We start from the raw sequence: 57,671 nt of genomic DNA, 5'->3' as shown, positions 1-57,671 counted from the left end.
TTAATTATGGATATTAAGGAAATTCAAAACTTAATCAAATTTGTGGCCAAATCAGGTGCAAGTGAGGTTAAATTAGAAATGGATGATGTTAAAATCACCATAAAAACTGGATCAGATGACAAAGTAGATTCTACAACTTACGTTCAGCAAATACCAGTAAATCAGCCAGTCGCACAAGCAATACCAGCCGCTGCACCAGCTCCTGCTGCTGCACCAGCTGCTGAAACTCAAGCTGCGTCTGATGATTCAAAATATATAACTATTAAATCACCAATCATAGGAACATTCTACCGTAAGCCATCTCCAGATAAACCTGTATTTGTTGAGGTAGGTTCTTCAATTGGTGAAGGCGATGTCTTGTGCGTCATTGAAGCGATGAAATTATTTAACGAAATCGAATCTGAGGTATCAGGTAAAATCGTTAAAATTTTAGTAGACGATTCATCTCCAGTAGAATTTGATCAACCACTGTTTTTAGTTGATCCATCATAACCAAATTTAAAGTTCCAAAATACAAATCCTTAACTATTGGAATTTGGAATTTGAGATTTTAAATAGTAATAAGTTATGTTTAAAAAAATATTAGTAGCCAATAGAGGTGAAATAGCACTACGTGTTATTAGAACCTGTAAAGAAATGGGTATCAAAACAGTAGCTGTTTATTCTACTGCTGATGCCGAAAGCTTGCATGTAAAGTTTGCCGATGAAGCAGTTTGTATAGGACCACCTTCTAGTAGTGAATCTTACCTGAAAATCTCTAATATCATTGCTGCAGCTGAGATTACAAATGCTGATGCTATCCATCCAGGATACGGGTTTTTATCTGAAAATGCTAAATTTTCAAAAATTTGTGAAGAGCACGATATCAAATTTATAGGTGCTTCACCAGAAATGATTGACCGCATGGGAGATAAGGCAAACGCTAAAGCAACAATGCTTGCGGCTGGAGTGCCATGTGTTCCAGGAAGTGAAGGTATTATTGAAGATTTTGAAGAGTGTAAAAAACTAGCTGAAGAAACAGGATATCCTGTTATGCTTAAAGCATCTGCAGGAGGTGGAGGTAAAGGAATGCGTGCTGTTTGGAAACCTGAAGATCTACAAAATGCATGGGAGTCTGCACGAACAGAATCTAAAGCAGCTTTTGGTAATGACGATATGTATATGGAAAAGCTTATTGAAGAACCACGCCATATCGAAATTCAAGTTGTTGGAGATTCTACTGGTAGAGCATGTCATTTATCTGAACGTGATTGCTCAGTACAACGTCGCCACCAAAAATTAACTGAAGAGGTTCCTTCGCCATTTATGACCAAAGCTTTGCGTGAAAAAATGGGTAAAGCCGCAGTTAAGGCTGCAGAATATATTAAATATGAAGGTGCCGGAACCGTTGAGTTTTTAGTTGATAAGCATCGTAATTTCTATTTCATGGAAATGAATACGCGTATTCAAGTTGAACACCCTATTACTGAACAAGTAATCGATTTCGATTTGATTCGTGAACAAATATTAGTAGCAGCAGGTGTACCAATTTCAGGAAAAAACTATACTCCAAACTTACACTCTATTGAGTGTCGTATAAATGCTGAAGATCCATTTAATGATTTCAGACCATCACCTGGGCGAATTACAACCTTACATGCTCCAGGAGGACATGGAGTACGTTTAGACACACATGTTTATGCAGGCTATGTGATTCCACCTAATTACGATTCAATGATTGCAAAGTTAATTACCACAGCACAAACGCGTGAGGAGGCAATTAACAAAATGAAACGTGCTTTAGAAGAATTCGTCATCGAAGGGATTAAAACAACAATTCCATTCCACAGACAATTAATGGAGCATCCAGATTATTTGGCAGGCAATTATACCACTAAATTTATGGAAGATTTCAAAATTCAACCTGAAGAAAACTAATACTAAACTCCGAAATTTATGTTTCGGAGTTTTTTTTGCTGTTTCGCTTTATTGCTAATGCAATACACTGTCAGGCTTTCATTACTCACTCTCTAAGAGGAACTCAAACACATTGTTCAATCCTTAACAGAAAAAGAAGTAAATTAGAACGATGAATTTAAGTTATTGGGAAATAAAAACATGGCTCACCAATGTGGATTATACCATTATTGGTAGTGGTATCGTTGGTCTAAATTGTGCTTTACAATTAAAAAAACGTTTCCCTAAGGCTAAAGTTTTAATTTTAGAAAAAGGAATGTTACCTCAAGGCGCTAGTACTAAAAATGCAGGTTTTGCTTGTTTTGGAAGTTTAAGCGAAATTATAGATGACCTTAAATCACACACTAAAGAAGATGTTTTCCAGTTAGTGGAAAGCCGCATCAACGGGTTGAAACTATTAAGAACAACTTTAGGAGATAATACAATTGATTACAAGCAACTTGGCGGCTACGAGCTATTTACAAAAAAAGGTCATTTATTAGAGCTTTGCAAAGCGCAAAAACAATCTGTAAACAATTTTTTAAAACCACTTTTTAATGAAGATGTATTTAGTTTTAAGCGCGATATGTACGGTTTTAAAAATTGTAAAGACACATTGAGTTTTAATCAATTTGAAGGCCAGATCGATACTGGAAAAATGATGGAGGCCTTATTGAAAAACGCGTTAGAACATGATGTCAAAATTCTCAATAATGTTTTCGTGAAAGGATTTTCAGAAGATTCAAATTCAGTAAAGATAAATACGAATGTATTTGAGCTGTCAACTTCTAAGTTGTTAATTGCAACTAATGGATTTGCTTCAACACTAAACATTGAGCGCGTGAAACCCGCCAGAGCTCAAGTTTTAATTACAAAGCCAATAAAACAGCTTCATATTAAAGGGACTTTTCATTTAGATCAAGGGTATTATTATTTCAGAAATATTGATAATAGAATCTTATTTGGTGGTGGGCGCAATCTTGATTTTAAAACCGAACAAACCACAGAACTAGCACAAACAGAGCTAATTCAAAATAAACTAGAAGAACTTTTAAGAACTACTATTTTACCCACAACACCTTTTGAAATAGATTGCAAATGGAGTGGTATTATGGGTGTTGGGCAACAGAAAAAACCCATCGTAAAACAATTAAGTAATCATGTGTTTTGTGGCGTAAGGTTAGGTGGTATGGGAGTCGCTATTGGTAGTTTAGTAGGCAAAGACCTTGCTAACCTAATTTAGATATTGGCCATGAAATTAATTAAACGATTTTTTAAGTTCATATTCAAAATACTGTTCTGGCTTTTTATATTTTCTGTTGTTTTGGTTGTTGTTTTCAAATGGGTACCAGTACCTATCACGCCTTTAATGATCATTAGAAATGTAGAGCAATCAAATACTACTAAAAACACAAAACAACATGATTGGGTCCCTATTCAGAAAATATCATATAATTTACAACTGGCAGTGATTTGTAGTGAAGATCAAAATTTTTTAAAACACCATGGCTTTGATATTGAAGCCATTGAGAAGGCCTATAAAAACAATAAAAAAGGGAAAACACTTAAAGGCGCAAGTACCATTAGTCAGCAGACAGCAAAAAATGTTTTCTTATGGCCAGAGCGTAGTTGGTTTCGAAAAGGTTTGGAAACCTATTTTACATTTTTAATCGAATTGATTTGGAGTAAAGAGCGTATCATGGAAGTGTATCTAAATAGCATTGAAATGGGGCCTGGAGTTTATGGTGCTGAAGCTGCTGCTCAATATTGGTTTAAGAAGTCTGCCACACAACTAACAAAACATGAAGCTGCAGCTATTGCTTCTATATTGCCTAATCCATTACGTTACAAAGCCAATCCAACAACCTCATACATAGAAACTAGAAAACGATGGATCATTACTCAAATGGGCTATTATGGGCAATTAAATTACCTTGATCAAGATGGCAAAAGAAAGTAATATCAAAAAAGAATTGTTTTCACAATGTCAAATATTTATTGACAATCGTTTACAGACCATCAAAAAGACAATTCATGAGATACAAGAATCGTTGACTTCCGAAACAAAAAGTTCAGCAGGAGATAAACATGAAACAGGTCGCGCGATGTTGCAGTTAGAACGTGAAAAAGTAGGCCAGCAGTTGGCTGAAATTCAAAAAACAAATCAACTCTTATCTAAAATAGAAATTTCGAAGACTTCAGAGGTTATAGGAATAGGATCTCTAATATATACGACTAAAGCCAATTATTTTATTGCCATTAGTGCTGGAGAATTAAAAGTTGATGATGTATCATTTTATGTCATTTCAGCAAATACACCGATTGGTAAATTGCTTTTAGGTAAGACTATTGGCGACCAGATTCAATTTAGAAATCAAAACTTTAAAATTATTAAGACTATCTAGTTTTATCTAAATCATTTTCAGCGTATCTTTAATACATGAAAAAGATAAAAATCATACTTATACTATGTATGAGCATACTATTCTCATTTGTAGGAGGAGCTCAAGATCTTATCACTCAAATTTCAGTAGATTTTAAAATTAGAAATTTAGGAATTAATGTTGACGGAACTTTCAATAATGCCACAATTACGACAAATTTTAAAACTAAGGATATTTCAAAATGGACATTATCTGGTAGTGTAGAAACTGCATCTATCTATACAGAAAATGATAAAAGAGATACACATCTTAGAGCTGAAGATTATTTTGATGTTAGTACATATCCAAAGATAACCTTAGAAGCTAAGAATTTTAAAAAAATTTCAGAGAACAACTACGAGGTCACTGTAAATCTTACGATAAAGAAAACAACAAAGACGATAATCATTCCAATGGAAATTACAAATAACGATAGTGGCTCAACCTTAAAAGCTTATTTTGAGATCAATCGTCGCCATTATGGTGTAGGCGGAAGCAGTTTTATATTATCAAATACGGTAAAAATTAATGTAAATCACACCTTAAAAAAAGGTTGATTTGAGTAATGAAATTTCAAAATATGATGTGGTTATTATTGGAGGCGGCTTAGCTGGTTTATCCTGTGCTATTCATTTGTCAAAACACAACTTAAATGTTTTGGTTGTAGAAAAAAACCAATACCCAAGACATAAGGTTTGTGGTGAATATATCTCAAATGAGGTCTTGCCATATCTTACATTTCTTGATATTGACGTGTTTAAGTTAGGCGCAAAAAAAATCAATAAGTTTCTACTTTCAACTACAAAAAGTAAATTTATTTCTGCGACATTACCATTGGGTGGCTTTGGTATTAGCAGGTTTTGTTTAGATCAGGCTCTAGCAAAAAAAGCGGTCGAACAGAAAGTAGTTTTACTTCAAGATTCTGTCGTGGACGTTGATTTCTTTAAAGATACCTTCAAGGTAAAAACAAAACGCAACCACTACTTTGAATCAAAAATTGTAATTGGTGCCTATGGGAAACGTTCAAATCTCGATGTAAAATTGAATCGGCAGTTTATTAAAAGTAAATCGCCTTACTTAGCAGTAAAGAAGCACGTTCAAGTAGATTTTCCAGAAGATCTAGTAGCACTTCATAACTTTGAAGGCGGATACTGTGGCGTTTCTAAAATAGAAAGTAATCATACCAACTTATGCTATATCACAAATTATAACGTATTTAAAAAATACAAGAGTATTGATGAATTTCAACAGAAAGTAATTTTCAAGAATCAGTTTTTGAAAACCATTTTTCAAGAATCAGTTTCTGTTTTTGATCAACCTTTAACGATAAGTCAAATCTCTTTTGATAAAAAAGATCCAGTAGATAATCATATACTCATGTGTGGTGATACTGCAGCCTTAATTCATCCACTTTGTGGTAACGGAATGAGTATGGCTATTAGAAGCGCTCAAATAGCATCAAGATTAATTGTTAAATATTTTAATTCTGAAATTTCTAATAGAGAAGCTTTAGAAAAGCAGTATTTTAGAGAATGGAATAAGGCTTTTAAATCGAGATTGAAAATGGGGCATCTTGTCGCAAAAGTATTTGACAAGCCTAAATTTTCTGAAATTTTAATGCAAGGCTTGAAGAGATTTCCTAATCTTTTACCTCATATTATAAAGCGAACACATGGTAAAATAATGCAAACAGAATGAGTATTCTAGTCAATACAAAATATAGAAGCAATCAAGAAGAAATTATGGACGACATGGATTACAATGGTCCAATGCTACATGATGCGCTCAATAAATTGGCTAAAATAAATCAATGGTTAGGGGGAAATAAGGTAACTATTGATGGACTCAAAAAAATTCTCAAAGGTCATTCAAAAAACAAACCAATAACCATCATAGATTTAGGTTGTGGTGGCGGAGATATCCTTAGAGTCATATCCAATTTTGGAAGGCAAAATAAGTATAGCTTTAATCTTATAGGTATTGACGCTAATAAACACACGATCAACTATGCTGAATCATTATCTCAGACCTATGATAATATACAATTCTTAGCCATAGATATTTTTTCAAATGACTTCAATAAATTAGAGTTTGATATTGTATTAAGTACATTGTTCATGCATCATTTTAAAGAAAATGAACTAATTTCATTTTTAAAGCCAGTATTGAGAAAAGCAAAACTTGGAGTCGTAGTGAATGATTTACACCGACATAAATTGGCTTATTATTTATTTAGGCTATTATGTATAAGTATTAAAAACAAAACCATTATTGAAGATGGATTAACCTCTGTTCTTAGAGGGTTTAAGCGACAAGAGTTAGTAAAATTGTCAAAACAATTAAACGCAAACTATAACATACAATGGAAATGGGCATTTCGTTACCAATGGATTTTGAAGTATAAGTAATATGAGCGTAAAAATAACTTCAGTAGCCAAGCAGCTGCCAAAATATACTAGAAACACCAAAGATATTATTCCGTATTTGAATATCTGGTTATCTGGACAAGACGAGCGTTTTCGACGAAAAGTAATCAAGCTTTTTGAGAATGCAGGCGTAGACAGACGTTATTCTATAATGGATGCAGAAGATGTGTTTACAAAAACATCATTTGAAGAAAAAAACACTATTTATTCAAAAGAAGCCATAAAACTAGCTGAATACTCTTTGATTAAGGCTTTAGAAAAAGCAGATTTAAAACCAAATGACATTGACTATATCATCACAGTAAGCTGCACAGGAATAATGATTCCTTCTATAGATGCTTATTTGATCAATAATTTAAAAATGAAACAAGATATTGTACGACTTCCTGTAACCGAAATGGGTTGTGCTGCTGGTGTTTCTGGGATTATCTATGCCAAAAATTTTTTAAGATCAAATCCAAATAAACGAGCTGCTGTTATTGCCGTTGAATCACCTACAGCTACATTTCAGTTAGATGATTTTTCAATGGTCAATATCGTAAGTGCAGCTATTTTTGGTGATGGTGCTTCGAGTGTTATTTTATCATCTTATGAAAATGAACAAGGACCAAAAATCATTGACGAAGCCATGTATCATTTTTACGATGCCGAAACCATGATGGGTTTTAAATTAGTGAATACTGGATTACAAATGATTTTAGACAAAGCTGTACCCGAAACTATTTCAGAACATTTTCCTAAAATCGTACACCCATTTTTAAAGCAAAACCAAATAACAATTAAAGATATTGATCATTTGATTTTTCATCCTGGAGGAAAAAAAATTGTACAAACAGTTGAAGATTTATTTGGCTCATTAGGTAAAAATATAGACGATACCAAAGCGGTACTCAAATTATATGGTAACATGAGTAGTGCTACTGTATTATATGTTTTAGAGCGATTTATGGACAAACAATTACCAAAAGGAGATCGAGGATTAATGCTGAGTTTTGGACCAGGCTTCTCAGCACAACGCATATTATTAGAATGGTAAGAGAATTTCAAAACAAAAACTATTGGGCACTCATTTTGGGTGGTTCAAGCGGATTGGGTCTCGCAACAGCAAAAAAATTAGCGAGACACGGAATGAATATTTGTATTATTTATCGAAATTCTAGAATACAAGAAGATAGAATCTCAGCAGAGTTTAACATAATCAAGGCAGAAGGCGTTCAATTTAAGTCTTATAATCTAGATGCTTTTAAACTAGAAAAAAGAGAGCAAATTATTTCAGAATTAAGGGTACTATTTCAACATATTGGAAAAATTAGAACGTTAGTTCATAGTGTTGCTAAAGGGAATTTAAAACCAATGCTAGATAATGAAAAACCAACATTAAAAAATGATGATTTCAATTTAACCATTAATGCTATGGCTATTAGTTTATACGATTGGACTAAGGCCATCTTTGAGGCAAAGTTGTTTGCTGAAGATTCAAGGGTGCTGAGTTTTACTAGTGAAGGAAACATCAAAGCTTGGAAGAATTATGCTGCTGTATCTGCAGCAAAAGTAACATTGGAAGCGATAACGCGAAACATTGCTTTAGAATTTGCGCCTTTTGGAATTAGAGCAAATTGTATTCAAGCAGGAGTAACAGATACGGCATCATTTCGATTAATTCCTGGTAACGATCAAATTAAAGCCCATAGCTTAAAGCGTAATCCATTTAAACGCCTGACACGACCTGAAGATGTAGCTAATGCTGTCTATTTATTAAGTAAGGATGAAGCGAGTTGGATTAATGGTTCAATCATACCAGTTGATGGTGGTGAACATGTGAGTTAAATATATGACAGTAGATCAAATCATAGCCTTATTACCTTATCAAGATCCTTTTCTGTTTGTTGATGAATTAACAGAGGTGTCTTCTGAAGGTATTACAGGAAATTACACTTTTCAAAAAGATGCATATTTCTATCAAGGTCATTTTAAAGATAAACCAATCACTCCTGGAGTCATTTTAACTGAGTGTATGGCACAAATAGGGCTGGTATGCTTAGGAATTTATCTCTTAAAGGAAACACTTTTTGAAAGCAATCAACCACAAATCGCTTTAACATCATGTAAAATGGATTTCTTTTTGCCTGTATATCCTGATGAGAAAGTCATTGTAGTTTCTGAAAAAGAAGTATTTAGATTCAATAAACTAAAATGCCAAGTAAAACTTTTTAATAAAAAAAAAGAACTCGTATGCCGAGGTGAAATTTCTGGAATGATAAGCGTATGAAAAATAGAGTTGTCATCACAGGCTTAGGTGTCGTTGCACCAAATGGTGTTGGATTAGAAGCCTTTTCCAAAGCTATAAAACAAGGAGATTCTGGGATCACCTTTCATCAACCATTAGCCGATTTAAATTTTTCTTGTAGTATAGGAGGTGTGCCAGAAGTTAGTGAAGAAAAAAAATTAGAATACCTATCACCTCTTCAATTAAGAGGTTTCAATAGTTCTGGAATTTTATATGGTTGTATGGCTGGTATCGATGCATGGAAGGATGCTGGATTAACTGTTGACGCAAAAAGCAAATTGGACTTTGATAGCGGAATTGTTTTTGGCACAGGCACGTCAGGTGTTGAAAAGTTTAGAGAAGCGATCTACAAGTTAGATGATAAACAAGTGAAGCGTTTAGGAAGTACTGTTGTTGTGCAAACAATGGCTAGTGGTATTAGTGCTTTTTTAGGTGGAATACTTGGAGTAGGAAATCAAGTAACGACTAACTCTTCAGCTTGTACAACAGGAACTGAAGCCATTTTAATGGGATACGAACGTATCAAGAATGGTCAAGCAAAACGAATGTTGGTTGGTAGTTGTAGTGATGGTGGCCCTTATATTTGGGGCGGTTTTGATGCCATGCGTGTTATGACTTACAAACATAACAAATCGCCTAAAAAAGGCTCTAGACCAATGAGTGCAAGTGCATCAGGTTTTGTTCCAGGCGCAGGCGCAGGCGCTTTAGTTTTAGAATCTTTAGAAAGTGCTCATGAAAGGAATGCAACGATTTATGCTGAAATTTTAGGTGGACACCTCAATTCTGGCGGACAACGACAAGGCGGAACCATGACAGCTCCAAATGCAGAAGCTGTAATTCGCTGCATTACAAATGCTGTTGAAAATTCGGAAATTCGTTCAAATGATATAGATGCCATTAATGGTCATTTAACTGCAACTTCAAAAGATGTTTTAGAGATAGAGAATTGGGTTAAAGCTTTGGGTCGAAAAGGTAAGGTTTTTCCTTATATTAATTCTTTAAAATCTATGGTAGGTCATTGTTTAGCTGCAGCTGGAAGTATTGAAAGTGTAGCTACTGTACTTCAATTGAAAGATCAGTTTTTGTTTCCCAATCTCAACTGCGAAGATATTCATCAAGAGATCTCTAATTTGATTTCAGAAGAACGTATAGTAAAACAATTATTAAAAACGGAGATTAATATCGTAGCAAAAGCTAGTTTTGGTTTTGGCGATGTGAATGGTTGTATTATCTTTAAGAGATATTATTAAGCCATGACCAAAGACGAACTTATCTCAAAATTAAAAACAATTGTTCAGCCTTATATTCAAGATGAAGAGGCCTTCAATAACCTTTCAGAAAAAACAGATTTTATTAACGATCTAAAGATTAATTCAGCAAATCTTGTTGATGTTATTTTAGATGTTGAAGATGAATTCGACATTAGAATTGAAAATGAAGATATGGAGAAAATGATTTCTGTTGAAGCAGTAATGGCTATTGTTAACGAAAAACTTTCAAAAAAATGATTGGCAACGATATTGTCGATTTAAAGCATATAACTCAAACGTCTAATTGGCTACGCCCGCGTTTTTTAGAGAAAATATTTACTCGAAAAGAACAAGAAATCATTTTAAATTCTGAAAACCAAAATCAAAAGGTCTGGTTGTTTTGGAGTATGAAAGAAGCTGCCTATAAGAGTCATATTCGATACAATAATAAGCGTTTTTTTAATCCAAAAAAGTTTGAATGTAAGCTAAATTCAAAATCAAAAGGTGAAGTTCTCTTTGAAAATACTATTCATCACACATTTTCTGTTATATCTAAAGATTACATTTATACTATCGCACGACAAGACGTTGAACATAAAATAGAATCATCAATAATTATGGTAGATGCATCTTCATATTTTAAACAAAGTATGCTGCTAAGGGATTTTTTTCTGAAATCAATTTCTAAAACTAAAGAGTTAGATTTAAATACATTGAGTATTAGAAAATCTCAATTAGGTGTTCCTGAACTTTTCAAACTTACTAAAAAGCTTCCTTACGTCTTTTCTTTCACGCATTGTGGCCACTACGCAGCATTTGTTATTTGCTGATTTTCAAAAAGATCTCACTATTAGGCTCCAGCGCAACATGGTGTTCAAAAAACAAAAATGTATGTTCATGTATTACTTCGATTAAGTAATAGTTTCCTTTGAAATATGACCCAAGAACTAAAACTTTTAAATTTGAATGCTCAACTATTTTTAGCTGATGTGCATAAACGATTTCGTCATTAATGCTATTAAACTCACTAAAAAAAGCTGCTACCAATGACGTTTTTGGATTGCTATACAAATTTTCTGGAGTATCATAAGCTTCAATTCGATTGTTATTAAGAAAAAGTATTTTATCACTATATCCAAGAACATCATCTTTATCATGAGTTGCTACAATACAAGTTATTTTTTTGTCTTTTAGATACTTGAAAATGTTTCTACGTAATGATTGTTTTTTAAAGCTATCAATATGACTAAAAGGCTCATCAAGTAATATTACCTCAGGTTGTTTAGCCAAAGCTCTTGCCAGAGCTACTCGTTGTTTCTGTCCACCACTCAGTGCCTTAACTTTTGTTTTTGCATATTGGGTAAGTTCGACAATATCTAAAAGTTCAGCAGTACGTTTTCGTTTTTCTTCTCGATAAAAGTTTGATAAGAATTTACCTATATTCTCTTCCACTGAAGTATAAGGCATTAAGTCAAATTCTTGGCTAACATATTTCATAAAATCATAACCAATGACTAGATTAAATTTTGGTCCTAAGATTTGTTGATCTTTCCAAAATATAGTTCCTTCGTTTAAATCATATTCACCATAGAGTAGTTTGAGTAAAGTTGTTTTTCCAGAACCACTTTCTCCAATAATAGAGAGGTGCTCTCCCAGGGTTACATTAAAACTGATCTCATTTAAGATATTCTGTTTTTTGTAACTAAAAGTGAGTTTATTAACTTGAAGCATGTTGCAAAAATACTACAAAAAAAAGCCGCTATTTATATAAATAGCGGCTTTTAAAGTTTATTTAATAAATTTATTGTTTAATAAATTTTTGATTTTTAATCATATTGTCTGATATAATACTTAGGATATAATTTCCTGCACTTAGCTGAGAGACATCAATTGAATTAGAGTTATTCAAAGAGTTTGCCATTACACGTCTTCCGCTAATGTCATAAATATTATAGATTACATTTTGTAATTGTAAACTAGTAGTAATGTTTATCACATCTTTGGTTGGATTTGGCGATAAAATGATATCTGAAGCTAAGGTTTCATCATCAACGCCTAGTATGTCACAAGATACACCAGAACCTTCTACAGCAGTAAAAGGTTGGTTTATAGATGGATTCATGTACATTTCACAACCAGAATTTGGCCAATATATAATGATATGTGAAATATTGGTGTCACTACCAATTCCAAAATGTGTATTCAAACTACTCATGTATTCAAAACCTTCACCACTTCGTACATCTCTTATTTGTGTACCGCTGTCTGTATAAATTTCAACACGGGCACCAATACCATCAACATTACTAGTAGTTCCTACGGTATTAATTTTAATCCAATTATTACTAGTTGTTAGATTCCAGTATATATTACCATTGTAGTAAGCATCAATAAAGCCATCATTGTTTAAGTCTCCAAAAGATCCATTTTTGTAGTTAAGTTGACTGTTATCAGCATCTTCGAATGTTAAATCTCCTTTTCCGTACAAAATGGTTCCATTACATAATATGTCTAAGTAACCATCATTATCGATATCATGACTCACATTCTCGTGACCATTAGGCGCACCACTTACACCAGCACCAGATGTGACATCTGTAAAAGTTCCGTCGCCATTATTTCTCATAAGCTTATGTGTGCCAGAACTAGCACCTACAAAAAGGTCCATATCACCATCGTTATCATAATCTCCCCATGAAGACGACCATGTTTGCATAGGGTCATCTAAGCCTAAAGCTGCTGCGTTTTCGGTATAAGTTCCGTCACCATTGTTAGTGAGCATATTATTTCTTCTTCTTGCTGTCTCTCCACCACATTTAGCAATAAACATATCTAAATCTCTATCGTTATCATAGTCAATCCAGATAGACCCATAATTACCTCCAGAAGAATAATCTCCTAAATTGACAGGAGCTCCGGCAGTAACGGCTGATTGATAAAAGGTTAAATTACCTGAGCCATCATTAATATAGTAGACATTTGGCGCTACGTCATGACAAACAAAAGCATCTAAATGGCCATCATTATTGATGTCTGCAAAATTAGAACGTTGCGAGAACACATATTCAGAGCCAGATATTTCTGTAAAACCAGTACCAGAATTATTTGCTTTCATGAATGTTACACCACTACCACTTCCATATAAAAGATCTGTATGTCCATTTCCGTCAAAATCTGCAGCAGCCATACTCCAACCAGGAAGATAATCTGCATTTGATGTGCCTATATTTACTTCACTGAAACCACCTCCAGATAATTGATAATGAATATTAACATTTGTTGCAGTAGCAGAGACAATATCATCAAGATGATCGCCATTCATATCAACAATTGTAAGGTCATAACCACCTATACTCATATTCTCTTGAGTAAAATTGACACGTGCTGACGTTAAAGTAGTAAAACCTACAGGGCCTATCCAATTGCTATAATCTGTTCCACCACAAAACCCTCTTACGTATACTTCATAAGGCGTACTTTCAGTTAATCCACTTATTGGGTAAGGGTTATTAACACTGGTTGAAGTTCCAGAACTTGAAGGTATTCCTGAGCCAGCAGATTGAACTACTATTTCCCAATTGGTTTCTGTACTACCAGCTTGCCAATATACGTTAGCAGATGTAACACCTACGCTTGTAACATTTAAATTTGTAATGTTTGGACATGCTGGAGGTGCTTGTGAATTTATTGTTGGTGAATCAAAACAAAATCCCCAACCATAAGATGTGTTATCATCGTATGAAATTCGATATTTAAAATTTGAAAGTTGATTTGCAGTAAATGAAACAATATTCAAAATAAAATTATCTAAATTTTGTGGATTACCGTTACAAAAATTAACATTAGGAGCTGCAGGCGTTTCAGTTAGACCAGAACCAATGTTTTGCCAGCTATTAGCATCAGCATCCCAATATTGAACAAATAAAGTTTCGTTTTGATAAATGTTAAACACATAAGAGCCGCCTACTGTTATCCATGTTTCACCAGCGTTAAAAGCATTTGTTAAGTCAATAGTTGGTGATTCGGCAGCAATATTGTTTATAGATCCACCACCACCTTCATCGTCATCAAAAGAAAAATGAGAGGAGTTGGTTGGGTTGTCGGTAAAAATGTTAGGATTTGCATCATACGAACCAGTTATAGTCCAATTTGGGTTTGGCCAATTCGCTGGTTGGTTAAGTACCTGCGCAAAGCAAGTAAACGATACAAATAAGAATGCAAAAAATGTAATTTTTTTCATAATTTTTTGTGTGATTAAAAAAATAGTTTTTAAAAATAGTAAAAAAAAGCCTCTAAAAGGGACTTTAGAGGCTTTTTTATCAAAATTTACTTACTTATTGTTTAATAAATTTCTGGCTTTTTATAGATTCTCCTGATATTATTCTAAGGATGTAATTTCCAGTACTTAATCCAGAGACATCAATAGTAGATTGATTTAATTTAGCATTCATTACTCGCTTACCATTAATATCAAATATTGTGTAAATTGTATTGTCTTGGAAAGGAGTTGATGTACTTATATTTAATACATCTTTTGCTGGGTTTGGATAAATAACCAGATCGTCAGTCAAAGTACCTTCTAAGCTAAGTGTATCTCCTTCAATGATCTCTATTGGAGTATTTATTGGTGGATTAGTTACTGTGTCAACATTACCTGAAGGCCAGTAGACAACAATACTATTAATTGAAGTGTCAGAACCAATTCCAAAATGTGTATTTAACGAATTCATGTATCTAAACCCGTCACCACTTCTTACATCTCTAATTTGAGTGCCTGAAGCGGTAGTAATTTCTACACGTGCACCTATACCATTAATATTACTATCTGTTCCTGTGGTGTATATTTTGATCCAGTTGTGTCCGGTTTCTTTATTGTTTGTATAGACACTACCTGAATTAAAAGCATCAATAAAACCATCATTATTTAGATCGCCATAAGCACCTGCACCTGGAAATATATTAGTATGGACTGTGAATGTCATATCTCCATTTCCAAATAATAGATTTCCTCCAGATGCTAAATCAAGATTACCATCATTATCAAAATCAAAAGTTACAGTTTCAGTAGAGGTTAGCGCTAATGCACTTACTCCAGAACTGACAGTAATATCTGTGAATGTTCCATTAGTATTTTCCATTAATTTATGTGATCCAGAGCTTGCACCAACAAAGACATCCATATCTCCATCATTATCAAAATCTCCCCAAGCAGCAGACCAAGTTTGCATAGGATCTGCTAGACCAATAGCGGCTGCATTTTCTGAATATACTCCGCTACCATTATTGGTGTGCATTTGATTAGTACGTCTAGCGGTTTCACCACCGCACTTAGCAATAAACATATCTAAATCTCTATCGTTGTCATAGTCGATCCATATAGACCCATAATTACCACCTGATGGATAATCTCCTAAGTTAACAGGAGCTCCAGGAGTAACAGTAGATTGGTAAAACGTCAAATTTCCAGAGCCATCATTGATATAATATACATTTGGTGCTACATCATGACAAACAAAAGCATCTAAATGCCCATCGTTATTTATATCTATAAAATTGGAGCGTTGAGAGAATACATCTTCAGGACCTGAAACTTCTGTAAATGCTGTTCCTGTACTATTACTTCTCATAAACGTCACTCCACTACCATTTCCATATAGAAGATCTGTATAACCATCTCTATTATAATCTGCTGCAGCCATACTCCAATTAGGTAAATAGTTTGCATCACTTGTTGGAATATTCACGGTAGTAAAACCTCCAGACGTTTGTTGTCTAATATTAACATTGTCTACAGAAATCGTTACTAGATCATCAAGGTGATCACCGTTCATATCAACTGCACCAAGCCTGTAATCTCCTGTAGTTCCAGAAGAGGTTGCTGTAAAAGTTATTGCAGGTGGTACGGGAGCTGTACTTGATTCTTCAAGACAAAAAGAAACGTCTGAAGCCGCTCCAGCAAAGTCATAGATTTGAAGTACTAAATCATCACCTACATTCCAACCTCCGATAATTTCAGTTGAAAATGTATCTGTACAAGTAATTTCAACAGTACCAGTAGAATTCCAAACGACGAGGCCAGGATTACCAGGTGCTCGAGATGTAAAAAACAATCCTGGAGAAGTCGCGGTCCAAGTAAAGAACTGATCATTACCAGAAGCTCTACAAGAGCCTTGAATTCCACTATCTGTAGTGCCATCTGAATCAAATGGCAAGTAGAAATCTGTAGCGTTTGAGCAGCCAGTTCCTTCAGCATTTGGAGTAATAGGAATTGCTCCAGCAAAATCATCATTTACGGGTTGTGCAAATGCTTGAAAACTAAAAGCTAAAAAAGCTGTAGTAATAAGTAGTAATTTTGTTTTCATAATGTTTTTATTTATGTCATTTATTTTGATTATTCGCAAATACCTTCAAGAGAATTAATCCATTCTTCAATAAGCCTAACACCTTCAGAATGTTGAAGTGTTCTGCCCAATAAAGGCATTCTATATTGTTCTTCAGTTGAACTGATTCTAAAATGTAATAATGATTTGTCTATTTCTCCACTAGCAATTATATGCGTGTAAGGAGCAATTTGTGTATCAGGTGTAACACAAACACCTTTGTTCACGTCGTCTTCATTTTCATTAAAAGCTAAGCGCAGTGGTCTATATTCACAATAACTTTCTTCAGAATGGCAATGCGCGCAATTAATGTCTAAGTATGATCTAACCCTCAATTCTAGAGGTAGTGATTCGTCGCTCCACTTTACCGTTGATACGATTGAAGTAGGTAGATTATTTTCAAGATATCCTACCTCTATCCATTTACTCAATTGATTAGAAATACCATCGGGATAGTTATATGTTTTATTTAAGTTCTGAGGTTTAGGACCAATAGGAAGCGGAGTTCCAAACTTGTTATGACAAGTAAAGCATTCGTTACGAGATGGAATTCTATAGTTTACAGAATTGGTGATACCCTCTTCTACCCAATCAATATTAATAAAACTTCCATTATTAGTAAAGGTTGCTTCAGTTTGTGATTCATTCCAAACGTATTTAGCAAAGTCCCAACCTTCTTCAGTCATATACATCAATCTTGTTTCAATAATTCTGGTAGTATTCGTTGGTTGAACATTATCATAATAAAAATTCTTAATCAAAACAGAACCGATAGGAAAATTTAATGGAGTACCGTCAGTATTATAACTAGCTTTAGAGTTATTTGGCATCCAAACAAAACGTTTTTTAAGTGCGTAGTCGGTAAATAAGGTTGAATTTAAGTCGTACGGGACAACTCCAAAAGCAGGCTCTAAGTTTTTTAATTCTCCTTCGAAAAAGTGGTATTCAGAAAGTGTATTGTAAGGAATTTCATCAAGATTAAAAACTACTGGAGTAACTGGGTTTACAGTTATAGTAACTGTCTCTGTAGAGCAACTTATTGGTTCTAAATTATTACAAATGGTATATGAGAATGAGTCAGTACCTACAAAATCTGTACTAGGTGTATATAGTACTGTATCATCTGAAGGATTATTGGGTGTATTATTAAGGTCTAATACTTCTACGGTTCCATTTGTTGCATTGTTCACTGTCAAATTACCTAATGTAGGTACATTAGTATCATTACTTAATACATCTATTTCTATGGAGCTATTTTGAGAAACTTCTACTAAGTCTGAAGAGGTTTCAATAATTATAGCCACATAACTGTCATTATTATCATCATTAGCACAAGACTGAATAACTATAAATAATACAATAAAGTAGAGTAATTTCAAGTAATTTTTAAACATTTACAGTAAAATTTGGAAGGTAAATATAACGACTATACTTATCACCTCAATAATTAATTAGATGTAATACCCTTTTTATCAGACAACAAGAGTATAAAAATATCGCATATTTCACTAAAATCATAAATTTAGTCTTAAAAAAAGACTTAGCATCTATTTATATGTAACAACTGAAGTCAATAAAACCCTAAGTAGAAGAAAAAAATATTACAGTAAATTTTCGCGCAATAAGTGTTCAGCGATTTGGACGGTATTAGTTGCGGCTCCTTTACGGAGATTATCACTAACAATCCATAAGTTTAGTGATTTAGGCAGAGAACCATCACGTCTAATTCTACCTACAAAGACATCATCTTTTCCTTCAGCGTATATTGGCATTGGGTATGTGTTAACATCAATATTGTCTTGTAGAGTCACACCAGGTGTTTGCTTTAAAATATTGCGTATTTCGTTAAGATCAAAATCGTTTTCAAACTCTACATTTACCGCTTCGCTATGCCCTCCAGATGTAGGGATTCTTACAGCTGTAGCTGTTACTGCAATACTACGATCATCTAATATTTTTTGAGTTTCTCTAACTAATTTCATTTCTTCTTTTGTATAGCCATTCTCCTCAAAAACATCACAATGCGGAATGGCGTTTCTGTGTATAGGATAGTGGTACGCCATTTCACCTTTAATTCCTGCTAATTCATTTTCCAATTGTTTCACAGCTTTTACACCTGTCCCAGAAATAGATTGGTAGGTTGAAACTACGATACGTTTGATCTTATATTTTTTATGAAGTGGCGCCAAAACCATTACCATCTGTATGGTTGAACAGTTAGGATTAGCAATAATCTTATCAGTTTTTGTTAGTTTTTTAGCATTTATTTCAGGAACAACAAGTTGTTTGTCTTGGTCCATTCGCCATGCCGAAGAGTTATCTACAACAGTAATTCCAGCTTCAGCAAATTTTGGAGCCCATTCTAGTGAAGTCGCTCCACCAGCAGAAAACAATGCAATTTTAGGTTTGGCATCAATAGCGTCTTGCAGACCAACAATAGTATAATCCATGTTTTTATAAGTGATTTTTTTCCCTATTGAATGCTCAGAGGCAACAGGAATTAATTCACTTACTGGAAAATTTCGTTCGGCTAATACTTTAAGCATTACTTGGCCAACTAAACCTGTAGCACCAACAACAGCTATTTTCATTTGAAAAGATTTATAATGAACAAAAATAGGGATTTATTCATTTTTAAATCTTAAAAAAAACTATAAAAAAACCACCTCTATTCATGAGGTGGTTTAAGGTTAAAACATGTAATGTAGCGGTAGCTATACGAAATCTATTTTTTAAGTGCGTCTCTAATTTCAATTAATAGATCAACCTCTGACGGTCCAGCTGGAGCTTCTGGCGAAGGCTCTTCTTTCTTTTTCATTCTATTGATACCTTTTATAAGCATAAACATTACAAAGGCAACAATGATAAAGTCTAATAAATTAGTAATAAAATCACCATACAATACAGCAACTTCTCCTACTATTTCTCCTACATCGTTAGCAGACCCTTCTTTGACAATCCATTTCAGGTCTTTGAAATTAGTGTCGAAAATTAGACCAATTAAAGGTGAAACTATACCACCTGTAAATGCAGTGACCACTTTATTAAAAGCAGCACCCATTACAAAAGCAACAGCAATATCAACTAAATTGCCTTTCATTGCAAATTCTTTGAATTCTTTAAGCATAATTTATTTGTTTTAAGTTAGTTATTGAAAGTCTAAGATACTTAAAAAATAGATAGTTAAAAAAACAAATAATTTATTTTATAATAACTCGTTTTATACGTTGGGAGATCGAAGTAATGATCTCATATGAAATGGTTTGTACACTTTTAGAGAAATCGCTTGCAGAATTTGGGTGATTACCAAAAACTACAACTTCATCTCCTTCTTTACAATCAATATTTGTAATATTAACCATAATCATATCCATACAAACATTACCTATAATAGGCGCTTTTTGGTTATTGATAACAACAAACCCTTTTTCATTCCCATATTGTCTGCTAATACCATCGGCATGACCAATTGGTATAGTGGCTGTTTTTTCTAAACCTCGACTTATATAAGCTCTGTTGTATCCTACAGTTTCTCCTTTCTTAATCTTATGAATTTGAGAAATTATAGACTTAAGTGTTGCTACAGGCTTTAATTTTTTGTTTTCTTCATGAGAATTTGCATAACCATACAAACCAATTCCAGCTCTAACCATATCAAAATGAGCCTCTGGAAAATTAATAATTCCAGATGTGTTGGTCATATGGAGCATAGGTTTATAGGCTATAGATTTTGTAAAAGTTGCTGCTGTTTTTTTAAAATTATCAATTTGATTTTTGGTGAATTCAGCTTCATTCAAATCTTCACTTGCAGCTAAATGTGAAAAAAGCGACTTTACTTTTATAGCAGATGTATCTCTGAGCTTAGAGGTGATAAAATCAATGTCATTTTCCCTAAACCCAAGTCGGTTTAACCCAGTATTGAATTTGATATGGACAGGATAATTCGTCTGACCTTCTTCAGTGGCAATTGCAATAAAGTCATTAAAAATTTTAGAACTATATAGACTTGGTTCCAAGCAACGTTCAATTAAAGTTTTAAAGTTTACAGCTTGAGGATGCAATACTAAAATCGGCGTTTTTATGCCTGCTTCTCGAAGCGCCACACCTTCGTTAACATAAGCTACAGCAAAATAATCGACATTTAAATTTTGAAGAAAATCTGCAACTATATTGGCATCACTTCCATAGGCAAATGCTTTGACTACAGCTAATATTTTAGTGTCTTTTTGAAGTTTAGATTTAAGATACTCAAAGTTGTGTTTGAGTGCTTTTAGATCAATCTCTAAAACAGTCTCTTTAGCTTTTAGCATTGGGCTTACTGTCTTTGTTAGAAATTTCTTCGGCGTCGTTAACTTTCATATTTCTCACTTTATCGCGAAGCATAGCTTTATAAAAAGCAGCTCGGCTTAAGGGTTCATATTCATCTACTTCACCTAATAAAACAAGAGCATCACTGGTTGCTTTACGATAACTATATTGTGCTAGGTTCCCAGTTCGAGTACAAATAGCGTGTACTTTGGTAACGTATTCTGCTGTAGCCATTAAGTGAGGCATTGGACCAAATGGATTTCCTTTGAAATCCATATCTAAGCCAGCAACAATAACACGAATTCCTTTATTGGCAAGATCGTTGCAAACTCTTACAATTTCGTCATCAAAAAATTGAGCTTCATCAATACCAACAACATCACAACCATCTGCCAAAATAGGAATGTTTGCAGCAGCAGGTACTGGAGTAGAACGAATTTCATTAGCATCATGAGATACGACCATATCTTCATCATAACGAACGTCAACAGTAGGTTTGAAGATTTCAACCTTTTGTCTTGCAAACTGGGCTCGCTTTAACCTACGAATCAACTCTTCGGTTTTACCTGAGAACATTGAACCACAGATGACTTCTATCCATCCAAATTGTTCTTTATGATTTACTGTATTTTCAAGAAACATTTTGTAATTTTAACACTAAAACAAACCAAAAGTTCGTTTTGTATAAAGGTGGCGTAAATTTATTAAAAATCAAAAGCATAAATTCGTTTTAAATTTAAAAAGTTATGAAGAAGAAGCTAGAATCAGAATTAGTAAGCATTGCTCACAGGATTTTAAAATTAAAAGGTAAAGAAGATGTTTTAAAAATGCATGAAGAAGTTTCTATGTTGCATGAAAAACTTAGTGTTTTGAAATTTGCTCATGAGAATTTTGAAGGAGATATTCCAACAATTGGAAGTGATTCTTCTTTCTTCGGAATGTTAGATGTTGCTTTTAATAATAAGATAAGTGATAATATCGAGATAGAAGATAAGATCTATGTAAATCTTGATGAAGCTGAAGATGATGATATATATGAGCCAGTGATGGAGAAGATAAAAGATATGGTTGCTCAGATGCCAATGGAGTCTCAACAAGTAGATGAAATGGTAGAGATTGCTGTGACTAAGAAACAAAAAAAGGAAACACATCTTGAAGATATTACTGCAGGTTTTGAAGAAATTCCAGTTTTTGAACCCGTATCCAGCACAAATGTTTCTAGCAAAACTTCGTTGAACGATAAACTAAAAAAGGGAGCATTGAATATTGGGCTAAATGATAAGATAGCCTTTACAAAGCATTTATTCGATGGTAAAAATGAAGATTATGAGCGTGTAATATCTCAATTGAATACTACAAATTCTTTTGAGGACGCTACGCGATTTATAACAGATATTGTTAAACCAGACTATAATGATTGGTCTGGAAAAGAAGATTACGAAAATCGTTTTATGGAAATTGTTGAAAGTAAGTTTAAATAATAAACTACGACTTTCAATTTATGAAACCCCAAAAATTAGTATACTGGCTTAGTACGATATTACTCTGCTTAGTTTTTATATACTCTGCTCAGATGTATTTCTTCAATACCGAACTTATAAAAGGTTTTTTTGAGCAATTAAATTATCCCACATATATTGTTATTCCCTTAGCTATGTTGAAAGTCTTAGGCGTAATAATGATTTTATGGCGAAAAAATAGCTGGTTGACCGAATGGGCTTATGCCGGCTTTTTCTTTGATTTGATTTTGGCTACAGTAGCCCACCAATACGCTGGTCATAGATTAGGGCTGTCTGTTATAGCAATTCCAATATTATTTGTGTCTTATTTTTTAGGAAAAAAGGTACGTCCTAATAATTAACATAAAACCATCCTACGATAGGCTTTTCTCCGTTATTTAGATCAAGAATGTAAAAATAAGTGCCAGTTGGTAACGTGTTTGTTAGTGTTGGTATTCCCATATTGGGTTTGCCATTCCAGCCACCTTTATAATTTTCACTTTCATAAACCTGAACACCTAATCGGTTGTAAACTTTAATCAAATTATTAGGGTATTCTTCTATACATTGAATATCAAAAACATCATTCAATCCATCGCCATTTGGTGAAAAGCCCTTTGGAATACGCAAGCAAAAGTTAACGATAACTTCTGCACTATCTGAGTTATTGGATAAATCACGATCTGGCTGATCAAGATCGTTAAGTGAAGCTACATTTAGTAGGTTATCACTTGCGTTTATTTGAGCCGTAATAGTTAGTGTTTCAGATTGTCCACTAGCTAAAGAACCAATAGACCAAATATACATCGAAACATCAAATGTACCTTGAGATGTAGTTGCAGAAATGAAAGTCATCCCAGAAGGAAAGTTGTCATAAATTTCAATTTCAGTGCCTTCGGTTGTTCCTACATTAGTAGCTGTAATTTCAAAGATGACTTGATCTCCAATAATAGCTTCTTGAGGCGAAACATTTTTTAATATTTCAATATCCACATCAGAGGTGTCTTCCAATACTGTTAATGTTGCATTGGTTTGTGATGTGTCTATATTATTTTGATTTTCAAAATTAGTGGTATCATTAAGATAGACACCAACTACATCAGATGTAACAACGACGCTAAAAGAACAAAAGCTTACGCCTTCAGGAAAGACCAAATTAGTCACTCCGGCAAAATTATTACCTGCATTACCTACAAAATTTGCAGTACAACCATTACTTGTTACCCATTGAGGGCTTGAAACAAGAGTAATTTCAGGATGGAAAACGTCTGTAAACGAAATATTAGTTTGCGATGGGTTTGAAGCTAAATTTGAAACTGTAAAAGTTAGCGTGCTCTCTTCTCCAACAATAATCGTATCAGGATTATAACTCTTTATTAAACTAGGAGCTAATACTTGAACATTACTTATTGACGTATTGGTTTCTGGAGAAATTTCACGTCTGTCGGTTTCATTTGGAGTAGCTACAGCGATATTATTATAGGCACCTCCAAAACTAGGTGCTACAACAGGGATTCTAATTCGTATTGTAGAACCAGCATCCATATTATCTATTGTAGCTGTTACTAGATTACCATTTATTGTAGGATTATTAATACAAGTGGCATTTCCGTTTGTTATTGTGCATATTGGAGTTCCTGTTAATGTAAAAACTGTATTGATTGTATCTTCAAATAGAATATTGATAGCGTTGGTGCTATTTTCGCTATTTGTAATATCTATGATCCAATCAAAAGGTTGATTTACATTTACCTGTGTAAACTCTGGGAAGGTTTGAACTATTAAATCTACACAGGGCACAAAATAGGTAGTAACATCAGCAATATTGTTACCAGGATTATTATCAAAAGCATTATTGGTATGGCCAATTTCAACAACATTTGCAACGGGAATGGCATTAATAGAGCATTCGGTCTCCCAAGCTATGACAACATGAAATGTAACCGAACTCATTGCTGGTAGCAGCCAATTATCATCTGCAGTTATTTCCCAAAAAACATCTGGATTACCATTCTCTTGAATGCCATCAAGAGGAATGCCAATATTTGCATTAGTAATATCAAAGCATGTTGCTGATCCAGTGGTAGATACACACTCAACAGAGATAAGAGTTCCAAAATAAGGTACCATGCTAATTGTTTCTGGAAAGTCAATTAACTCTACAGGAGTATCAACATTGCTTGGGTTTGTAACTGTTATTTCATAAGTTACATTTCCTGGTTGTAAAGGGTTGTTTGCTGTTTCGCCATTTGGAGGTACAGGATCTATTTGAGTCTTTGTAACACTCAGATCAATAATGTCACATTGTTCAGATGGTGGTAACGTAACAAAATCTGTCTGTGCATTATTTGTAATATTAGAATCTAAAATATTAGGATTTAGAATATTGACGCCACTTCTTACACTAGCTAAATTATTGTTTATGTTTGCTGAACATGCAGGTTCAATAAATATAACTATAGTTTGTATTGTTATTGTTGCATTAGCTGGCATGATAAAGGTGCTACTTACCCAGAATTGATCTTGTATGTTTATAGTAACATCGTCACAGGAGATGCTACCTGTAGCTTGTATACATTCAACAGCTATAATATCCCAGTCTACAGTAGCGCTTATATTTTGAAGGAAAAAGGCTATTGAAGTATCCAATGGACCATTATTACAGACGGTAGTTTCAAAAACTACTTCTTCATTCCAATCTACAGCTGTACCAGCAGCTGGGTCGATTTGTACAGTATCAATACAAATGTCAGTAAGTTGACAGGGTTCTGATTCTAATAAATCAGTAATAACACTATTAGAGGTATTTGGAGAAAGATTAGCATGATTTAAAGTGATACCAATTTCACTGGAAACAGCAATAGGTTGTATCTCTAAAGCACACGACGGATCTAAATATTCATAGACTACTTCAAAAGTTGCAGATCCGCCTGCTGTATACAAATGTGATGTGTTAAATGTAAATATCGTAGATGTTGCACTAACAAAAGTAATATTCCCATTAACTCCAGAAACGTCAGGACAGTTTGTGCCTCCAGTACTACCAATACAATTAATAGACTGCAATTGCACAAAAGGTCTCCCAAAATCTATATCAGTAAGTAACGATAAATTACCAGAAAAGCTTTCAATAGGAAAATCTATAGCACTATTATTTGTAATTGTAAATTGATAGGTAACTGTAGTATTCCAAGAAGGTATTGGAGTTCCTTCAGTTGGAGAGACTTGAGTAAGTGTAACCGTAAAATCGATATCAATATCTATAACATCAATAGAAATCAACGACTCATTATTTGAACTGTTAGTATCGGTTGTTCCGTTAGGAGGAAAGATGTTAGCATTAATAGCAATACCTCCAATTATAGATGGTGCAGTAACATTGATTTTTATTTCTAAACTTGAGTCTGTAGGTAAATTTGCAATGGTACCCGTTAAAGTATTATTTATTAGATCAAGACCTGAAGCGTTTGAAGCTCCACCTGTATTATTTTGAGAAGTAATATTGGAGGTGTCTAAGTTTTGTAGATCTGTATCCATAACCACTTCGAAGGTAGCATTGGTTACAGGATTTCCAGAGTTAATAATTGTTATGATGTATTGAAAATCTTGGAAAATTTCAATTTGAGAAATGTCACTTCCACTTGTGTTTTGAGCTTGCGCAACAATTGATAAATCTGTAGTTTGACTGTGCGTAAAATTACATATTATCAAAAAAAAGATAAAACGGAAAACGATTTTAATCATACGCATAGTTTCGTTAAAGATACCAATAAAGTAGAAGGGTTGCGTCAATATAAATGAAAACATTGTAAATTTGAGAACAATTCAATCTAAATGAGCAAACTTTATATTGTACCAACACCTATAGGAAATCTAAAGGATATGACCTTTAGAGCTATTGAAGTTTTAAAAGACGTTGATTTGGTTTTAGCTGAAGATACACGTACGTCAGGAAAGTTACTCAAACACTTCCAAATAAGCACACCTATGCAAAGTCATCATATGCATAATGAGCATAAGATGGTTAATGCTATAGTAGATAAACTTAAAAGCGGAATGACAATTGCATTAATTAGTGATGCAGGAACTCCAGCTATTTCTGATCCTGGTTTTTTGCTTACTAGAGCTTGTATTGAAAATGATATTGATGTAGATTGTTTACCTGGCGCGACTGCTTTTGTTCCAGCACTTGTTAATTCTGGTTTACCCAACGATAAATTTGTATTTGAAGGATTCCTTCCTGTAAAAAAAGGACGCCAAACACGACTAACACGATTAGCTGAAGAGCCTCGAACAATGATTTTTTACGAGAGTCCGCATAAATTGACAAAAACACTGTCTCATTTTTGTGAGTACTTCGGGGAAGACCGACTTGTTTCTGTGTGTAGAGAATTGACAAAACTTTACGAAGAGACCATTCGAGGTGCAGCAAAAGAAGTATTAACGTATTACACCAATAAACCTCCAAAAGGAGAGATTGTAATCGTAGTCGCTGGTAAAAAATAATGAAAGCTTTACTACATGATATAAGACAATGTAGGATTTGTGAACCAAACTTACCGCTTGGTCCAAGGCCAATAGCTACAGCGCATACCAAATCTAAAATAGTAATCATTGGTCAGGCTCCAGGAACTAAGGTTCATGCTTCTGGAATTCCTTGGGATGATGCTAGTGGAAAACAATTACGAAAATGGTTGAATGTATCTGATGAAGACTTTTATGATGAGCGTAAATTTGCCATTATACCTATAGGTTTTTGCTATCCAGGAAAAGGGAAAACGGGAGATCTACCACCTAGGAAAGAGTGTGCACCACAATGGCATCAATCCTTATTTGATAAAATGAAGCAAGTAGAGTTGGTTATTTTAATTGGGATGTATGCGCAGAAATATTACCTAAAAGAGCAAGCCAAACGAACGCTAACTGAAACTGTTGCTAACTATAAAGAGTATTTGCCTTACTATTTTGTATTGCCTCATCCTAGTCCTAGAAATCGATTTTGGTTGACAAAGAACCCTTGGTTTGAGGGTGAAGTTGTGTTCGACTTAAAGCAACAAGTCTCTAAAATTTTAAAATAATCTTCTTTCATATGATTAGCTTTAGATATTGCCATTTTATTTTTGTCTTATGTTTTATAAGCATAAATGTAAATGCTCAAGAAGATACAACATTAGACGTTGAATTTGCAGAGCCTATTTTTGTAGATACTGCTACAGATATTGGAGGAGAAAAGGGTGTTTTAGAAGTTAATGCTATTCCTACCATAAAAAAGCAAGGCGACGAATTTGTATATGAACTAGGGTTCGAGTTAGAATATGTTCTGTTTAATAATTTTGGAGTTGAATTAGAACCAATATTTTCACATTCAGATCTTAGTAATGCAAAAAGTTCAACAACATTTAATAGTTTAGAACTAGAAACGCAATATACACTTTTCACAAATACAAACTCTGGTTTTGCTGGAGGTATAGGAATAGCGGTTCCTATCGAAGACAATGATTTTGAGCTAGAACCTTTTCTGTTATATATATACAAGGTCAATTACAACTTGAGTCTTCATCCTAGAGCTGGTTTTGGAATAGGTTTTGGACAACAGGAAGTTGAATTTAACTATAATTTTGCGGTTTTATATACTTTTGAAACAGCTATAATGGCTGGATTAGAAATAAACGGGAGTTACCAAGAAAATGAAAACAACTTATTTATTGCACCTCAAATCGGTATAGAATTAAATGAACTGTTTTTAGGAACTGGAGTTCAAATCTCAACAAATTCCAATCAATATAACATTACATTGAGGGCAGTATATGAGTTTCTACTATAGCATTTTCATTACTAGAGACTACTATTGTCAACGGTCTTACAAGTTTTTTAATATTGAGACCCATTGTGTTTCCCAACTTCAAAACCGTGCTTTGCTAGATATTGATTTCCACTTTCTATAGCGCCTTCTTCCATGGTAGTTCCCATTGAATCATTCCACCTATTGAGATATCCAAATAGAGAAATAACACCAAGCATTTCTACAATTTCACCTTCATCCCAATATTGGTACAAGCGCTCTTTTATCCCGGCGTTTACTGCATTAGGAACTTGAGATGCGGCTAAACTAAAATCTAATGCAGCACGTTCAGCATCAGAGAACGCTGGATGTGTTCTGTATTCCCAAATATTATCCAATTGTTCTTGTTCAGCGCCATAGCGTTCTGCAGCTCTAATTGCATGCGCTTGGCAATAACGACAACCTGTAGCATTGCTGCTTACCCAAGCAATCATACGTTTTAATGCCGAAGTAACACGACCTTCGTTAGCCATAACGGCTTTATTTAAATTAATGAATGCTTTACTAATTGCTGGACGACGCTGCATGGTCAATACAGAATTTGGACAAAAGCCTAAGGTTTCATTGAAAAACTCAGCGAGTTGTCTAGTCTCTGGATCATGCGCCGCAGATAATGGTGTAACTAATGCCATGTGTTTGTTTTTTTAGTGGTATTTTTGAGTTAACAAGAAACGAAAAATTCTTTAGATATGTCTCATAAAGTAGTCACACATTGGAAAGGAAACTTACAATTCGATTCTGATAATCCGAGTGGAAAAACATTGCTCATGGATACATCGCCAGAAAATGGTGGTTATAATTCTGGATTAGCACCAAAAGCTATGATGCTATCGTCTCTAGCGGGTTGCTCTGGATTAGATGTCGTGTCTATTCTTAAAAAAATGAAAGTTTCTTTTTCTGATTTTAGAATAGATACTTATGGAGAATTGACTGTAGAACATCCAAAGTATTACCATACAGTAGCGGTTGAATATCATTTTTATGGAGATCATTTAGATGAAGAAAAAATAAAGAAAGCAGTCGACCTTTCTATTGAAAAATATTGTGGTGTTATGGAAATGTTTAGACGATTTGCTGATGTAAAAACCTCCATTTACTATCATAACATATAGCGAAAATTTTCTATATTAGTACATGCGTTGGACTTTAAAACCAAAACCTGATTACAAGATTGTTGAAAATCTACAAAAAGCAATTCAAGTAGATGCTACAGTTGCAACTCTATTGGTGCAAAGAGGCATCGAAACCTATGAGACTGCTAAGAAATTCTTTAGACCAAGTTTAGACGATTTGCACGATCCGTTTTCAATGAAAGATATGCATAAAGCTGTTGAGCGTATCGAAATGGCACTTCTTCAGAATGAAAATATTTTAGTGTATGGAGATTACGATGTTGATGGAACTGCCTCTGTAGCACTATTATCGTCATACTTAAGAACAAAATCTGACAGAATAGCCACTTACATTCCAGATCGTTATGAAGAAGGTTATGGGATTTCGTATAAAGGAATAGATTTTGCCAGTGACAATGAGTTTTCTTTAATTATTGCTTTAGATTGTGGTATAAAAGCAATTGAAAAAGTCGACTATGCATCTAAAAAAGGAATTGATTTTATTATCTGTGATCACCATAGACCAGGAAACCAACTACCAAAAGCTATTGCTATATTAGATCCTAAGCGAGAAGATTGTAGTTATCCATATAAAGAACTTTGTGGATGTGGAGTTGGGTTTAAGTTAATTCAAGCTTTGGCATCAAAAGAAGGAAAAACAGCTGAAGACCTAGTAGAATATTTAGATCTTGTAGCAACAGCTATTGGAGCAGATATTGTTCCGATAACAAATGAAAATCGAGTATTAGCCTATTTTGGATTACAAGTAATCAATTCAAACCCGAGACCAGGAATCAAAGCTATTATAGCAGAAGTAAAAAAAGAAGAACTAACAATTACAGATGTAGTCTTTATAATTGCACCTCGCATCAACGCTGCAGGTCGAATGAAACATGGTAATCACGCTGTGACGTTATTAACTGAAACCGATTTTAACCTTGCCACGAGATATGCTATAGACATTAATACGTATAATCTAGAACGAAAAGAAGCAGATCAAAAAATCACTAAAGAAGCTTTAGCTCAAATTATAGATAACAAAGAAGAAGAATGCCTAACTACAGTAGTATATCAAGACTCATGGCATAAAGGTGTTATAGGTATTGTTGCTTCAAGATTAATAGAAACTTATTATAGACCAACGCTAGTGTTCACTAAAAGTGGAGATGGCGAATTAGCTGCTTCAGCAAGATCTGTCAAAGGTTTTGATGTGTATAACGCTTTAGAAGCATGTAGTGATTATATTGAGCAGTTTGGTGGTCATAAATATGCAGCAGGTTTAACACTTAAAGAAGAAAACTATGTTGCCTTTAAACAAGCTTTCGAAGATGAGGTTTCGAAAACTATTGACCGTAGCTTATTAACACCTGAAATAAAAGTAGACACTAAAATAGAATTGAGTACCATTACACCAAGATTTTACAGAGTTCTTCGTCAGTTTGCGCCATTTGGACCTGGAAATATGACACCTGTTTTTATGACCGAACATTTGAAAGATACCGGTTATGGGAAATGTGTTGGTGAAGACGACAAGCATTTACGTATAACAGTTACTCAAAACAATCAAAAAATAACAGGTATTGGATTTAATTTAGGAGATAAATTACACTTTATTAAAGACTATAAACAATTTAATGCTGTATACTCTATTGATGAAAATCATTGGCAAGGAGTTGTAAGTTTACAATTGAAAATTAGAGATATAAAAGACTAAGAAATGTCAAAAAAGGATCCATACGAGGCACTTCGCTATAGAGAATTTAACATTTTCATATTAGTCCGTTTTGCTTTAGTTTTTGCTTGGTCTATGCAGTTCATAATCATTGAATGGCAAGTTTATGCCTTAACTAATGACCCGTTATACATTGGTTTAATAGGTTTAATGGAAATTATTCCTGCTTTAGGAATGGCACTTTTCGCTGGCCATATTGTTGATCAAAAAGAAAAGCGGAATTTACTAGCCTTATGTATTGCAGCATTTTCATTGATAAGCTTTGGGTTATTTTGGATTACTTCTCAAGAAGTTGCAGATACATGGCCTATGAAAAAAATCTTGTATTCTATATATGCTTTTGTGTTTTTTGGCGGACTTTTACGCTCATTTTTCGGTCCTTCAATCTTTTCGTTAGTTGCATTAATTGTCCCTAAAAAAGCTTATCCTAATGCTGCAACATGGAACAGTTCAACTTGGCAGATGGCTCGAGTTTTAGGTGTCGCTTTTGCAGGTTTTTCCATCAGCTGGTTAGGCGAAAATGATCAAATGGGAGTACATTGGTCACTTTGTATTGTATTTGGACTCGTTATATTTTCATTGATTATGTTATTTCAAATAAAGAAAAAACCAATTCTAAACCCTAATATAGGAGAACCCATAAAACAAAGCCTAAAGGAAGGTGTGAATTTTGTCTTTAAAACTAAAGCAATTTTGGGTGCTTTGACCTTGGATATGGTTTCCGTATTATTTGGAGGTGCTATAGCCTTGGCGGCCGTTTTTGCTGAAGATATTTTACAAGTAGGGTCAAAAGGTTTTGGGATTTTAGTTGCAGCTCCAAATGTTGGCTCATTTCTAACCATGTTAGTGACGGCTTATATTCCTATTGTTAAAAAAGCAGGAGCAAAGTTGCTCTTTGCTGTTTTTGGATTTGGTTTAAGTATTATAGCCTTTGGACTATCTTCTGTGTTTTGGATCTCGGTTACGGCGTTATTCTTTAGTGGTGTTTTTGATGGTGTTTCTATGGTAATAAGGCAAACCATTCTTCAGTTAAAAACACCAGATCATATGAGAGGACGTGTGTCTTCAGTTAACTCTATGTTTGTAGGGTCTTCTAACGAACTAGGTGCTTTTGAAAGCGGGCTAACTGCTAAACTCATGGGAACTGTTAATGCTGTAGTGTTTGGAGGTTCAATGACGCTATATACTGTGCTCATGACTGGTGTTGTTCTACCATCATTTCCTAAATTAGACCTAACAAAAGATATGGAGGATCACAAAAATGAATCTTGATTATTTTTGAATATTATGGCTTTAAGAGCTACGTCTAAATTAATTGAAGGTTTTAAGAGCTAATGATTTTCCATCAAAAACACCATACGTGTAATACTGAATCCAGTCGCCTAGGTTAACATACTTAGAGTGATTTTCAAGTTCAATTTCCATTGGTAAATGACGATGCCCAAACACGAAATAATCCCTATGCTTATCTAATAATTTCTTCTTTGAGTATTGAACCAGCCATTCATTGTCTTCACCTAAGAACTTAGCATCTTCTTCACCTGAGATGAGCTTATTTTTTACAGACATGTATTGTGCAATGCGCATCCCAAGATCAGGGTGTAGCCATTTAAACAACCATTTGAAAAGCGGATTGGTAAATATCTTTTTCATGCGTTTGTATCCCTTGTCATGAGGGCCTAAACCATCGCCATGGCCTATGAAAAAAGAAGTGTTATTGAAAACAAATTCCTTGGGCTTATGATATACTGGAATATTGAGTTCTTCTTCAAAATAGCCATTCATCCATAGATCATGATTACCAACAAAGTAATAAATAGGAATACCAGAATCGCTAATTTCGGCAAGCTTTCCGAGGGTTCTGGTAAAACCTTTGGGAACAACCGTTTTATACTCAAACCAAAAATCAAATAAATCGCCTAACAAGAATATTGCAGCAGCATCTTTTTTGACCTCATCTAACCAAGCTACAAATTTCTTTTCTCTAGGAAAAGACATGTTTTTAGTTGGCGCACCCAAATGATTGTCTGATGCAAAATAAATTTGCTTTCCATCAGGAATTTTTATGTGTTTTGGATTAGTCATTATCTGAAGCATACCACTGAGCGTAGGAGGTTGCTGTTTCTTGAAGTTTTAAAGAATGTAATTTGATCGTATTTGGCAGGCGTTTTTTTATTTTTTCTGCAAAATCAATTACCATCATCTCACTGGTAGGTTGGTAATTAACTAATAACACATTATGCCCTCTATCTTTTAACTCTTTAGCCAGCTCGACATGAGGTGTGTTTTTATTAAAAACAGTAGCATGATCAAACACATTTACAATTTCTTCTTTAACTATTTTTTTAAGGTCGCCAAAATCGATAACCATTCCAAATTTCACGTTGGCGTTATCTGATATAGGTTGCCCAATAACAGTGACATCTAGGCGATAGCTGTGACCATGTACGTTTTTACATTTTCCATCATAACCATATAAGGCGTGACCTGTTTCAAAAGAAAACTGTTTAGTAATACGAATATTGCTCATTAGCGTCTTTTATTACGATTAACGAAATATACAACAACTAATACAATTCCTAGGATAAGAAATAACCCGCTTCCGCTTAAAAATGACATAACGTCCATAATGATAATTTTTTAATGTCAATTATTGGTCAAAGTTACGTCTTTTGCGAAAGTGATAAAAATAGTTGTCTGAATTTTATGATAAGCGGAAAACCTCTTGCAACAATCCATAGGGTCAGGGCGGCAAATATGGCATATAATTTCAGGTTATAATGATCTAATAAAAAGAGAATAGGAAGAAAAACTAAACCTGTTGATAAGAGTAATAAATTCCTTAAAAATTTCATTTTACCCATGCCTTTAAACATGCCATCAAAAATAAAGGCCAAGGCGCATAAAGGCTGCATGGCAAGAACCATCCAAAAGATGTTTTGAAATTGATCCAGAACATTGAGTTCTCGCGTGAAAATCTTCCCAATCGGATAGTAGAATAAGGCGCCTAAAAAGGCTAAAATAATTCCGCAAATAATTCCATATTTAATGAGTTTATTACTTAATTCTATAAGTCCTTTATAGTCTCTTGCACCTAATAATTTCCCAGACAAAATATTTCCAGCGCTAGCATAGCCATCTATTATAAAAGCGCCTAAAAACCAAAGATTAATAGCTATAGTATATGCAGCGATGTAATCTGTGCCATAAGATGTAGCAAAACGTGTTGCGAAATATAATGTGATGTTTAGAGCTAACGTTCTAACAAATAAGTTAAGCACCATTAGAATAAAATTCTTGATCTCTTTGTTAAAAGGAAACGTAATACGTAATGAAATATCAGTTTTCTTTAATAGAAAGTAAGCCGAGCATAAAGCCATTACAATTTGAGCTACGACGCTTGCATAAGCAGCACCTTTGATATGCATAGGGTCAATAATATCGTCAATTCCATAGACCAAAATAACATCTAAAACAATATTGACTATAGTACCAATTATAGCAATGATCATTGGGTAAAATGTGTTTTGTAAACCTCTAAACGTTCCAAATATAGCAATAGTAAAAAGGGTAAATGGAAAACCAAAAACTCGAATTTTGTAATAATCTACACTATAATCTAATATAAGATTTGAAGCATTATAAAGTTTGAAAATCTGTGAAGCGAAAGGAAGAGTTATAATGATAATTAAAACACTTATTAAAGTAATAATAAAAATGGCTTGAGCAGGAAGATTTTTAACGTGGTTTAGTTTATTGGCGCCTAGATGTTGAGAAACAATAGATGAAATACCACTTCTGGTCTGTCCAAATACCCAAATAAGCATTGAAATGAATGTACCAACTATACCAACAGCAGCTAAAGACTCTGCTGCATGATAATCTATATTACCTATAACCGCAGTATCTGTTAATGATAAAATAGGTTCTGCAACACCTGCAATTAAAGCAGGAATAGCTAGCTTATTAATTTGTTTTAAAGAGATATCTGTACTCAAAGCATTAGTTCATAACAATAGAAAGGATGTTCACTTTGCTTTGGAAAATAGATATTTTCTAGTACTTGATATCCTCTTAGTTCATAAAATTTTTGATTTCGTTTGTTTTGTGAAAATGTATCTAACCTAATAGATATAAAAGTATTGGTTTTTGCAAATTCTTCAGCATAGTCCATGAGTTGTTTTGCATGACCTTGCCCTTGGTATTTAGGATGTACTGCTAAACGGTGAATGTATATATTATTTTGATTTGTTGTTAACCATTTTACTGGCTTATATACATCGTCCATAAACGTTGAAATAACAATGCAACCTCTCACACAATCCTCAATATCTAATACATATAATTCGCTTCGTTGTACATCAGTTTCAAAAGCGGTCTTATTTGGGTAGGAGTCATTCCATTGGAAAATACCGTTAGCGATCATGTGTTTTCCACAGGCTTTAGTGATTTCCATAATTTTATTGATATCATCCAGAGTTGCTTTACGTATCATTTTAATAGTTACCTTTGCCAAATATTTATACAAAGTTACTTTTAAATATTTGATTATGAAGTCTATTTTAGTTCCAGTTGGTTCCTCGAAAAATGCTGTTAGCCATTTGCAATACGCCGTTGATTTTGCCAAAGCTTTTGGTGCAAAACTTTACGTGGTTCAAGTTTATAATGTTTACACTAAAGCAGGAACGATGTTAAAAGTAGATCATATTTTAAAGCGTGAGAGTTTAGAGTTTTTAAAAGGTCATGTAGAAAAAGTAGATAAAAGAGGCGTTGAAGTTATTGTAAAGACATTTAAAGGAAAACTAGTTGATACCATAGAACTTGCATGTGAAGCATTAGATGTTGATTTGATTATTTTAGAGCCAAGAACAACTTCAATTAAAGATGAAGTTTATTTAGGGAAAACATCAGGAAAAATTGTTAAGCAAACTAATATTCCTGCATTGATCATTCCCGAGGGTTATGCATACAAACCTATTGTAAAAATATTATTAGCAGTGAAATCTGCAATCATAAAAAAGGAAGACGCTTTAACACCATTGAAGTCTATTAAAAATCAATTCAAGTCTGTTGTAAATATACTTTTAGTAAAAACACCATTTCATAATGAAGGTGATTTTGAGCTTAACGATGACTTATCCAGTTTGATCACCAACAAAACCTATAGCGAAAACGCTACTACCTATCAAGGTGTTTTAGAACACTATAAAGAAAACAATCCAGATTTGTTATGTGTTGTAAGACGTAAACGTGGATTTTTTGTAAAGAAATGGGAAAACAACACCATTCTTAAAAAAGACTTTAATAGTAATTTACCTGTTTTAGTATTGAGCGGATTAAAATAAAAGGGGATGTAGCTCAGCTGGCTAGAGTGCTTGACTGGCAGTCAAGAGGTCGTGGGTTCGAGTCCCATCTTCTCCACTTAATAGTAAGGTTTCACAGCAATGTGAAGCTTTTTTTATTTTCATGACGGTGTAGTATGGTGTTGAGCTTTATGTAAAAACACTTTTTCAATTAAAAGTATATGCGGAATACAGCATTGGTCGTTAAACCTAAAGATGATCTTGAAAAGGTATTTACAGTATCATTTTCACTAATTCTGTAATAGTTGTTAATAGCATTTTCTCTATTTGATATGTTCCAGATAGACGCTCCAATCTCTGATCTAAGAGTGTTACTTATTTTAAATTTATAAATTGCAGAAGCATCAATTCTTAAATAGTCTAATAATCGTTCATTGTTGGCATCATCAAAATTAACATTCTCATCAAGAATTTCATTGCCATTTAAAGGAACTGAAGTAGGTTTTCCTTTTCTGTAGTTTAATCCTGCGGAAATATTCCACAATTTATTACTGAATGTTGTTCCTAGGGTAACAGAATGGGTAATATCAAAATTGCTTGGAAACTCAATATCTTCCAGTGCTTCAAAAGTATAAGTATTATTTATATAAGAATAACTCAACCAACTGTTGAAATTACTAAATTTCTTTCTGCATAAAAACTCAAAACCATAGGCATCGTAACTGCCTTTTCCCTTAGAAAACTCGTATTTAGTTGTGAAGCTTTGACTTTGGGTTGTTATCCCTTCTACTGTTTTATAATAACCTTTAGCATCTAATAACCAACCACTATTTTTATAGGTAACGCCAAAAGACCCTTGCTTACTTCGTATGAGTGGGATACTATCATTATCTGTTAATTGCCAACGTCTTTTTTCAATACCCAAGAAGTCATTTTGAAAATTGACGATCTGTGATGTACTTTGATGCTTAAACTCACCTTGGGCTTCAATTTCAATATACTCTCCAATAGACTTTCTAACACTCAATCTAGGTTCAATAATCAACTTTTCAAACCGAGTTAGGTAATTTGCTCTAACTCCGCCTCTAATAGAAAAGTCATTATTAGGATTTTTGTACCAAGCCTGACCAAAAGCGCTATGCGCTCTTAATATTTCTTCATCACGTCTCACAAATCGAGGTAAGTCAATGTCATTTAAGTTAATGACTTCGGTTTCGGTAAACTGATATCCAAGATTAAAACGCCATTGGTTTTGTTCATATAGGTTGTTTAATAAGACGCTGGTTTCCGAAACAATATTTTCTTGTAATTGTAACTGATTACTCAACACGTCTGCATTAAGAGCTTCGAGTTTATATTCTGTATCGTAAATATTGATGGTTGAAGATAGCTTATCACTCCATTGTCTTTTATAATTAAGTCCAATACCAAGGCTGTTTTGAGAAATATTGCTACGTCTAGTTCTAGAATTACTACCGATATTAACAGTTTCATTAAAGCCTAAATTGTTATTTATTAAGATGAAGTTTAATCTAATGAAGTCTTTATCTGTTGGTTTATATAACCACCTTAACGAGGTATCGTAAAAGTTAAATTCTTGATTAGAATTGGTAACATTAGATGCATTGTTTTCAGCTTCTGTATCTTGGGTTACTCTATCAAAATAGACATCATAGGTTGGTGTTCTAACAAAATCATTTAAAGACTTTCTAGATGCTATTTGTAGTGAAGATTTATGGCCTATAGGAATGTTTGCAAATAACTCTGCATTCAAAAAATTAAGACCAAAAACACCATTAAATTTTGAGTCAATTTGTTTATCACTTTGCATGTGAATGGTCCCAGAAATCCCATCTGTTAATGACACATCTGAACCATTAGTAATGACACTCGCAGTTTGAGTCATCATAGGATTAAAGCTAGATATAAGACCAAAAAAATGTCCTGTTTGATACATTTTAATATCATCCCATAAAATCAAATTTTGGTCGTGAGAACCACCTCGAATGTTGATATTCGAAACGGTTTCATCAACACTCAAAATGCTTGGTAATGCTTGGACGGTTTGAAGTACGTCAGATTCAATAAGTCCTGGTAAAAGGCTAAACCGCTTGTAGTCGATAGATGTAGCCCAATCTTGTCTTCTATCAATACCTCTTACTAGGTACGTTTCAATGAGTACAGATGTAATGACTTCTTGTTGAACGAGCATCGTTATTGTTGCACAGTCATCTAAATTGAAATATTTTATTTGGCGTTCAATGGTCTTGAATCCGATATGTCTTATAGTTAATAATTCGCTTAAGGACCTTGATTCAATTTCAAAATGACCATTCTCATCAGTTATTGCATAAGCAAGCTTACTTGTAATAGTTGCACCCATAAGTGGTTGTTGCGATTCAGAATCTTTAATGTAGCCACACAACTTTATCGTTTTGGAAATGGTATACACTAAATTGCTTATCTTCTCAAATACCAGATTAGTTTGCTTTTCAATATTCTTAATCTTCGCAGTTAAGCTCAAATCTCGTGACACAGGTATTACAGTTATGTTTTTTAAAAGGCTGCTTTCGTAATTAAAGGTAATAGAATGTGCTTTTGTAATTTGCTCAAGTACTTCAGAAACAGGAATTTTTTGTTCTGAATTTTGTCCTTTAGATTTGAATAGTGAAAAGAAACACACAAATAGAAATATGTAAAATCTAGTGCTGTCCATTCCTTATAATGACCTGGTTAGAATTTTGTACTATATAGGTCAAGTTAAGGGGGCTTGTGATAGATTTTAGGGCATTTTCAAGATTTTCGTGTTCAAAAGCACCTGTGAAGTTTGCATTTATTTCAGATGGATATTGTACTTTAATATTATAGTGTTTTTCAAGCTCGTTAATAACGTCTATGAAAGCAGCATTTTCAAAAACACTCATGTTTTTAAGCCAGTATGGTTCAGTGATTACTATACTTGATGTTGAACTTTGTCCTGATGCTAATTTAAACTCTGTACCAGCTGGTAGTTTAACTTTTTTACCATTACACATTACTTGTACAAGACCTTCATAACATGAGACTCTAAAAACACTGTCTCTAGAAAAGACATTAAACGCTGTACCAAGAACACTTACTTTTCCAAAGTCTGTATATACTTCAAAACGCTTTCCTTTTTCGACGTCAAAAAAAGCTTCACCATTTAAATTTAATGATCTTTGCTCGCTCCAATTTGAACTATCATATTCTATTTCTGATAACTCATTTAGATTAACGATTGAGTTATCGGGTAGGGTAATGATCTCGCTTTGAGCTAAATCGGTCTTAAACGAACGTGTTTGACCTTTATTTACCAATGTAAATAAAGCAATACTAATAACAAGAACAGCAGCTAAACTAGAAACGACTCTTATCCAATTTGTAGACTTACTTTTTTTGGAACCTAACCTCTTATCTAATGTTTCAAAAGACTCAACTTTTGCATTTGCATTACCATTGAATCGTTGAGCCTCTTCAATAATTTCCTTATACAAGTCAGCATCTTCCAACGCATTGAAAGCCTTTGACTCTCTGTTAGAGAGATCATTATTTAACCATTTTTTTACTAAATGCTCTTTATCCATAACATACGGTTATATATTTAAAACAACTTAAATTATAATTGTCCCAGAATTATTTTCGATTGAGCTCTTCTAGCTCATTTTTTAGCTTGTTAAAAGCTGCATAGATTCGGTGTTCAGCTACCTTTTTTGTGATGCCTAAAATTTCTGCAACTTCTTTATGTGTTTTACCATTTACCTTGTTTAATAAAAAAGCAACTCGTTCTTCTTCTTTTAATTGTGATAGTACCTGTTCAAACCGTTTTAAAAATTCTTTTTTTCGTAAAATAAATTCAGGAGATTCATTGGTATAATCCTTTGGTTTTATTTGTCGATGTTTTAAAACCACTTTTTGATGCTTAACTTCATTAAGCATCATATTATTTGCTGTAGTATACAAATAAGATTTAGCAGCTTCAGGTGTAATTTTGGCACAGTTCTCCCATAGTTTTATAAAGGCTTCTTGAACTTTATCCGCAGGATTTAATAGTTCTCCGTACTTGTAAAATAGAATGTTGCTCAATGATTGGGCATACTTCTCGTAAAGTTTTGAAAAGCGAAACTTATCACATATGTCTTTATAAAGAGATCCTGACATGACTAATTTTTTTGCTTTAAATTATTTTAATTTAATTGGGACAATATCAAATATAGTTGTTTAAATATTATAAAGAGTTATGATGCTTAATCACTAACAAATTAAGCGTTAAAATTTATAATCTACAATAGTATGTTAAGTTCTTTTATAAATAGAACAACGAAGTTTATCGAGACCATCTCACTGATGAAAAGAGACGAATTATTCAATGTAAGAAGAAGATAATAGCACTTGAGCTATTACTTGAAAAAGACTACAATGCTGTTAATGTCTATAAATATAGACAAGCAAATGAAAGATACAATAGTTTGAAATCTCTAATTTTTGATTTAAAAATGCTAGAGTTTAAAATAAATCGAAAATTTTAAAAAATTTCTTGGGACAATTTTTTAATGAGTTGTTTTAAGAATAAAGAGGCAATATAGAGGCTTACAGCAAAACGAACATAAACTTTAAAATAAATCCATTTCATTATGAAAACATTACAACCAATCTTACTACTAGTTATAGGTGTTTTACTCACCATGACTTCTTGTAGAACAGAAGACGATCTAGCAATAGATCCACCAGCAGAAGAAACTATCGAAGCCAATTCAACAGTATCAATTTTAATGCAAAGAACCGCATCTAATGATGGTTCAAATGATAACATTATAGATAATGCTAGTTGTTTAAGTGTTCAGCTTCCAGTGACAGTGACAGTTAATGGAATTGAACTTGAAATTAACGATGAAGACGGTTATGAGGACATCGAAGATATTATTGACTTGTTTGATGATGATGTCGACTCTGTAGTCATTTCGTACCCTATAACTGTAATTCTTGTCGATTTTACAACTGTTCTAGTCAACTCTGATTCAGAATTAGCAGCACTCACAGTTAATTGTGTTGGGGAAAATGAAAATGATGATGATATAGAATGTATTGATTTTCAATATCCAATAACCGCATCTATTTTTAATGAAAACAATGATCTAATCAATTCAATAGTTATTAATAATGACAATGATATGTATGATTTTGTTGACGATTTAGATGACTTTGCAGCAGTTACGATTAATTTTCCAATTACGGTGATTTTTTCTGATGGCACAACACAAATTATGAATACTATTCAAGAATTGGAAAATGCTATCGAAGCAGCTGATGATAGTTGTGATGAAGATGATGATAATGATTTTGATGATGATGATTGTGATAACTGTACAACAAATGACCTAGATACTGTTTTTGCAGATTGCTCAGAATGGACAGTAGACAAATTAGAACGTAGTGATAATGACTTAGAAGACAACTATGTAGGATATGAATTTGAGTTTAATAACGATGGGACAATTTTGGTCACTCAAGGTTCAAATACATTCAATGGTACTTGGGTAGCATCTGGCACAGGTAGTAATATTTCAGTCACAATAAACGTGACAGGTTTAACAGATTTTAATGATACTTGGAACCTTCATGAAATAGAACAAGAGCCAGGTGAGGTAAAAGTAGATTTGAGGTTAGGTGACGATAGGTTACGTTTTGAAAGTGATTGTCAATCTAACGGTAATATTGATGATACAGCTTTAGTAAATGCTCTAACTAGTGGTGATTGGTATATCACTTACTTCTTTGATGACACAGACGAAACAGCCGATTTTGAAGATTATGTTTTCAATTTTGCTTCAGACAATACTGCAACAGCAACTGACATGAGTGGAACTACTAGTGGATCATGGTCAACAACATCAGGAGATGATACAGAACTTGGATTAAACCTAAACTTTGGAACTGGTATTCCTTTAGATGAATTAGCAGACGATTGGGATGTTCTTGAAGTAACAAATGATATTATTAGGTTGAAAGATATTAGTGGAGGTGATGGCTCTGAAGATTTCTTAACCTTTGAGCGCACCCCTTTTGATGGAGGCAATGGAAATGATGACTTAGAAGCTATATTAACAGATGGTTTATGGATAGTAGCATCTTATACAGAAGATGCCGATGACCAAACTTCTGATTATGCAGGTTATGAGTTAGATTTTATCATGGATGGAACAGTTACAGCTTCTAATGGGTCTAATACTAATAATGGGACTTGGTCTGTGATAAGTGCAGGTAATCAAATGACACTAAACTTTGGAACAGACTTACCGTTTGAAGAATTTAATGATGATGACTGGGATGTGATTTCAGTTTCAAACAACCAAGTGGTTATTCAAGATGTGAGCGGAGGTGGTGGAGGAACAGATACATTAACCCTTCAAAAACTATAACCCAAAACGTATTTAAAAACAGGTAATTATGAAAAAAGTATTTAATCTCGGATTGTTGTTAATGTTAAGTTTTTCCTTAATGTCATCTATGTGTTCAAGCGATGATGACGATGGGAACTCAAATAATAATAGTCAACAAATTGCAGAAATAGTCAATACTGCTCAATCTGGAACATGGCGAGTTGCCAATTTTAATGATTCTGGTCAAAACGAAACTTCCAATTTCAATGGTTATGATTTCAGCTTTAATGCTGATGGCTCTTTGGTTGCGACAAATGGTGCTAATACTATGGAGGGAACATGGTCTGTTACAGATGATAGCAATAGTAGTAGTAATGATGATGACATTGACTTCAATATTTTCTTTCCAGTACCAGAGAGTAATGATTTTGAAGATCTCAATGACGATTGGGATGTGGTAATGACTACATCTACCAGAATCGAACTTATCGATGTAAGTGGAGGAAATGGCGGAACAGATATGCTCATCTTTGAGAAAAACTAAATAGATATTTAATTAATCAAGTACCATTTTCTGCCCTAACAATATTTGATTAATAGCAAGCCAACCATGAACTTCATGGTTGGTTTTTAATTTGAGTTTATTAATTATAAATATTATATTCTGTAAATAATAAAATCATCTTCATCATCAAAAAATTGCCTGAATATGCTAAAGAAATGTCATATAGAAGATTTTCTTCATCACTAATACGAACTGAAAACATTAAAAATAAACCATAGTTAACTATAAAAGGTCAAATACCATCTTACACATTACTAATCGTAAATATTTTACACTGTTATAAATTTCTACAATTTTAGAGTGTGATTTATAGGTTGCCTTTTATATATAAAATCCTATAAATGTAATATTAACATAATTTTTAGACTATTTTTTTTAGCTTTGAGTGATGAGTCATAATATATCTCATAGTGTAAAAAGTATTTTACTTCTTTTAATCTTTATGTTTTTAAAGATTGGAGTAGCACACTCACTTTCACATGCCTTTTCACATGATGATATTAACGATTGTGAGCAATGTATCTTAATCGTTGACTCAAACAAGACCAAAGCTTTCAATGGTCATTCACATTTCTATCCGAGTGATGTAATTAAGATAAATGTATTACCAAAGCCTTTGACTTTGCTATACAAAACCCCTCAATTTAGAGAACATCATTACGTCTTCTTTTTTAATAAGCCTCCACCTGTTCTATAGTTTTGATGACTTTTTCTATTCTTAATGGAGTATCGCCTAAGTTAAATGGCTACCTACTGTATTAAGACTATTTGTATTTATTTCAATTAATCTATAAGTAAATCACAAGGATTAACTATAATCGAATTAAGTCATCACTACATTTTATAATTCATTTTAATGGTATTCCTTTTGTACGGTTTCAGTACATAGAAATGCTAAATAATCAATTTAATACAGAACATTATGATACTTACTAATAATCTTACCAAATCTTATGGTGGTTTAACCGCTTTAGATGCCCTTAACTTAGAAGTCAAAGAAGGTGAAATTTATTGCCTATTAGGCGCAAATGGAGCAGGAAAAACAACTACAATTAATCTTTTGTTAGGCTTCTTGAAACCTACTTCAGGTAGAGCCTTTATAAATAAGTTAGACGTTGTAGAGCATTCCAAATTAACTAAGCAATATTTAGCGTATATACCAGAAAATTTGATGCTATATCCAAGCCTGAATGCCATTGAAAATCTGGATTATTTTTCAGGAATCGCAAATAAAAGTTTCAATAAAAAAACCTTGCAATCGATATTAACTGAAGCTGGACTTCAAGAATCTGCTTTCTACAAACCTGTATCGAAATATTCTAAAGGAATGCGTCAAAAAGTAGGTGTTGCAATAGCACTAGCAAAAGATGCTAAAGTTTTGCTCTTGGATGAACCAACCTCTGGATTAGACCCAAAAGCAAGTTTTGAGTTTGGCAAGCTATTGCAAAAATTAAGACAAAAAGGTGTTGCAACACTCATGGCTACACATGATTTATTTAGAGCGAAAGAGGTTGCAACAACTATAGGTATTATGAAAGATGGTCAATTAAAACAGCAATGGCATGTTGATGATATTTCACTATCAGATTTAGAGAAAAATTACCTAGAAACTATGTCTTATAATACCATCGAGCTATGATACTTAATACACTTAAAAAAGAAAGTAAAGAACTGTTTAGGGAGGGTCGAATTAGAATCGCATTCATCTTTGTCATCACTCTTACAATTACAGCAGTTTTTATAAGTGCTTGGCACTACAAAGACATCAATGAGGAATATGTGTTTGCAAAGCAATCGGAACGAGAGATTTGGGATAACCAAGGCGAAAAGAACCCTCATTCTGCTGCACATTATGGCACATACGCTTTTAAACCTAAATACCCATTAGCTCTCATAGACCAAGGTGTAGATAAATACACTGGAACATCTATTTTTTTAGAAGCGCACAAGCGAAATGAAGCCCAATTTGACGAAGCTTCTGACCAAACAGGATTAGCAAGATTTGGAAATTTAACACCCGATTTTGTTTTGATGTTTATTATTCCTTTGCTCATTATACTTATTGCTTACAATAGCTTAACAAAAGAAAAGGAAATGGGAACCATCACACTACTTAATAGTCAGGGTGCGATTGGTTTTAAGCTTATTTTTGGGAAATGGTTAGCTATATTTCTGCCATTATTTGTGTTGCTATTTGTACTCTTTACAGTAAGTGGAATCATATTATCTAGTTTACCAGATTTCGGCATTTTCAGCTGGTTATCCCTAGCAATATTATTCCTAACTTATGTAGTCTATTATGCCATATTTATCAATTTAGTATTGATAATTTCTGGATTGGTAAAAAAATCTGGAATCGCATTAGTATTATCATTAAGTTTCTGGATTTTAGTGTGTTTAATACTCCCTAAAACAGCTAGTAATATTGCTGAATACAAACACCCATATCCTACAAAACAAGAGTTTGCAGCAAATATTACAAAGGATAAAAAAGAAGGACTAGATGGTCATAACCCTTGGAGTGAAGCATCTAAAGCTCTTGCGAAACAAGTCTTAAAAGAGTATGGTGTGGATAGTTTAAGTCAATTACCTTTCAATTATGATGGGTATAGAATGCAGAAAGGCGAAGAACATGAAGCAGAAATTTATTTTAAACACTATAAAAAATTAAAAATACAGCATTCAAATCAATCAAGAATTTACAGACAATTAGCTTCTATTTCACCTTTTTTGCCCACTCGCTTTTTAAGCATGTCAATTGCTAATACAGATTATACAACGCATTGGCATTTTGCTGATGCTGCTGAAAATTATAGGATTGAAACCCAAAAGTTTCTCAATGAGCATTTCGCAAAAGAATCTAAATATGGCGATTGGTCTTGGAAAGCCAATGCAGACTTTTGGAAACAACTACCAAAATTCAATTACAAGCCACCTACACTATCTGAAATCTTAAAGCGTAATACTGGTAATATCCTCATACTATTGTGTTGGTTACTAGGTTCTTTCGCAGTACTATTTTTAACAACTAAATCACTTAAAAATGTTAAAGTATAATTTTAAATATGAATGGTTGCTTTTGATTCGCAACCGATGGATTCAAGTATTGACCATATTACTGTTCATTCTTTTTGGCTTTGCTGCTTATAATGGCACTCAAAAAGTTAAGATGAGAACATCTAATTTAACCTCAGCTATAAATGAATTACAAATCAAAGAGAGGGAAATACTGTCTCAACTCGATTCATTAGAGGCAGGCCATGAACTGAATATATCTCGATGGATGATGCCTACTAATCCTGTAGTAACAGGAAATCTATTACCTAGAGTAGTGAATATGCCACCAAAATCAACAGCTTTTATATCTACAGGACAGTCTGATTTGTTTGCACATTATGTACAACCTATTGTTACTGGTGAGGACTCAACAATGAACTTTAAGGAAATGACCAGTCCAACACAATTGTTATTTGGAAGCTTTGATTTAACATTTGTCATCGTTTACCTATTACCACTTCTTATCATAGCGTTTTCATTCAATATATTGGCGTCTGAACGAGAAAGAGGCTCTTTAAAGTTACTAGCATCCCAGCCTATTAATATTAGAGTTTGGGTTTTACAAAAATTAGGTTTGCGCTTTTTTTGGTTAGTGATGGTCATTATCATAACACTTTCGTTAGTATTTATAATTTTTGACTTTGACATCAAAACAAATTGGATGTCTTTTATAACTCTATTATCAATCATTATTGCATACACTTTATTCTGGTTTGTATTGGCTTTTGCAACTAATATATGGATTAGAAGTTCTGCCAAAAATGCCATTACATTAATAGGGTTTTGGATTCTGTTTGTTTTACTATCTCCTACATTAATAAATCAAATAAGCAATACATTGTATCCCATTCCGTCAAGAACGTTGATGCTAAATGAAATGCGTTCAATTAAATCAGAAGCGATAAAGAAACAAGATGAGATTTTAGATAATTTTTTAAGAAATCATCCGGAGTATGCTACGAATGATAGTAAACAAGCTAGAGGGTTTTATCAAAAATATATGGCAACTCAACAATTGATCCAAGATGAATTAAAGCCATTGCTATCAGAATTTGAATCACAAATAAATAACCAACACAAATTGGTAAATGCATCAAGTTGGTTCTCACCTGCTTTGATTGTTCAAAATTCCTTAAATCAAATTGCTGGCACTTCAACAGGAGATTATCAAAACTTTAAGCGTCAAAGTATCATATTTTCAAAAGAATGGCGAAACTTTTTTAAACCGATGTTATTTAAAGGTGAGAAATTCAAAAAAAGTGATTATAAAAACCTTCCAGAGTTTAGATATAGATATGCTTCAGTAAATACGTATAGTAAAACTTTTTGGTTGATAATTATAAGCAGTTTGATATTGTTTTTGGTATTAACACCGAATAAACATCAAATCGAATTAATTAGTTAAACCATGAAATCAATATATATAGTATTACTATTATCGCTATTTTCAATAAGTAGTAAAGCACAAGAAAAGGAAACAGATAATTTTCCACCACCAGACATTCAAATAGAAGTTGAAGTTGTAAAAGCTAAAGGTGAAATCAAACTTGATGGGAATCTTGATGAAAACGATTGGCAAAAAACGAAAATTATAAATGATTTCTTTAGAAGAGAACCAAGACAGGGCGGAAAAATACGCTATACAACTGAAGTGCGTTTTTTATACGATGATGAAAACCTCTATATTGGTGCATTATGTAAAGATTCTATTGGTGCTAAAGGAGTTCGAATTCAAGACCTTCGTAGAGATTTTAGTTGGGGTGAAAATGACATCTTTGGAATAGCATTAGATCCTCAAAACTTAAAACAATATGCCCAAGGATTTCAAACGACTCCATTTGGTAATCAAAGAGATTTTCAAAATTTTAATGGCAACAACTTTGATACAAGCTGGAATACACTTTGGAGAGTGAGAACTAAAAGAGCAGATGATGGTTATTATATAGAAATGGCCATACCATTTAAATCACTGCGTTACAATCTTCCTGAAAAAGGAGAAGCTGTTGAATTTGGTTTCACACTTGTAAGGTATGCTCGAAGAGACATTGAAGTATCTACATTCCCAGCAATACCACAATCGTTTACACCTTATCGTATGACCTATGCGGCAAAACTAACCGGTATAAAAGCTCCTCCACCATCAACAAATATCAGGATAGAGCCTTATACACTCTACCAATATGATGAGAATAAGGAGGGAGATGACATAAAGAATAAATCGAGTGAACCTAAGGCAGGTGTTGATGTAAAGTGGGCAATAAACCCAAAAACAGTATTAGACTTAACGGTAAACACTGATTTTGCTCAAGCAGATGTAGATAGGGCAGTTAACAACCTTGAGCGTTTCAATATTTTTTTTCCAGAACGAAGGCAATTTTTTCTTGAGAATTCTGGTATTTGGGCAGGCGGATTACAACAATCTATTCGTCCTTTTTTTAGTAGGCGAATAGGTCTTCAAGGAGAGTTTAATGCCACACCTTCTCCAATAGATGTTGGCGCTCGTTTTACACAACGAACGGAAAAAAATGCGATAGCTGGACTTTTTGTTCGCCAACGTGAAACTAAGAATTCAGCTGGAGCAAACTTTGGAATTCTAAGATATCTCAAAAATTATGGACGTGAAAACAATATAGGGGTTATGGTTACTCATCGATTAGATGATAGTTCTGATGATTTGAATTTAGAAAACAATAATAATACAACGGTAACTATAGATGGTCAAATACGACCAACCAGCGAATGGGATATTCAATACCTATTATCTAGTTCAATTGATGAATTATCTGGAGAAACTGGTTTTGCCGGAAGAATATTTGCAGGAAAAGCCACTAATAAATACTACTATGGATGGGTAACAGAATATACTGATTCAGACTATAATCCGAGGGTAGGCTTTGTAAGGCAGAATAATGTCATTAGGCATAATCCTGGCGGATACTACATTTGGAGACCAAAAAGAATAGATTGGATTAGAAGATGGGATCCAGGTATGTTTGTTAATTATAATCATGACGCAAGTAGCCTAAGTAATTTTCAGCAAGCGAGTATTTATCTTTTCCCAATATACGTATGGTTTAAAGACAATAGTTTTTTTGAAACATCATTAACTCCAACTTGGCAGAATATCAATTTTAATTTTTCCCCTTTGGGTATAAATATTGAACAAGGAAACTATCGCTATACCAGATATTTACTTAGGTACAATACAGATCAGTCTAAGAAATTCTCTGTAGGTACGAGATTCAACTTTGGTAATTTTTATAACGGAACAAGAAATACTTTAGCTGGAAGTTTGAGGTATGCACCATTACCTAATGTTTCATTTACAGCAATTTATGAACATAATAATATAAATAGCCTTGGATTACAAAATGAAAACTTGGAAACGGATTTGTATTCGGCTGAATTGAGACTCGCATTAAATCCGAGAATACAATTCAATAGCTTTTATCAATTTAATAGTTTTAATGAGCAAGGGCGTTGGAATTTACGATTGAGTTGGGAGTACATGCCATTATCATTCATCTATCTGGTGTTTAACGATATTCAAACAGACCAATTTGATCCAATTATACAGAACCAACAGTTTATTAGTAAAATAACTTTTTTAAAACAATTCTAAACCTTGAACAAAAAACAGAATATAAGTTCAAAAACATTGAAATCTATTTTGCTTATGTCTATTTAAAAACTTATGTCACTCGTATTTTTAAATATTTTTCTGAAAAGAGGATAATTGTTATTTTAGCAAAGCTTTATAAACCTTAAAACTAAAATAATTAGTCATATTATCCAGGACTTTGTATAAATTAACATTCAGATTGTCATGTGCCATATGATCTCTAAGCATAAAACTTTTTCTAGATTTTATGCTTAACCTTTTGTGGCTCCATTTATAATCATTTTTGAAATTATTTACCGATACAATATTACTGGAAATAAAAGCTAATAAACCAACTGTTTAAATTGATCTTTTCATATGGAAATTATGTCAAAAACGGAACTGTTTTATCAATAACAACCATCATTTCTTTTGATAGATTTTTTTCAACCCAAGGATGTTTAGTATTAAAGACATGGTTTGCTCCTTTAATAATTTCTAGTTGGCTTTTTGGATTCCATTCATTTAATGCATTAGCTTCATTGATCTTTACGGAGGTATCATTATCTCCATGTATAATTAGTATAGGAACATGTAAACGCTTTATAGCCGATTCAATATCTAAACGGGTTTCATTGGCTTTAAAGTTTTTGTAGAATTGAAAATTATGAGGCATTTGTTGTTTCGTTCTTCCATTCAAAACATACTTCACACCATGCTTTTTCCATTGCTCTAAGTCTCCTGTAGTTGCTGAGCGTTTGCCAAAATCACATATGCTTGACCAAGTCACAAGTTTGGTAATGCGTTGGTCTTCTGAAGCTTTAATAATAGAGATACCACCTCCTCGAGAATGTCCGATTAATGTTATATTGGTTGTATCGATTTCGTTTCGGTATTGAAAATCATCTGCTAGAATGTGGTTTAATATGGCATCAAGATCATCAAGCTCTTTGGTATAATTGTTTTCTGCAAAAGCTTCGAGATCTGGAAAGTCTATTGGGTTTTCAACAGTTCCGCCATTATGAGAAAAATTGAATTTGATAAAAAACAAATTTTCATCGCTACATCTTTTCGCTACTAAATCCCATGCGCCCCAATCTTTAAAGCCTTTATAGCCATGGCAAAAAATTACTATTGGCTTATTGCTTTGATTGTTTTTAAAGAAAGCATCCCAAACTATTGGTTTTTTTGTTTTGCGATATAATATATGGTTCTTAAGGATCATTGACTAAATGTCTTTCTCAATGAAATTAATTTTTGGATCACAGATTTCTGAAATAAGTTTTTTTAATTCTACTTCAAAAGCATCTAAAGTAGATTTAGTTATCAAATGGTCTTTTGCTCTTGCCCTTTGAGTGTCTTTTTTTGCAAACTTTATAAATCCAGAACTTAAATTTTTAAATGAAATTATACCTGCTTCTACTGGTAATGAAATTTTATTGCTTTTAAACATCATATAGACATACGTCAAAACTTGAAAACTTTTACTGTATTTATCATAGTCTGAAGTGAGGTCTTCCCAATCTACTACTTCTACTTTGCTTTGTTCCACACGCCCACTTTTGTAGTCAATAATTCTGAGATTACCATTGTATTCATCAACGCGGTCTACTTTACCTGTAATATTTATAGGAAAATTAAAGCCCTCAATTGTAATTGGAATTTTATCTTCGGTTTCAATAGCAATAATCTTAATGGTATTTTCTTCTCGCAATGCTTTAGCTTCTAGGTTCAGAAAATTAAAGATGTAACGTTTAGAAATTTCAAAAATGATGAGGTTTTTCCCTCTAGTAATATCGCCTTGTTTATATTCAACTTCGAAATGCTTAAGTACAGTAGTATCAATTTTTGAGTGCATTACATCTATATCATCTAAGGTAAGCCAATTACCCTCAAGTGGTTTATAAAAATCTTCAAGTGTATTATGAATTACAGTCCCTAAGGTATTTAAGGCAATGCTTTCTTCTACATCTTCAAATTGCTTGACACCTAATACTTTTTCATAGTAAAATGCAATAGGATTCCTTACATAGTTGGTTAATGACGATGGTGAAAAGCCAGATTTAGCAAGAGACTTTATTCTGTGGGTTACTTCATTTGTTTTTTCTATTTCTGAAGTTGTGGTTTCATATTCTGGAACAACAGGCGCAATATGATAACGATTTATAATGTGGGTTTTTTCTATTTCTAATTGTGTTATAAAGCGACTTTTTTCTCCACCATTTAAAACATCGGGTTCTGTATTGTAAAGAATATATATGTTTTTTGCACGTTGTAATAATCTATAAAAATGGTAGGTATAAACGGCGTCTTTTTCTTTATAGGTAGGCATCTCGTTTTGTAACTTTACATCAAAAGGAATAAATGAGTTATTACTTTTCCCAGCAGGAAGTATCCCTTCATTAACAGAGGTAATTATAACTGTTTCAAAATCTAATACTCGTGACTCAAGCATTCCCATAATTTGAAGTCCTTTTAAGGGTTCGCCTTTAAAATCTAGTGTCTCATTTTTTAATAATTCTTTAAAAAGACCATACAATGTTGTGATATTCGTTATGTGAGTATATGTTTCTGTAAGAGCTAATAATTCATTAAATATGATATTGAACCTATACAAATACTCAAGACCTAAAAGGTTGTCCTGTTTGTGTTGATCTAAATTGTTTTTTATTATTAAGATAAGTTTTGAACATTGTTTTAGGGCTATTTTTGAACTGTTTTCCCATGAACCGAACATCAATTCAATAATTTCACATTTTGTTTTAGATAATTGTAGTAACTCATCTAAAGTCAAGTAAGTTTTATTGTTTTGTTGAATAGTGCTGATGATCTCATCTGAAACATCTAGGCCATCATTGACAAATAGTGGTTTTATGAATTGATTTGATAAAAACAGTATAATATCTTTATAATAATAGGTATTGGATGGTGATTTATGTATTTTGAATAGTGTTTCAAAGAGAGAGGCTAAGGGGATACTGCGCAACGGCAACCCCATAGTAATATTTATTGGACCTGTATCTTTTGGAATCGAGTTTAAAAGAGGAAGCAGTAATGACTCTTCGCCTAATACTATAGCAGTGCTTTGTAATGAACGCTTGTTTTTTTTAATAGTCTTCAGAAGTTCACCAACATATTTTATTTGCCCAATGTTTTTTGGTACACCAAAACAGTTAATATTTTTTTTTGAAGCATAATTTTTAGTTATCCAATTAAAATCATGTTTTTTGAAATAATGCCATTTCGAACGGTGTGACCTGAGAAATAATCCAGCATCGTGAATTGGATTTGAAAAAAACAAATGATCAATATCCCAATAAATTGAAGCAATATCTTGTTCTAAGAATTCTTGAATTATAATTTCTTCCGCTTTGTTAAGCGCATTAAACCCTACGAACACATAAGATTTATCATTGTTTAAAGCGATAAACTGTTCAAGGTTTTCAACAGCTTCTCTATATACAAGGCCTTGGTATCCTTTTTTTTTATGAATAAGTTCTTTGTTTAGTTCAGCATAATATACTTTTAATCGTTTCCAAAATGACAAATAATTCTTTATGTAAGGTGTTTGTTGTTCATCAAGAGACCAATGCTGATGTTCAATTTCTTTTATGGCGCTTAGGTACTCGAACACTTGGTTTGGAGCTACCAGATAACGGTCAATCTCATTAAAATCTTGAAGTAGAAGCTGAGCCCATTTTGAAAATGAATCGAAAGATTCAATTTGTGTTTTAGGGGTTAAGTTTAGGTATATTTCATAAAATTCAAAAAGCAATTCTGTATTGGAAGCATACTTAAGTTCTGAGAGCGTTTCAATGAATTCTTCAATAGAGAGTATTTCTGGAGAAAAGGATGTTTTTTCTAAGACGTTATTAATGCTATGTTTTAAAAATACTCCAGATCTTTTACTTGGCAGAATGAAGGTTAATTCCGAAAAGTTTACCTTCTTTTCTTTTAGATTAATCAATACCTCTTCTATAAAGCTTTGCATAGTATAAAAATAAAAAACGCTCCGACATGTCGGAGCGTTTTTTAAACTTTATTTGTGAGTTGATATAAACTTATTTTTTAAGCTTTACTTCAACACGTCTGTTATTTTTTCTACCTGTAGAAGTTTTATTAGTGTCAATTGGATAATCTTCACCAAAACCTGTAGCTGTTAATCGATCTGCATCGATACCATTAGAAATTAAGTAATCTCTAACTGCATTAGCTCTTCTTTCAGATAATAGTTGATTAGACGTTTTTGCACCTTGACTATCAGTGTGACCTTCTAATGAGAAGTTCGCTCTTGGATAATCTTTAAAGATAGCTGTCATAGCTTCTAATACTGGTTGAGTTTCTTTCTTGAAAGTAGACTTACCACTATCAAATAAGATAGTTCTTGCGTAATTGTTTAACTCTTCCATTACTTCAACAGTAGGATTAACTTCTGGGCAACCATTGTTAGCTACAGTACCAGCTTCGTTAGGACATTGATCATCTTTATCTAAAACACCATCACCATCAGTATCTGGCCAAGGACATCCTTTATTAGCTGCAGGACCTTTTTCATTAGGACAATCGTCAGCGTTATCAGCTACACCATCAGCATCAGCATCAGGACAACCATTAAGAGCCTTAAGACCAGCAACAGTTGGACAGTCATCATTTTTATCAGCTACACCATCACCATCAGTATCAGGGCAACCATTGAATTCAGGTAAACCAGCTTCGTTTGGACAATCATCTTTAGCATCTTCGATACCATCATTGTCTGAATCTGGACATCCATTGAATGCTTCTAAACCAGGAACATCTGGACATGCATCATTTTTGTCATAAATACCATCACTATCAGTGTCTTTTCCACCAAATTTAACAGCTACACCAACTGAGTGTTGCCAATGTTTTGGAAGATAATCTTCAAAAGCATGCTTGTAAGCTGTTTGAACATTAACACCTATGTTGTCAGTAAACCAGTAGTTTAAACCTAAAGTACCATTTAAAGTACCTGCTCCGATATCATCTACCCAAGTGTAACCACCACCAACACCTAAATAAGGGTCGATTTTTGTAGAGTTGATGATTTTTGCAAAGCTGTAAGATACTGTACCATCTAATGCATAATAAGTTAAATCATCTGCTGATGAATCACCTATTTTATCAATTTGGTTAAGGGAACCAGCAGCAGTTATTGTAAAACCTTCACTTAAGTATCTAGATACAGATACTGTTGATAGAGATGGTAATACGTTCCAGTGATCGTTTGCGTTAAAGAATTCATCAAGGTAATCACCTAATGGCGCATCTTCTCCAACAGGATAAAGATCAACTGCATTTACGCCAACACCAATTTTCCAAGGGTTGTTTTCATCTTGTGCATTAGCATTGAAGCTCAATACAAGCAACATAGCGAAAAATAATCTGCTAAGATTTTTCATATTCTAATAATTTTAATTTTTAAGTGTTATAAGTGTTAATTGTAAACAAAAGTAAGTTGTTAAATTTTATTAACAAAGACAAATATATAAAAATATTGATTAGTTGTATTAATTTTAGGGAGTTTGGACTGAATTTAAATAATATTTAGTGTTTCTCCTACATTTATAAATGCTTCAATAGCCTTATCTAAATGCGCTTTTGTGTGTGCTGCTGATAGCTGTACACGTATTCTTGCTTTTTCTTTAGGAACCACAGGATAAAAGAAACCAATCACATAAATACCTTCATTTAAAAGCATTTTTGCCATGGTTTGCGATAGTTTAGCATCGTAAAGCATTACTGGTACTATAGCTGAATCACCATCAATAACATCAAAGCCTGCATCTATTAGTCCTTTTTTGAAATAATTGGTATTGCTCTCTAAAGTGTCTCGTAAAGCAGTGTTATTTGATAACATTTCAAAAACTTTAATAGATGCGCCTACAATTGCTGGGGCTAAAGAATTTGAAAAAAGATAAGGCCTTGAACGCTGTCTTAGCATTTCGATGATTTCTTTTTTACCTGTCGTGTAGCCACCCATAGCACCACCCATGGCTTTACCGAGTGTGCCTGTAATAATGTCTATACGACCCATCACACCTTTTTCTTCTAAGGTTCCTCGTCCTGTTTCTCCAATAAATCCAGTAGCATGGCACTCGTCTATCATAACTAGGGCATCATATTTATCTGCCAAATCACAGATTTTATCTAATGGTGCAACTAAACCATCCATGGAAAAAACACCATCGGTTACAATTATTTTAAATCGTGCACCATTTTCGTTAGCAGCGATAAGTTGTTTTTCTAAATCTGACATATCATTATTTTTATAACGATACCTTGCAGCCTTACATAAACGGACGCCATCTATAATAGAAGCATGATTAAGAGAGTCAGAAATTATGGCATCTTCTACATTAAGTAAAGGTTCAAATACACCGCCATTAGCATCAAATGCAGCGGCATACAAAATAGTGTCTTCTGTTCCATAGAACTCAGCAATCTTTTCTTCTAACTCTTTATGAATGTCTTGAGTACCACAAATGAATCGAACCGAAGACATCCCAAAACCGTGAGTATCCATAGCATCTTTTGCTGCTTGAATAACATCTGGGTGTGACGATAGACCTAAATAATTATTAGCACAAAAATTTAATACAGTTTCACCAGTACTTAACGTGATTTCAGCACCTTGAGGAGAAGTGATTATTCGTTCTTCTTTGAAAAGGCCTTCATCTTTTATATTTTGTAATTCGTTTTGTAAGTGTTTTTGAATGTTTCCGTACATGATAGATTATATTTTTTACAAATTTAAAATTCTTTTATAGTTATTTCATCATTTATATAGACAAGGATTTTTTTAACTACCTGAAAGTTCATTGTTTCTAAAACCGATTGATAGTCGTACAATTGCTCTTGATGTTTAGAGTCTGCAATGCCTGTTTTATAATCTATAATAGTAACGCTATCATGATCAATCACAATTCTATCTGGTCTTATAATTTGACCATTAGCGGTGAGGATCTCTCTTTCATTATATATAGTTAATGAAGGCTTAAAATAGTGTTCTAAAGCGTCATGAGTTATAATGTCGTTAATAATTGGCTTTAAGGTTGACGTTTGTGATTTGGTGATTTCTCCTGACGCCTCAAGTTCATCAAAAGCATATTCAACATCATTTTTAGTTTTTATGCTCGACATAATTAGATGAATCAAATTACCTTTTTCGATTGCTTTTTCTTGAAGGGTATCCCAAAGATAACCAGATCGGGTCACAATATTTAAATTATGAGTTTCTTTTACAGTAGAGATAAATTCTGTTGGTATGATGGTCTTTCGTATGGGTTTTTTTGGTTCAGATGTTCGAATAGAATTCCCAAAATGATACATAAGTTTTGTGTTGATCCATTGGCCAATAGATTTTAAATAATTGATGAATAATCCTGAATAGTGATCTGTTTTTTCATTTCCATTTCTATCAACATCATATTCTGAAATAATATACAGCTGTTCAACAGGTCTAGTTAATGCGACATATAACAAGTTGATACTGTCTAATTCCAATTGAGACCTGTAGTCATTATAAAGTA

The 57,671-nt window shown here is 33.4% G+C and carries 52 protein-coding genes and 1 tRNA gene (1 of these 53 running past the window's edge); 31 read left to right on the top strand and 22 right to left on the bottom strand.

The window, feature by feature from the left end; translation table 11 throughout:
• Positions 1 to 6: 6 nt before the first annotated feature.
• The 14 genes from accB to Q0876_RS01690 all read left to right on the top strand — a co-directional run bounded on the left by accB (position 7) and on the right by Q0876_RS01690 (position 11,151).
• On the top strand, positions 7 to 492 hold the full coding sequence (gene accB, locus Q0876_RS01755; RefSeq protein WP_299223409.1) for an acetyl-CoA carboxylase biotin carboxyl carrier protein: 486 nt from the start codon (positions 7 to 9) through the stop codon (positions 490 to 492).
• A 75-nt stretch (positions 493 to 567) separates the two neighbouring features.
• Positions 568 to 1,917 carry an acetyl-CoA carboxylase biotin carboxylase subunit gene (gene accC / locus Q0876_RS01750; protein WP_299223408.1) on the top strand — a complete coding sequence of 450 codons (1,350 nt, stop codon included), beginning with the start codon at positions 568 to 570 and terminating at the stop codon, positions 1,915 to 1,917.
• A gap of 151 nt (positions 1,918 to 2,068) precedes the next feature.
• Positions 2,069 to 3,178, top strand: a complete 1,110-nt coding sequence (locus Q0876_RS01745; protein WP_299223406.1) for an FAD-binding oxidoreductase — start codon at positions 2,069 to 2,071, stop codon at positions 3,176 to 3,178.
• 9 nt (positions 3,179 to 3,187) lie between these two features.
• On the top strand, positions 3,188 to 3,895 hold the full coding sequence (mtgA, locus tag Q0876_RS01740; protein WP_299223404.1) for a monofunctional biosynthetic peptidoglycan transglycosylase: 708 nt from the start codon (positions 3,188 to 3,190) through the stop codon (positions 3,893 to 3,895).
• The gene (locus Q0876_RS01735) at positions 3,879 to 4,340 is read left to right on the top strand and encodes a 3-oxoacyl-ACP synthase (RefSeq protein ID WP_299223402.1); all 462 of its coding nucleotides are present in this window, start codon (positions 3,879 to 3,881) and stop codon (positions 4,338 to 4,340) included. Before mtgA ends, Q0876_RS01735 begins: the two co-directional genes overlap by 17 nt.
• Before the next feature lie 35 nt (positions 4,341 to 4,375).
• Positions 4,376 to 4,915 carry a YceI family protein gene (locus tag Q0876_RS01730; RefSeq protein WP_299223400.1) on the top strand — a complete coding sequence of 180 codons (540 nt, stop codon included), beginning with the start codon at positions 4,376 to 4,378 and terminating at the stop codon, positions 4,913 to 4,915.
• Between the two features lies 1 nt (position 4,916).
• Positions 4,917 to 6,056 carry an NAD(P)/FAD-dependent oxidoreductase gene (locus Q0876_RS01725; protein WP_299223398.1) on the top strand — a complete coding sequence of 380 codons (1,140 nt, stop codon included), beginning with the start codon at positions 4,917 to 4,919 and terminating at the stop codon, positions 6,054 to 6,056.
• Positions 6,053 to 6,766: a methyltransferase domain-containing protein gene (locus tag Q0876_RS01720; RefSeq protein ID WP_299223397.1), complete on the top strand. Its 714-nt coding sequence runs from the start codon at positions 6,053 to 6,055 to the stop codon at positions 6,764 to 6,766. Before Q0876_RS01725 ends, Q0876_RS01720 begins: the two co-directional genes overlap by 4 nt.
• 1 nt (position 6,767) lies before the next feature.
• Complete coding sequence (locus Q0876_RS01715) at positions 6,768 to 7,820, top strand: type III polyketide synthase (RefSeq protein WP_299223396.1); 1,053 nt, start codon at positions 6,768 to 6,770, stop codon at positions 7,818 to 7,820.
• On the top strand, positions 7,814 to 8,611 hold the full coding sequence (locus tag Q0876_RS01710; protein WP_299223394.1) for an SDR family oxidoreductase: 798 nt from the start codon (positions 7,814 to 7,816) through the stop codon (positions 8,609 to 8,611). The genes Q0876_RS01715 and Q0876_RS01710 overlap by 7 nt, the downstream gene beginning before the upstream one ends.
• Before the next feature lie 4 nt (positions 8,612 to 8,615).
• Complete coding sequence (locus tag Q0876_RS01705; RefSeq protein WP_299223392.1) at positions 8,616 to 9,053, top strand: hydroxymyristoyl-ACP dehydratase; 438 nt, start codon at positions 8,616 to 8,618, stop codon at positions 9,051 to 9,053.
• Positions 9,050 to 10,321, top strand: a complete 1,272-nt coding sequence (locus Q0876_RS01700; RefSeq protein WP_299223390.1) for a beta-ketoacyl synthase — start codon at positions 9,050 to 9,052, stop codon at positions 10,319 to 10,321. Before Q0876_RS01705 ends, Q0876_RS01700 begins: the two co-directional genes overlap by 4 nt.
• 3 nt (positions 10,322 to 10,324) lie before the next feature.
• Complete coding sequence (locus Q0876_RS01695; protein WP_299223388.1) at positions 10,325 to 10,579, top strand: acyl carrier protein; 255 nt, start codon at positions 10,325 to 10,327, stop codon at positions 10,577 to 10,579.
• Positions 10,576 to 11,151: a 4'-phosphopantetheinyl transferase superfamily protein gene (locus Q0876_RS01690; RefSeq protein WP_299223386.1), complete on the top strand. Its 576-nt coding sequence runs from the start codon at positions 10,576 to 10,578 to the stop codon at positions 11,149 to 11,151. Before Q0876_RS01695 ends, Q0876_RS01690 begins: the two co-directional genes overlap by 4 nt.
• Here the strand turns inward: Q0876_RS01690 and Q0876_RS01685 are convergent.
• The 8 genes from Q0876_RS01685 to Q0876_RS01650 form a co-directional block, all read right to left on the bottom strand.
• The gene (locus Q0876_RS01685; protein WP_299223384.1) at positions 11,141 to 12,052 is read right to left on the bottom strand and encodes an ABC transporter ATP-binding protein; all 912 of its coding nucleotides are present in this window, start codon (positions 12,050 to 12,052) and stop codon (positions 11,141 to 11,143) included. The genes Q0876_RS01690 and Q0876_RS01685 overlap by 11 nt on opposite strands.
• 70 nt (positions 12,053 to 12,122) lie before the next feature.
• The gene (locus tag Q0876_RS01680) at positions 12,123 to 14,561 is read right to left on the bottom strand and encodes an FG-GAP-like repeat-containing protein (RefSeq protein WP_299223382.1); all 2,439 of its coding nucleotides are present in this window, start codon (positions 14,559 to 14,561) and stop codon (positions 12,123 to 12,125) included.
• Between the two features lie 94 nt (positions 14,562 to 14,655).
• Entirely contained in the window at positions 14,656 to 16,683 is a 2,028-nt protein-coding gene (locus Q0876_RS01675; RefSeq protein ID WP_299223380.1) for an FG-GAP-like repeat-containing protein, read from the bottom strand.
• 29 nt (positions 16,684 to 16,712) lie between these two features.
• Complete coding sequence (locus tag Q0876_RS01670; protein ID WP_299223378.1) at positions 16,713 to 18,095, bottom strand: Ig-like domain-containing protein; 1,383 nt, start codon at positions 18,093 to 18,095, stop codon at positions 16,713 to 16,715.
• Positions 18,096 to 18,302: 207 nt separating this feature from the next.
• Entirely contained in the window at positions 18,303 to 19,292 is a 990-nt protein-coding gene (locus Q0876_RS01665; RefSeq protein WP_299223376.1) for an aspartate-semialdehyde dehydrogenase, read from the bottom strand.
• Between the two features lie 134 nt (positions 19,293 to 19,426).
• Positions 19,427 to 19,828 carry a large conductance mechanosensitive channel protein MscL gene (gene mscL, locus Q0876_RS01660; protein ID WP_299223374.1) on the bottom strand — a complete coding sequence of 134 codons (402 nt, stop codon included), beginning with the start codon at positions 19,826 to 19,828 and terminating at the stop codon, positions 19,427 to 19,429.
• Between the two features lie 73 nt (positions 19,829 to 19,901).
• The gene (alr, locus tag Q0876_RS01655) at positions 19,902 to 21,011 is read right to left on the bottom strand and encodes an alanine racemase (RefSeq protein WP_299223372.1); all 1,110 of its coding nucleotides are present in this window, start codon (positions 21,009 to 21,011) and stop codon (positions 19,902 to 19,904) included.
• Complete coding sequence (locus Q0876_RS01650; protein WP_299223370.1) at positions 20,998 to 21,651, bottom strand: thymidine kinase; 654 nt, start codon at positions 21,649 to 21,651, stop codon at positions 20,998 to 21,000. The genes alr and Q0876_RS01650 overlap by 14 nt, the downstream gene beginning before the upstream one ends.
• Before the next feature lie 104 nt (positions 21,652 to 21,755).
• Here Q0876_RS01650 and Q0876_RS01645 point away from each other — a divergent pair, with 104 nt between their 5' ends.
• Both Q0876_RS01645 and Q0876_RS01640 read left to right on the top strand, forming a co-directional pair.
• Positions 21,756 to 22,490 (top strand): hypothetical protein, encoded by a 735-nt coding sequence (locus Q0876_RS01645; RefSeq protein ID WP_299223368.1) that lies wholly within the window; start codon positions 21,756 to 21,758, stop codon positions 22,488 to 22,490.
• A gap of 20 nt (positions 22,491 to 22,510) precedes the next feature.
• A complete protein-coding gene (locus Q0876_RS01640; protein ID WP_299223366.1) occupies positions 22,511 to 22,870 on the top strand; it encodes a DoxX family protein in 360 nt (119 codons plus the stop codon).
• On the opposite strand, the gene Q0876_RS01635 is transcribed toward Q0876_RS01640, so the two are convergent.
• Positions 22,860 to 26,252 (bottom strand): gliding motility-associated C-terminal domain-containing protein, encoded by a 3,393-nt coding sequence (locus Q0876_RS01635; RefSeq protein ID WP_299223364.1) that lies wholly within the window; start codon positions 26,250 to 26,252, stop codon positions 22,860 to 22,862. The two genes, Q0876_RS01640 and Q0876_RS01635, sit on opposite strands and share 11 nt — an antisense overlap.
• Positions 26,253 to 26,342: 90 nt before the next feature.
• On the opposite strand from Q0876_RS01635, the gene rsmI reads away from it, so the two are divergent.
• From rsmI to Q0876_RS01620, 3 genes are read left to right on the top strand one after another with little or no spacing between them, the layout of a single operon-like run.
• Positions 26,343 to 27,014: a 16S rRNA (cytidine(1402)-2'-O)-methyltransferase gene (gene rsmI / locus Q0876_RS01630; RefSeq protein ID WP_299223362.1), complete on the top strand. Its 672-nt coding sequence runs from the start codon at positions 26,343 to 26,345 to the stop codon at positions 27,012 to 27,014.
• Positions 27,014 to 27,586, top strand: a complete 573-nt coding sequence (locus tag Q0876_RS01625) for a uracil-DNA glycosylase family protein (protein WP_299223360.1) — start codon at positions 27,014 to 27,016, stop codon at positions 27,584 to 27,586. The genes rsmI and Q0876_RS01625 overlap by 1 nt, the downstream gene beginning before the upstream one ends.
• An 11-nt stretch (positions 27,587 to 27,597) precedes the next feature.
• Positions 27,598 to 28,332, top strand: coding sequence for a hypothetical protein (locus Q0876_RS01620; protein WP_299223358.1), 735 nt, complete (start codon positions 27,598 to 27,600; stop codon positions 28,330 to 28,332).
• Between the two features lie 47 nt (positions 28,333 to 28,379).
• On the opposite strand, the gene Q0876_RS01615 is transcribed toward Q0876_RS01620, so the two are convergent.
• Positions 28,380 to 28,982 (bottom strand): carboxymuconolactone decarboxylase family protein, encoded by a 603-nt coding sequence (locus tag Q0876_RS01615; RefSeq protein WP_299223356.1) that lies wholly within the window; start codon positions 28,980 to 28,982, stop codon positions 28,380 to 28,382.
• Positions 28,983 to 29,039: 57 nt separating this feature from the next.
• Between Q0876_RS01615 and Q0876_RS01610 the strand changes: the two genes are divergently transcribed.
• Genes Q0876_RS01610 through Q0876_RS01600 form a run of 3 tightly spaced genes read left to right on the top strand, consistent with a single transcriptional unit; the run spans position 29,040 to position 32,466 of the window.
• Positions 29,040 to 29,462: an OsmC family protein gene (locus Q0876_RS01610; protein WP_299223354.1), complete on the top strand. Its 423-nt coding sequence runs from the start codon at positions 29,040 to 29,042 to the stop codon at positions 29,460 to 29,462.
• Between the two features lie 22 nt (positions 29,463 to 29,484).
• Entirely contained in the window at positions 29,485 to 31,176 is a 1,692-nt protein-coding gene (gene recJ, locus Q0876_RS01605; protein ID WP_299223352.1) for a single-stranded-DNA-specific exonuclease RecJ, read from the top strand.
• 3 nt (positions 31,177 to 31,179) lie between these two features.
• Positions 31,180 to 32,466 carry an MFS transporter gene (locus Q0876_RS01600; RefSeq protein ID WP_299223350.1) on the top strand — a complete coding sequence of 429 codons (1,287 nt, stop codon included), beginning with the start codon at positions 31,180 to 31,182 and terminating at the stop codon, positions 32,464 to 32,466.
• Positions 32,467 to 32,505: 39 nt separating this feature from the next.
• Here Q0876_RS01600 and Q0876_RS01595 read toward each other — a convergent pair whose 3' ends face one another.
• The 4 genes from Q0876_RS01595 to Q0876_RS01580 all read right to left on the bottom strand — a co-directional run bounded on the left by Q0876_RS01595 (position 32,506) and on the right by Q0876_RS01580 (position 35,689).
• Positions 32,506 to 33,261: a UDP-2,3-diacylglucosamine diphosphatase gene (locus Q0876_RS01595; protein WP_299223952.1), complete on the bottom strand. Its 756-nt coding sequence runs from the start codon at positions 33,259 to 33,261 to the stop codon at positions 32,506 to 32,508.
• A gap of 10 nt (positions 33,262 to 33,271) precedes the next feature.
• Complete coding sequence (locus Q0876_RS01590) at positions 33,272 to 33,724, bottom strand: 6-carboxytetrahydropterin synthase (protein WP_299223348.1); 453 nt, start codon at positions 33,722 to 33,724, stop codon at positions 33,272 to 33,274.
• Between the two features lie 133 nt (positions 33,725 to 33,857).
• On the bottom strand, positions 33,858 to 35,192 hold the full coding sequence (locus Q0876_RS01585; RefSeq protein WP_299223346.1) for an MATE family efflux transporter: 1,335 nt from the start codon (positions 35,190 to 35,192) through the stop codon (positions 33,858 to 33,860).
• The gene (locus Q0876_RS01580; RefSeq protein ID WP_299223344.1) at positions 35,189 to 35,689 is read right to left on the bottom strand and encodes a GNAT family N-acetyltransferase; all 501 of its coding nucleotides are present in this window, start codon (positions 35,687 to 35,689) and stop codon (positions 35,189 to 35,191) included. The genes Q0876_RS01585 and Q0876_RS01580 overlap by 4 nt, the downstream gene beginning before the upstream one ends.
• Before the next feature lie 55 nt (positions 35,690 to 35,744).
• On the opposite strand from Q0876_RS01580, the gene Q0876_RS01575 reads away from it, so the two are divergent.
• Entirely contained in the window at positions 35,745 to 36,539 is a 795-nt protein-coding gene (locus Q0876_RS01575; RefSeq protein ID WP_299223342.1) for a universal stress protein, read from the top strand.
• A 2-nt stretch (positions 36,540 to 36,541) separates the two neighbouring features.
• A tRNA-Ala gene (locus Q0876_RS01570) sits at positions 36,542 to 36,615 on the top strand.
• Positions 36,616 to 36,708: 93 nt separating this feature from the next.
• Here Q0876_RS01570 and Q0876_RS01565 read toward each other — a convergent pair.
• From Q0876_RS01565 to Q0876_RS01555, 3 genes are read right to left on the bottom strand one after another with little or no spacing between them, the layout of a single operon-like run.
• Positions 36,709 to 39,213, bottom strand: coding sequence for a TonB-dependent receptor (locus Q0876_RS01565; protein ID WP_299223340.1), 2,505 nt, complete (start codon positions 39,211 to 39,213; stop codon positions 36,709 to 36,711).
• Positions 39,200 to 40,102 (bottom strand): FecR family protein, encoded by a 903-nt coding sequence (locus tag Q0876_RS01560; RefSeq protein WP_299223338.1) that lies wholly within the window; start codon positions 40,100 to 40,102, stop codon positions 39,200 to 39,202. The genes Q0876_RS01565 and Q0876_RS01560 overlap by 14 nt, the downstream gene beginning before the upstream one ends.
• A 49-nt stretch (positions 40,103 to 40,151) precedes the next feature.
• Entirely contained in the window at positions 40,152 to 40,676 is a 525-nt protein-coding gene (locus Q0876_RS01555; RefSeq protein WP_299223336.1) for a sigma-70 family RNA polymerase sigma factor, read from the bottom strand.
• A gap of 473 nt (positions 40,677 to 41,149) precedes the next feature.
• Here Q0876_RS01555 and Q0876_RS01550 point away from each other — a divergent pair, with 473 nt between their 5' ends.
• From Q0876_RS01550 to Q0876_RS01520, 7 genes are all read left to right on the top strand, one after another.
• Positions 41,150 to 42,934: a hypothetical protein gene (locus tag Q0876_RS01550; RefSeq protein WP_299223334.1), complete on the top strand. Its 1,785-nt coding sequence runs from the start codon at positions 41,150 to 41,152 to the stop codon at positions 42,932 to 42,934.
• 28 nt (positions 42,935 to 42,962) lie between these two features.
• Entirely contained in the window at positions 42,963 to 43,439 is a 477-nt protein-coding gene (locus tag Q0876_RS01545; RefSeq protein WP_299223332.1) for a hypothetical protein, read from the top strand.
• Positions 43,440 to 43,848: 409 nt separating this feature from the next.
• On the top strand, positions 43,849 to 44,157 hold the full coding sequence (locus tag Q0876_RS01540) for a hypothetical protein (protein WP_299223330.1): 309 nt from the start codon (positions 43,849 to 43,851) through the stop codon (positions 44,155 to 44,157).
• Positions 44,158 to 44,382: 225 nt separating this feature from the next.
• Positions 44,383 to 45,099, top strand: a complete 717-nt coding sequence (locus Q0876_RS01535) for an ABC transporter ATP-binding protein (protein WP_299223328.1) — start codon at positions 44,383 to 44,385, stop codon at positions 45,097 to 45,099.
• On the top strand, positions 45,096 to 46,517 hold the full coding sequence (locus Q0876_RS01530) for a DUF3526 domain-containing protein (RefSeq protein ID WP_299223326.1): 1,422 nt from the start codon (positions 45,096 to 45,098) through the stop codon (positions 46,515 to 46,517). The genes Q0876_RS01535 and Q0876_RS01530 overlap by 4 nt, the downstream gene beginning before the upstream one ends.
• Positions 46,504 to 47,922: a DUF3526 domain-containing protein gene (locus tag Q0876_RS01525; RefSeq protein WP_299223324.1), complete on the top strand. Its 1,419-nt coding sequence runs from the start codon at positions 46,504 to 46,506 to the stop codon at positions 47,920 to 47,922. The genes Q0876_RS01530 and Q0876_RS01525 overlap by 14 nt, the downstream gene beginning before the upstream one ends.
• Before the next feature lie 3 nt (positions 47,923 to 47,925).
• Positions 47,926 to 50,139, top strand: coding sequence for a DUF5916 domain-containing protein (locus tag Q0876_RS01520; protein WP_299223322.1), 2,214 nt, complete (start codon positions 47,926 to 47,928; stop codon positions 50,137 to 50,139).
• A 364-nt stretch (positions 50,140 to 50,503) separates the two neighbouring features.
• Here the strand turns inward: Q0876_RS01520 and Q0876_RS01515 are convergent, their stop codons facing one another.
• The 5 genes from Q0876_RS01515 to Q0876_RS01495 all read right to left on the bottom strand — a co-directional run.
• The gene (locus tag Q0876_RS01515; protein WP_299223320.1) at positions 50,504 to 51,343 is read right to left on the bottom strand and encodes an alpha/beta hydrolase; all 840 of its coding nucleotides are present in this window, start codon (positions 51,341 to 51,343) and stop codon (positions 50,504 to 50,506) included.
• Positions 51,344 to 51,346: 3 nt separating this feature from the next.
• Positions 51,347 to 54,109: a PD-(D/E)XK nuclease family protein gene (locus Q0876_RS01510; RefSeq protein WP_299223318.1), complete on the bottom strand. Its 2,763-nt coding sequence runs from the start codon at positions 54,107 to 54,109 to the stop codon at positions 51,347 to 51,349.
• 70 nt (positions 54,110 to 54,179) lie between these two features.
• A complete protein-coding gene (locus tag Q0876_RS01505; RefSeq protein WP_299223316.1) occupies positions 54,180 to 55,541 on the bottom strand; it encodes an OmpA family protein in 1,362 nt (453 codons plus the stop codon).
• Positions 55,542 to 55,675: 134 nt separating this feature from the next.
• Positions 55,676 to 56,869, bottom strand: coding sequence for a glycine C-acetyltransferase (gene kbl, locus Q0876_RS01500; protein ID WP_299223314.1), 1,194 nt, complete (start codon positions 56,867 to 56,869; stop codon positions 55,676 to 55,678).
• A gap of 23 nt (positions 56,870 to 56,892) precedes the next feature.
• Positions 56,893 to 57,671: the 3' portion of an exodeoxyribonuclease V subunit beta gene (locus tag Q0876_RS01495; RefSeq protein ID WP_299223311.1), read on the bottom strand. It continues 2,368 nt past the right edge of the window; 779 of the gene's 3,147 nt are visible here — the last part of the coding sequence; its start codon lies off the right edge, out of view; its stop codon occupies positions 56,893 to 56,895.

Origin of the sequence: uncultured Psychroserpens sp., assembly GCF_947503375.1 — a bacterium.
GTDB lineage: Bacteria > Bacteroidota > Bacteroidia > Flavobacteriales > Flavobacteriaceae > Psychroserpens.
This window is presented reverse-complemented; position numbering and strand designations above follow the sequence as displayed.

Excerpts from the sequence above, each read along its gene's own strand:
- Q0876_RS01545 (WP_299223332.1), top strand. The coding sequence starts at position 42,963 with ATGAAAAAAGTATTTAATCTCGGATTGTTGTTAATGTTAAGTTTTTCC.
- Q0876_RS01625 (WP_299223360.1), top strand. The coding sequence starts at position 27,014 with ATGAAAGCTTTACTACATGATATAAGACAATGTAGGATTTGTGAACCA.
- Q0876_RS01505 (WP_299223316.1), bottom strand. The coding sequence starts at position 55,541 with ATGAAAAATCTTAGCAGATTATTTTTCGCTATGTTGCTTGTATTGAGC.
- mtgA (WP_299223404.1), top strand. The coding sequence starts at position 3,188 with ATGAAATTAATTAAACGATTTTTTAAGTTCATATTCAAAATACTGTTC.
- Q0876_RS01510 (WP_299223318.1), bottom strand. The coding sequence starts at position 54,109 with ATGCAAAGCTTTATAGAAGAGGTATTGATTAATCTAAAAGAAAAGAAG.
- Q0876_RS01705 (WP_299223392.1), top strand. The coding sequence starts at position 8,616 with ATGACAGTAGATCAAATCATAGCCTTATTACCTTATCAAGATCCTTTT.
- alr (WP_299223372.1), bottom strand. The coding sequence starts at position 21,011 with ATGCTAAAAGCTAAAGAGACTGTTTTAGAGATTGATCTAAAAGCACTC.
- Q0876_RS01590 (WP_299223348.1), bottom strand. The coding sequence starts at position 33,724 with ATGAGCAATATTCGTATTACTAAACAGTTTTCTTTTGAAACAGGTCAC.
- Q0876_RS01575 (WP_299223342.1), top strand. The coding sequence starts at position 35,745 with ATGAAGTCTATTTTAGTTCCAGTTGGTTCCTCGAAAAATGCTGTTAGC.
- Q0876_RS01745 (WP_299223406.1), top strand. The coding sequence starts at position 2,069 with ATGAATTTAAGTTATTGGGAAATAAAAACATGGCTCACCAATGTGGAT.
- accB (WP_299223409.1), top strand. The coding sequence starts at position 7 with ATGGATATTAAGGAAATTCAAAACTTAATCAAATTTGTGGCCAAATCA.
- Q0876_RS01640 (WP_299223366.1), top strand. The coding sequence starts at position 22,511 with ATGAAACCCCAAAAATTAGTATACTGGCTTAGTACGATATTACTCTGC.
- recJ (WP_299223352.1), top strand. The coding sequence starts at position 29,485 with ATGCGTTGGACTTTAAAACCAAAACCTGATTACAAGATTGTTGAAAAT.
- Q0876_RS01690 (WP_299223386.1), top strand. The coding sequence starts at position 10,576 with ATGATTGGCAACGATATTGTCGATTTAAAGCATATAACTCAAACGTCT.
- Q0876_RS01700 (WP_299223390.1), top strand. The coding sequence starts at position 9,050 with ATGAAAAATAGAGTTGTCATCACAGGCTTAGGTGTCGTTGCACCAAAT.
- Q0876_RS01520 (WP_299223322.1), top strand. The coding sequence starts at position 47,926 with ATGAAATCAATATATATAGTATTACTATTATCGCTATTTTCAATAAGT.
- Q0876_RS01730 (WP_299223400.1), top strand. The coding sequence starts at position 4,376 with ATGAAAAAGATAAAAATCATACTTATACTATGTATGAGCATACTATTC.
- Q0876_RS01695 (WP_299223388.1), top strand. The coding sequence starts at position 10,325 with ATGACCAAAGACGAACTTATCTCAAAATTAAAAACAATTGTTCAGCCT.
- Q0876_RS01535 (WP_299223328.1), top strand. The coding sequence starts at position 44,383 with ATGATACTTACTAATAATCTTACCAAATCTTATGGTGGTTTAACCGCT.
- Q0876_RS01645 (WP_299223368.1), top strand. The coding sequence starts at position 21,756 with ATGAAGAAGAAGCTAGAATCAGAATTAGTAAGCATTGCTCACAGGATT.
- Q0876_RS01715 (WP_299223396.1), top strand. The coding sequence starts at position 6,768 with ATGAGCGTAAAAATAACTTCAGTAGCCAAGCAGCTGCCAAAATATACT.
- Q0876_RS01540 (WP_299223330.1), top strand. The coding sequence starts at position 43,849 with ATGAGTCATAATATATCTCATAGTGTAAAAAGTATTTTACTTCTTTTA.
- Q0876_RS01720 (WP_299223397.1), top strand. The coding sequence starts at position 6,053 with ATGAGTATTCTAGTCAATACAAAATATAGAAGCAATCAAGAAGAAATT.
- Q0876_RS01670 (WP_299223378.1), bottom strand. The coding sequence starts at position 18,095 with ATGTTTAAAAATTACTTGAAATTACTCTACTTTATTGTATTATTTATA.
- Q0876_RS01665 (WP_299223376.1), bottom strand. The coding sequence starts at position 19,292 with ATGAAAATAGCTGTTGTTGGTGCTACAGGTTTAGTTGGCCAAGTAATG.
- Q0876_RS01735 (WP_299223402.1), top strand. The coding sequence starts at position 3,879 with ATGGCAAAAGAAAGTAATATCAAAAAAGAATTGTTTTCACAATGTCAA.
- Q0876_RS01615 (WP_299223356.1), bottom strand. The coding sequence starts at position 28,982 with ATGGCATTAGTTACACCATTATCTGCGGCGCATGATCCAGAGACTAGA.
- accC (WP_299223408.1), top strand. The coding sequence starts at position 568 with ATGTTTAAAAAAATATTAGTAGCCAATAGAGGTGAAATAGCACTACGT.
- Q0876_RS01680 (WP_299223382.1), bottom strand. The coding sequence starts at position 14,561 with ATGAAAAAAATTACATTTTTTGCATTCTTATTTGTATCGTTTACTTGC.
- Q0876_RS01550 (WP_299223334.1), top strand. The coding sequence starts at position 41,150 with ATGAAAACATTACAACCAATCTTACTACTAGTTATAGGTGTTTTACTC.
- Q0876_RS01525 (WP_299223324.1), top strand. The coding sequence starts at position 46,504 with ATGTTAAAGTATAATTTTAAATATGAATGGTTGCTTTTGATTCGCAAC.
- Q0876_RS01610 (WP_299223354.1), top strand. The coding sequence starts at position 29,040 with ATGTCTCATAAAGTAGTCACACATTGGAAAGGAAACTTACAATTCGAT.
- Q0876_RS01620 (WP_299223358.1), top strand. The coding sequence starts at position 27,598 with ATGATTAGCTTTAGATATTGCCATTTTATTTTTGTCTTATGTTTTATA.
- Q0876_RS01565 (WP_299223340.1), bottom strand. The coding sequence starts at position 39,213 with ATGGACAGCACTAGATTTTACATATTTCTATTTGTGTGTTTCTTTTCA.
- Q0876_RS01685 (WP_299223384.1), bottom strand. The coding sequence starts at position 12,052 with ATGCTTCAAGTTAATAAACTCACTTTTAGTTACAAAAAACAGAATATC.
- Q0876_RS01560 (WP_299223338.1), bottom strand. The coding sequence starts at position 40,102 with ATGGATAAAGAGCATTTAGTAAAAAAATGGTTAAATAATGATCTCTCT.
- Q0876_RS01515 (WP_299223320.1), bottom strand. The coding sequence starts at position 51,343 with ATGATCCTTAAGAACCATATATTATATCGCAAAACAAAAAAACCAATA.
- Q0876_RS01555 (WP_299223336.1), bottom strand. The coding sequence starts at position 40,676 with ATGTCAGGATCTCTTTATAAAGACATATGTGATAAGTTTCGCTTTTCA.
- Q0876_RS01530 (WP_299223326.1), top strand. The coding sequence starts at position 45,096 with ATGATACTTAATACACTTAAAAAAGAAAGTAAAGAACTGTTTAGGGAG.
- Q0876_RS01580 (WP_299223344.1), bottom strand. The coding sequence starts at position 35,689 with ATGATACGTAAAGCAACTCTGGATGATATCAATAAAATTATGGAAATC.
- rsmI (WP_299223362.1), top strand. The coding sequence starts at position 26,343 with ATGAGCAAACTTTATATTGTACCAACACCTATAGGAAATCTAAAGGAT.
- Q0876_RS01710 (WP_299223394.1), top strand. The coding sequence starts at position 7,814 with ATGGTAAGAGAATTTCAAAACAAAAACTATTGGGCACTCATTTTGGGT.
- kbl (WP_299223314.1), bottom strand. The coding sequence starts at position 56,869 with ATGTACGGAAACATTCAAAAACACTTACAAAACGAATTACAAAATATA.
- Q0876_RS01675 (WP_299223380.1), bottom strand. The coding sequence starts at position 16,683 with ATGAAAACAAAATTACTACTTATTACTACAGCTTTTTTAGCTTTTAGT.
- Q0876_RS01650 (WP_299223370.1), bottom strand. The coding sequence starts at position 21,651 with ATGTTTCTTGAAAATACAGTAAATCATAAAGAACAATTTGGATGGATA.
- Q0876_RS01600 (WP_299223350.1), top strand. The coding sequence starts at position 31,180 with ATGTCAAAAAAGGATCCATACGAGGCACTTCGCTATAGAGAATTTAAC.
- Q0876_RS01635 (WP_299223364.1), bottom strand. The coding sequence starts at position 26,252 with ATGATTAAAATCGTTTTCCGTTTTATCTTTTTTTTGATAATATGTAAT.
- mscL (WP_299223374.1), bottom strand. The coding sequence starts at position 19,828 with ATGCTTAAAGAATTCAAAGAATTTGCAATGAAAGGCAATTTAGTTGAT.